Source organism: Bacillus sp. z50, from assembly GCF_058313585.1.
In genome coordinates, this window is the sequence record NZ_JBZFQL010000002.1 from 173015 (window position 1) to 230685 (window position 57671).

53 protein-coding genes and 1 pseudogene (1 of these 54 cut by a window edge) are annotated in these 57671 nt (G+C 34.9%); 18 read left to right on the forward strand and 36 right to left on the reverse strand.

Annotated elements, in window-relative coordinates; all coding sequences use genetic code 11:
* Positions 1-102: 102 nt before the first annotated feature.
* The 3 genes and pseudogenes from pssA to coaA form a co-directional block, all read right to left on the reverse strand.
* Positions 103-852, reverse strand: coding sequence for a CDP-diacylglycerol--serine O-phosphatidyltransferase (gene pssA / locus AC4G3N_RS06685; RefSeq protein WP_066099906.1), 750 nt, complete (start codon positions 850-852; stop codon positions 103-105).
* Between the two features lie 207 nt (positions 853-1059).
* Positions 1060-1620: pseudogene (gene maa, locus AC4G3N_RS06690) on the reverse strand (maltose O-acetyltransferase).
* Positions 1621-1649: 29 nt separating this feature from the next.
* Positions 1650-2585: a type I pantothenate kinase gene (gene coaA / locus AC4G3N_RS06695; protein ID WP_066099908.1), complete on the reverse strand. Its 936-nt coding sequence runs from the start codon at positions 2583-2585 to the stop codon at positions 1650-1652.
* Positions 2586-2747: 162 nt separating this feature from the next.
* On the opposite strand from coaA, the gene AC4G3N_RS06700 reads away from it, so the two are divergent.
* Positions 2748-3692, forward strand: a complete 945-nt coding sequence (locus AC4G3N_RS06700) for an ATP-grasp domain-containing protein (protein ID WP_066099910.1) — start codon at positions 2748-2750, stop codon at positions 3690-3692.
* Between the two features lie 226 nt (positions 3693-3918).
* Here AC4G3N_RS06700 and AC4G3N_RS06705 read toward each other — a convergent pair whose 3' ends face one another.
* Together AC4G3N_RS06705 and AC4G3N_RS06710 are read right to left on the reverse strand one after the other, a co-directional pair.
* Positions 3919-6225, reverse strand: coding sequence for an SEL1-like repeat protein (locus tag AC4G3N_RS06705; protein WP_139891155.1), 2307 nt, complete (start codon positions 6223-6225; stop codon positions 3919-3921).
* Between the two features lie 37 nt (positions 6226-6262).
* Positions 6263-8014, reverse strand: coding sequence for an Hsp70 family protein (locus AC4G3N_RS06710; protein WP_066099917.1), 1752 nt, complete (start codon positions 8012-8014; stop codon positions 6263-6265).
* A gap of 388 nt (positions 8015-8402) precedes the next feature.
* On the opposite strand from AC4G3N_RS06710, the gene AC4G3N_RS06715 reads away from it, so the two are divergent.
* On the forward strand, positions 8403-8660 hold the full coding sequence (locus AC4G3N_RS06715) for a hypothetical protein (RefSeq protein ID WP_491089952.1): 258 nt from the start codon (positions 8403-8405) through the stop codon (positions 8658-8660).
* A 113-nt stretch (positions 8661-8773) separates the two neighbouring features.
* Here the strand turns inward: AC4G3N_RS06715 and AC4G3N_RS06720 are convergent, their stop codons facing one another.
* The 16 genes from AC4G3N_RS06720 to AC4G3N_RS06795 all read right to left on the reverse strand — a co-directional run bounded on the left by AC4G3N_RS06720 (position 8774) and on the right by AC4G3N_RS06795 (position 25017).
* Positions 8774-10054 carry an ADP-ribosylglycohydrolase family protein gene (locus AC4G3N_RS06720; RefSeq protein ID WP_491089953.1) on the reverse strand — a complete coding sequence of 427 codons (1281 nt, stop codon included), beginning with the start codon at positions 10052-10054 and terminating at the stop codon, positions 8774-8776.
* A gap of 530 nt (positions 10055-10584) precedes the next feature.
* Entirely contained in the window at positions 10585-11439 is an 855-nt protein-coding gene (locus AC4G3N_RS06725; protein ID WP_066099925.1) for a malate synthase, read from the reverse strand.
* A 754-nt stretch (positions 11440-12193) separates the two neighbouring features.
* Entirely contained in the window at positions 12194-13384 is a 1191-nt protein-coding gene (locus AC4G3N_RS06730) for an NRAMP family divalent metal transporter (RefSeq protein WP_066099928.1), read from the reverse strand.
* A gap of 77 nt (positions 13385-13461) precedes the next feature.
* Positions 13462-14241, reverse strand: a complete 780-nt coding sequence (locus AC4G3N_RS06735) for a LamB/YcsF family protein (protein ID WP_066099931.1) — start codon at positions 14239-14241, stop codon at positions 13462-13464.
* Positions 14234-15211, reverse strand: coding sequence for a 5-oxoprolinase subunit C family protein (locus AC4G3N_RS06740; RefSeq protein ID WP_066099934.1), 978 nt, complete (start codon positions 15209-15211; stop codon positions 14234-14236). The genes AC4G3N_RS06735 and AC4G3N_RS06740 overlap by 8 nt, the downstream gene beginning before the upstream one ends.
* Positions 15205-15921 (reverse strand): 5-oxoprolinase subunit PxpB, encoded by a 717-nt coding sequence (pxpB, locus tag AC4G3N_RS06745; RefSeq protein WP_140461327.1) that lies wholly within the window; start codon positions 15919-15921, stop codon positions 15205-15207. Before pxpB ends, AC4G3N_RS06740 begins: the two co-directional genes overlap by 7 nt.
* Positions 15922-16336: 415 nt before the next feature.
* Positions 16337-16981, reverse strand: coding sequence for a hypothetical protein (locus tag AC4G3N_RS06750; protein ID WP_140461326.1), 645 nt, complete (start codon positions 16979-16981; stop codon positions 16337-16339).
* 415 nt (positions 16982-17396) lie between these two features.
* Entirely contained in the window at positions 17397-17696 is a 300-nt protein-coding gene (locus AC4G3N_RS06755; RefSeq protein WP_140461325.1) for a DUF2087 domain-containing protein, read from the reverse strand.
* Between the two features lie 19 nt (positions 17697-17715).
* Positions 17716-18264: a nucleoside/nucleotide kinase family protein gene (locus AC4G3N_RS06760; RefSeq protein WP_066099948.1), complete on the reverse strand. Its 549-nt coding sequence runs from the start codon at positions 18262-18264 to the stop codon at positions 17716-17718.
* Between the two features lie 356 nt (positions 18265-18620).
* Complete coding sequence (locus tag AC4G3N_RS06765; RefSeq protein ID WP_491089954.1) at positions 18621-19181, reverse strand: thioredoxin family protein; 561 nt, start codon at positions 19179-19181, stop codon at positions 18621-18623.
* A gap of 99 nt (positions 19182-19280) precedes the next feature.
* Positions 19281-20672 carry an FAD-binding oxidoreductase gene (locus AC4G3N_RS06770; protein WP_139891162.1) on the reverse strand — a complete coding sequence of 464 codons (1392 nt, stop codon included), beginning with the start codon at positions 20670-20672 and terminating at the stop codon, positions 19281-19283.
* A 361-nt stretch (positions 20673-21033) separates the two neighbouring features.
* Entirely contained in the window at positions 21034-21888 is an 855-nt protein-coding gene (locus tag AC4G3N_RS06775; RefSeq protein WP_066099955.1) for an ABC transporter permease, read from the reverse strand.
* On the reverse strand, positions 21881-22801 hold the full coding sequence (locus AC4G3N_RS06780; protein WP_139891164.1) for an ABC transporter ATP-binding protein: 921 nt from the start codon (positions 22799-22801) through the stop codon (positions 21881-21883). The genes AC4G3N_RS06775 and AC4G3N_RS06780 overlap by 8 nt, the downstream gene beginning before the upstream one ends.
* Before the next feature lie 470 nt (positions 22802-23271).
* Positions 23272-23895 (reverse strand): pyridoxamine 5'-phosphate oxidase family protein, encoded by a 624-nt coding sequence (locus tag AC4G3N_RS06785; protein ID WP_491089955.1) that lies wholly within the window; start codon positions 23893-23895, stop codon positions 23272-23274.
* 128 nt (positions 23896-24023) lie between these two features.
* A complete protein-coding gene (locus tag AC4G3N_RS06790; RefSeq protein WP_306821531.1) occupies positions 24024-24332 on the reverse strand; it encodes a GNAT family N-acetyltransferase in 309 nt (102 codons plus the stop codon).
* A gap of 58 nt (positions 24333-24390) precedes the next feature.
* Positions 24391-25017, reverse strand: coding sequence for an NUDIX hydrolase (locus AC4G3N_RS06795; protein WP_066099964.1), 627 nt, complete (start codon positions 25015-25017; stop codon positions 24391-24393).
* Positions 25018-25199: 182 nt separating this feature from the next.
* Here AC4G3N_RS06795 and AC4G3N_RS06800 point away from each other — a divergent pair, with 182 nt between their 5' ends.
* Positions 25200-25616 carry an organic hydroperoxide resistance protein gene (locus AC4G3N_RS06800; protein ID WP_140461321.1) on the forward strand — a complete coding sequence of 139 codons (417 nt, stop codon included), beginning with the start codon at positions 25200-25202 and terminating at the stop codon, positions 25614-25616.
* A gap of 144 nt (positions 25617-25760) precedes the next feature.
* On the opposite strand, the gene AC4G3N_RS06805 is transcribed toward AC4G3N_RS06800, so the two are convergent.
* Complete coding sequence (locus AC4G3N_RS06805) at positions 25761-26033, reverse strand: DNA-binding protein (RefSeq protein ID WP_490551768.1); 273 nt, start codon at positions 26031-26033, stop codon at positions 25761-25763.
* A gap of 354 nt (positions 26034-26387) precedes the next feature.
* Here AC4G3N_RS06805 and AC4G3N_RS06810 point away from each other — a divergent pair, with 354 nt between their 5' ends.
* Together AC4G3N_RS06810 and yidC are read left to right on the forward strand one after the other, a co-directional pair.
* Complete coding sequence (locus AC4G3N_RS06810; RefSeq protein ID WP_066099970.1) at positions 26388-26675, forward strand: hypothetical protein; 288 nt, start codon at positions 26388-26390, stop codon at positions 26673-26675.
* Positions 26676-26701: 26 nt separating this feature from the next.
* The gene (gene yidC, locus AC4G3N_RS06815) at positions 26702-27484 is read left to right on the forward strand and encodes a membrane protein insertase YidC (RefSeq protein ID WP_308810529.1); all 783 of its coding nucleotides are present in this window, start codon (positions 26702-26704) and stop codon (positions 27482-27484) included.
* 145 nt (positions 27485-27629) lie between these two features.
* Here yidC and AC4G3N_RS06820 read toward each other — a convergent pair whose 3' ends face one another.
* Entirely contained in the window at positions 27630-29117 is a 1488-nt protein-coding gene (locus AC4G3N_RS06820; RefSeq protein WP_066099972.1) for an aldehyde dehydrogenase family protein, read from the reverse strand.
* Between the two features lie 358 nt (positions 29118-29475).
* On the opposite strand from AC4G3N_RS06820, the gene AC4G3N_RS06825 reads away from it, so the two are divergent.
* Positions 29476-29892, forward strand: coding sequence for a hypothetical protein (locus AC4G3N_RS06825; protein WP_066099976.1), 417 nt, complete (start codon positions 29476-29478; stop codon positions 29890-29892).
* 63 nt (positions 29893-29955) lie between these two features.
* Here the strand turns inward: AC4G3N_RS06825 and AC4G3N_RS06830 are convergent, their stop codons facing one another.
* Positions 29956-30879, reverse strand: coding sequence for an aromatic acid exporter family protein (locus AC4G3N_RS06830; RefSeq protein WP_066099977.1), 924 nt, complete (start codon positions 30877-30879; stop codon positions 29956-29958).
* A gap of 164 nt (positions 30880-31043) precedes the next feature.
* On the opposite strand from AC4G3N_RS06830, the gene pepT reads away from it, so the two are divergent.
* Complete coding sequence (pepT, locus tag AC4G3N_RS06835) at positions 31044-32276, forward strand: peptidase T (protein WP_066099978.1); 1233 nt, start codon at positions 31044-31046, stop codon at positions 32274-32276.
* A gap of 377 nt (positions 32277-32653) precedes the next feature.
* Here the strand turns inward: pepT and AC4G3N_RS06840 are convergent, their stop codons facing one another.
* A complete protein-coding gene (locus AC4G3N_RS06840) occupies positions 32654-33028 on the reverse strand; it encodes a DUF2750 domain-containing protein (protein WP_066099981.1) in 375 nt (124 codons plus the stop codon).
* An 813-nt stretch (positions 33029-33841) separates the two neighbouring features.
* On the opposite strand from AC4G3N_RS06840, the gene AC4G3N_RS06845 reads away from it, so the two are divergent.
* The gene (locus AC4G3N_RS06845) at positions 33842-34678 is read left to right on the forward strand and encodes a peptide ABC transporter permease (protein ID WP_140461319.1); all 837 of its coding nucleotides are present in this window, start codon (positions 33842-33844) and stop codon (positions 34676-34678) included.
* Entirely contained in the window at positions 34671-35651 is a 981-nt protein-coding gene (locus tag AC4G3N_RS06850; RefSeq protein WP_066099986.1) for an ABC transporter permease subunit, read from the forward strand. The genes AC4G3N_RS06845 and AC4G3N_RS06850 overlap by 8 nt, the downstream gene beginning before the upstream one ends.
* A gap of 179 nt (positions 35652-35830) precedes the next feature.
* Here the strand turns inward: AC4G3N_RS06850 and AC4G3N_RS06855 are convergent, their stop codons facing one another.
* The 4 genes from AC4G3N_RS06855 to AC4G3N_RS06870 all read right to left on the reverse strand — a co-directional run bounded on the left by AC4G3N_RS06855 (position 35831) and on the right by AC4G3N_RS06870 (position 39753).
* A complete protein-coding gene (locus AC4G3N_RS06855) occupies positions 35831-36307 on the reverse strand; it encodes a BsuPI-related putative proteinase inhibitor (RefSeq protein WP_491089956.1) in 477 nt (158 codons plus the stop codon).
* Positions 36308-36369: 62 nt separating this feature from the next.
* Complete coding sequence (locus tag AC4G3N_RS06860; RefSeq protein ID WP_066099991.1) at positions 36370-37791, reverse strand: hypothetical protein; 1422 nt, start codon at positions 37789-37791, stop codon at positions 36370-36372.
* A 333-nt stretch (positions 37792-38124) separates the two neighbouring features.
* Complete coding sequence (locus AC4G3N_RS06865; protein WP_066099995.1) at positions 38125-38892, reverse strand: alpha/beta fold hydrolase; 768 nt, start codon at positions 38890-38892, stop codon at positions 38125-38127.
* 465 nt (positions 38893-39357) lie between these two features.
* Complete coding sequence (locus tag AC4G3N_RS06870; protein WP_066099998.1) at positions 39358-39753, reverse strand: hypothetical protein; 396 nt, start codon at positions 39751-39753, stop codon at positions 39358-39360.
* Between the two features lie 394 nt (positions 39754-40147).
* On the opposite strand from AC4G3N_RS06870, the gene AC4G3N_RS06875 reads away from it, so the two are divergent.
* Both AC4G3N_RS06875 and AC4G3N_RS06880 read left to right on the forward strand, forming a co-directional pair.
* The gene (locus tag AC4G3N_RS06875) at positions 40148-41185 is read left to right on the forward strand and encodes an endonuclease I family protein (RefSeq protein ID WP_077247924.1); all 1038 of its coding nucleotides are present in this window, start codon (positions 40148-40150) and stop codon (positions 41183-41185) included.
* A gap of 98 nt (positions 41186-41283) precedes the next feature.
* Entirely contained in the window at positions 41284-41769 is a 486-nt protein-coding gene (locus AC4G3N_RS06880; RefSeq protein ID WP_066100001.1) for a DUF4306 domain-containing protein, read from the forward strand.
* Positions 41770-41969: 200 nt separating this feature from the next.
* Here AC4G3N_RS06880 and AC4G3N_RS06885 read toward each other — a convergent pair whose 3' ends face one another.
* On the reverse strand, positions 41970-42245 hold the full coding sequence (locus tag AC4G3N_RS06885) for a hypothetical protein (RefSeq protein ID WP_491089957.1): 276 nt from the start codon (positions 42243-42245) through the stop codon (positions 41970-41972).
* 413 nt (positions 42246-42658) lie between these two features.
* On the opposite strand from AC4G3N_RS06885, the gene AC4G3N_RS06890 reads away from it, so the two are divergent.
* A complete protein-coding gene (locus AC4G3N_RS06890) occupies positions 42659-42886 on the forward strand; it encodes a hypothetical protein (protein WP_139063780.1) in 228 nt (75 codons plus the stop codon).
* A gap of 124 nt (positions 42887-43010) precedes the next feature.
* On the opposite strand, the gene dacB is transcribed toward AC4G3N_RS06890, so the two are convergent.
* A complete protein-coding gene (dacB, locus tag AC4G3N_RS06895) occupies positions 43011-44492 on the reverse strand; it encodes a D-alanyl-D-alanine carboxypeptidase/D-alanyl-D-alanine endopeptidase (RefSeq protein WP_225983682.1) in 1482 nt (493 codons plus the stop codon).
* Positions 44493-45704: 1212 nt separating this feature from the next.
* Between dacB and AC4G3N_RS06900 the strand changes: the two genes are divergently transcribed.
* The 4 genes from AC4G3N_RS06900 (at position 45705) to AC4G3N_RS06915 (ending at position 49776) form a co-directional block, all read left to right on the forward strand.
* Complete coding sequence (locus AC4G3N_RS06900; protein WP_491089958.1) at positions 45705-46148, forward strand: hypothetical protein; 444 nt, start codon at positions 45705-45707, stop codon at positions 46146-46148.
* A 313-nt stretch (positions 46149-46461) separates the two neighbouring features.
* Entirely contained in the window at positions 46462-46923 is a 462-nt protein-coding gene (locus AC4G3N_RS06905; protein ID WP_139891175.1) for a hypothetical protein, read from the forward strand.
* Positions 46924-47129: 206 nt separating this feature from the next.
* On the forward strand, positions 47130-48200 hold the full coding sequence (locus AC4G3N_RS06910; RefSeq protein WP_066100020.1) for a DUF3900 domain-containing protein: 1071 nt from the start codon (positions 47130-47132) through the stop codon (positions 48198-48200).
* Between the two features lie 727 nt (positions 48201-48927).
* A complete protein-coding gene (locus tag AC4G3N_RS06915; protein ID WP_491090083.1) occupies positions 48928-49776 on the forward strand; it encodes a DUF6612 family protein in 849 nt (282 codons plus the stop codon).
* A 55-nt stretch (positions 49777-49831) separates the two neighbouring features.
* On the opposite strand, the gene AC4G3N_RS06920 is transcribed toward AC4G3N_RS06915, so the two are convergent.
* The 3 genes from AC4G3N_RS06920 to AC4G3N_RS06930 all read right to left on the reverse strand — a co-directional run bounded on the left by AC4G3N_RS06920 (position 49832) and on the right by AC4G3N_RS06930 (position 53992).
* Positions 49832-50686 carry a DegV family protein gene (locus tag AC4G3N_RS06920; RefSeq protein ID WP_140461315.1) on the reverse strand — a complete coding sequence of 285 codons (855 nt, stop codon included), beginning with the start codon at positions 50684-50686 and terminating at the stop codon, positions 49832-49834.
* A gap of 166 nt (positions 50687-50852) precedes the next feature.
* Positions 50853-52298 carry a UDP-N-acetylmuramoyl-L-alanyl-D-glutamate--2,6-diaminopimelate ligase gene (locus AC4G3N_RS06925; RefSeq protein ID WP_066100031.1) on the reverse strand — a complete coding sequence of 482 codons (1446 nt, stop codon included), beginning with the start codon at positions 52296-52298 and terminating at the stop codon, positions 50853-50855.
* A 311-nt stretch (positions 52299-52609) separates the two neighbouring features.
* The gene (locus AC4G3N_RS06930) at positions 52610-53992 is read right to left on the reverse strand and encodes a DHA2 family efflux MFS transporter permease subunit (protein ID WP_491090084.1); all 1383 of its coding nucleotides are present in this window, start codon (positions 53990-53992) and stop codon (positions 52610-52612) included.
* Positions 53993-54435: 443 nt separating this feature from the next.
* On the opposite strand from AC4G3N_RS06930, the gene AC4G3N_RS06935 reads away from it, so the two are divergent.
* The gene (locus AC4G3N_RS06935) at positions 54436-54810 is read left to right on the forward strand and encodes a YuzC family spore coat inner layer protein (protein WP_066100033.1); all 375 of its coding nucleotides are present in this window, start codon (positions 54436-54438) and stop codon (positions 54808-54810) included.
* Positions 54811-55094: 284 nt separating this feature from the next.
* Here AC4G3N_RS06935 and AC4G3N_RS06940 read toward each other — a convergent pair whose 3' ends face one another.
* Both AC4G3N_RS06940 and AC4G3N_RS06945 read right to left on the reverse strand, forming a co-directional pair.
* The gene (locus AC4G3N_RS06940; protein WP_077247926.1) at positions 55095-55532 is read right to left on the reverse strand and encodes a GNAT family N-acetyltransferase; all 438 of its coding nucleotides are present in this window, start codon (positions 55530-55532) and stop codon (positions 55095-55097) included.
* A 299-nt stretch (positions 55533-55831) separates the two neighbouring features.
* Positions 55832-56710 (reverse strand): Cof-type HAD-IIB family hydrolase, encoded by an 879-nt coding sequence (locus tag AC4G3N_RS06945; RefSeq protein WP_491089959.1) that lies wholly within the window; start codon positions 56708-56710, stop codon positions 55832-55834.
* A 414-nt stretch (positions 56711-57124) separates the two neighbouring features.
* Between AC4G3N_RS06945 and trhA the strand changes: the two genes are divergently transcribed.
* A protein-coding gene (trhA, locus tag AC4G3N_RS06950; RefSeq protein ID WP_066100039.1) for a PAQR family membrane homeostasis protein TrhA crosses the window boundary here: on the forward strand, positions 57125-57671 show its 5' portion. It continues 104 nt past the right edge of the window; only the first 547 of its 651 coding nucleotides appear in the window; it begins with the start codon at positions 57125-57127; its stop codon lies beyond the right edge, outside the window.

A 57671-nucleotide genomic window follows, 5' to 3' on the forward strand; every position in this document is an offset into this window, starting at 1 on the left:
TTTGAATATGAGTCTTCTTATTTTTAAAACCTGAATGCCTTTTAACTTTCTATGTCATAGAAACCAAAAAGGAATATAAGGTGCAGTAGACTCAATAGATCATTATTTCTTTTTCATTCCTTTATTAATTTTCTTTTTTCTGACCCGAATCGTTCTCATTTTTTTCAGACGAAACTTAGGTGTCTTACCTTTTATGTATCTGGCAATGATAAAGATAATATAAATAGCAATGGCAACATAGAAAAATTCAGGAACACTTTTAAACCCTGACTTTGCAATAAGATAAAACATATACAATAGGAATAAAGTTATAATGACCGTATAATAATTTAATTTTACCTTTTTGAAGCTTGGGATTTTAATGGTACTGACCATCAAGATTGCCAAACTAAAGAATATAATGACAAATACGCTGACATGAATCCAGTTTTCAAATAGTACTAAAAAGGCAACAAGTCCCCCTGCAAATGTAATTGGGATTCCTTTAAAATGCTTTAATGATTCCTCAGTAGGCGTAATATTAAATCTTGCAAGTCGATAACATCCAAAAAGCGGGAACAAACCGGCAATCAAAAGACCATATTGTTCAAAATCGTATAAATATGTATAAGATGCTAAAAAGGCAGGCGCGACCCCAAATGATACAATATCAGCCAATGAATCAAGCTGTTTTCCCATATCATCGGCTACCCTTAAAATTCTTGCCATTCTTCCATCCAGCGCATCAAGCATCAATGCAATAAAAATGAGTATAGTCGCATTTCGCACATCCCCGCTGATAATGTAAGAAATGGACAGATAACCACAATAAAGATTTCCTAAAGTCAATAAATTTGGTATATGTTTCTTCATTCTTCACATCCTCAATTTTGTTCGTACTTCATTTGAAGTTATAAGTGCTATTATATCTTAAACTATTAATTAAATTTTATCAAAAGTACCCATATAATGTAATCAAAATAATCTCATTTTAACAATAAGTTCATTTATCAATGGAATAATAGCACCAAGGAATATTATTCTTCCTACACAACTCATTATGTAAATGGGAATAGAATCTTATTCTTTATCAATTCGTTTTATAATACGGGCCGGATTACCGCCAACAACCACATTATCTGGAATACCTTTCGTTACAACAGTTCCTGAGGCAACCACTACATTGTTTCCAATTGTCACCCCTGGATTAATAACCGCTCGGCCGCCAATCCAGACATTGTCACCGATTGTGACCGGCTTTCCATATTCATTTCCTGAATTTCATTCATCAGGGTTGAGCGGGTGTGTGGCTGTATAAATATGAACACCAGGGCAAGCATGCAATTTTGACCAATTTGAACTTCGCATGTATCTAAAATAACACAATCAAAATTGGCATAAAAGTTTTCACCAACATGAATATTGTACCCATAATCACACCTAAAAGTCGGTTCAATATAGCAATTTTTTTCGGTTGAACCGAGTAACTTTTTTAATAAAGCTGTTCGTTCTGCATAATCAGTTTCCATTGTCTGATTATATAGTCTCGTAAGCTTCCTGGCACGGAGACGTTCATTGGCGAGCTCTTCATCTTGGCCTATATAATTCTCCATTAATCATTTTCTGTTTCTCAGTTGCCATACTTCACCCGCTCCCCATAGTACATCCTTTTAAATCTTTCTCAGCTTCACTGAGGAAATAGAATGATCTGAATCCTTCTTAAGAATAATGTTCGCTCTCGTTTTAGTTGGAGCTATATTTAAATCCAAGTTGATTTTGTTAATGGTGTTCCATATATTTGTTGCAATTTCGTCTGCTTCTTCATCCGTCAAATCGGCATAGCGGTGGAAATAAGACTCCGGATTGGCGAAAGCGGTTTTACGAAGCGTTTTAAAACGTTCAACATACCAATTATAAATATTATTTTCAGTGGCATCGACATAGATGGAGATGTCGAAGAAGTCTGATACATAAACACTTGGGAAATGATCATCCTGTTTAGGAGTCTGCAGAACATTAATCCCTTCCACTATTACGATATCCGGTTGTTGAATGACAGTATATTGGTTAGGCATTATATCATAATATAGATGCGAATATATAGGTGCCTTCACTTTTGGATGTCCAGCTTTAATTCTAGATAAAACCTTGATTAATTCCTTCGTATTATAACTCTCAGGAAAGCCCTTTTTGTCCATTATTCCTCGTTCCTCCAGCACAGCATTAGGATAGAGGAATCCATCGGTTGTGATAATTTCTACCTGTGGAGTATTTGGCCATCGGGATAAAAGAGCCTGAATAATACGGGCTGTTGTACTTTTCCCTACAGCCACACTTCCTGCTACACCAATAACATATGGCACTTTTCTTGTAGTATTCCCAAAGAATGTGTCCGTGACCGTGTGCAGCATTTGTGATGAGTTCACATATAAATTTAATAAACGGGTTAACGGCAGATAAATAGTCGTAATTTCCTCAACAGAAAGCTTTTCATTAACACCTTGAAGTTCTTCTATTTCCGATTGAGTCAATGTCATTGGCGTATTAAATCGCAAGTTAGCCCAGTCTTTTTTTGAAAAATATCTGTATGGCGAAAAATTTGGCATGGTATCTCCCTTTTAATCTCTTTCTCAATCAACAGTATAAACTTTGCCAAACGGTTTTTCCACTGCAATAATTATTTTTCCTAAATTTCAACATTTGACCCAATTCCAAGTTAAATGGTATGATTTTCATAAATTGACGAAAACTAGAGGGAGATTTTCCTAATGACACATATACATATCATTCATGAAAATGATGACTGGACCAATCATTTAATTAATAGAATGGAAGAATTAAACCTTCCATACAAAAACTGGCATTTAGCTGAGGGCTTAGTCGATTTGACGGATACACCGCCAGATGGTATTTTTTACAACCGTATGAGTGCGTCATCCCACACACGCGGACACCGTTATGCACCTGAACTTGCTAGCGGAGTAATCAACTGGCTCGAACGTCATAATCGAAAAGTATTTAACGGTTCAAAGGCTTTAGGAATGGAAATCAGCAAAATCAATCAATATACAGCTCTTCAAGCTTCAGGTATCAAAACTCCTGCCACGATTGCAGCTGTCGGTCGGAGTAATATCATTTCTGCCGCTAAAAAACTTGGAATGACACCTTTTATTACTAAACACAACAGAGCTGGAAAAGGTCTTGGTGTGCAGCTATTTCAATCTGTAGAAGCCCTAGAGGAATACGTAAACAGCCCTCTTTTTGAAGAGCCAGTAGATGGGATCACACTCATACAGCAATATATCCTCTCTCCTGATTCTTCAATAACCCGTTGTGAATTTATTGGAGGAAAATTTCTTTATGCTGTTCGTGTTGATACATCAAAAGGTTTTGAATTATGTCCTGCCGATGCCTGCCAAATAGAGGATTTATTTTGCCCAGTTGGAGAACAAGAGGATATATCTCCGCAATTTAAAATTATTAAGGATTTCAATGATCCTATTATTGCGAAATACGAAGAATTTCTTACCTCAGCAAGTATTGACATTGCCGGAATTGAGTTTATCCGTGATCAGGATGGAATGATTTACACATATGATATCAATACAAATACAAACTATAATTCCGACGCCGAAGCTGAGGCAGGCCTATATGGAATGCTTGAGCTCGCAAAATTTTTGGGAGCCGAATTAGATAAAGCAAATAGGTCTTAATCTAGCCTGTAGTTTTAATATTCTTTACCTATAATCTTAAAGAACGAAAGACCTCCAATTGTTTTTACAATTGGAGGTCTGTTAATTATATAATGAAATTTATTTTCATATAGAGCTAACTATACCATTACCAATTAGATGGTATTAAAGTTAATTTAACGTATTATTTATTGAATCATTTCTTGTATTAATTAGCAAAACGACTAACCCAAGGTCAAAAAATAATTTATGGGTTCTTTGTCTCTATAAAAAGAGAGGTAAACGCGACTTGCAGCAATGTAGTAGCTATTGGCAAGTCCCCGTTATTTTCAGCCACTAATGCACAAGTTAATGAACCGTACAACAATAACACCGCAAATACATATACGGTTAACTTTCCATTAAATAACCGATTAATTATTTTTGTAGTATTAATTATTGATACGATTATCAACAAAAAAATACTTATCCCAATATACTTTAATACACTAAACTCTGTTAATACGTTTTCTGCAGACCACTGGATAGCATAATAGATACCTGATGCGAATAAATAAGTTTTTACTCCGTCAAAAATGATTGTTTTAACATTGACCTTAATTGCGTCATTTGGACTATGAACTTCCTTAATAATATATAGAGGAAACAACACTATTAAATATATTCCCACAGAAACCCAGTTTACTCCATAATTTAATAGGAGGGATAAAAATTCCGGGATTTCTCCAACGTCTGCTTCAGTTAACCAAGGTTTAATTAACCCCTCCGTGTAAAACAACAAGAAACAAACACATCCAAACAATAATATCGCTATGGTTAATATCCGCTTTTTATTTAAATATATATATTGTACAATCTTTGCCTGAAGTGTCCTTATATTATCAAACTTGATTAGTTGATTTAACCATGATGGATTTATATAGAAATACAAGCTTGTAAAGATCATCCATGCAAATAATATCCCAAAATAGATTAATACATTAGCTATATTAAAATCAGTTGGAAGAACTTCTTGTAAATAATACAAAGATACTAAACACAATAAAATATAAGAACCTGAAGTTATCCCAATCATTATAATTGGTCTATAAGTAATCTCTCGCTCTATTTTTCTTATTCTTCCTTTAGCCGTTTCATCACTTACTTTGTTGTAATGAACCAGTGCTTTTTTATAATTCTTAGTAGTGCCTTTCCCTTTATAATAACAGTCACCTAAATCTAAATGAGCTTGATTGTAAAAATCATTCGAAGCATGCAAATTATTGACAAATTCCTTTAAATGACTAAAACCAACTTGTTCATTTTTTACGCAACCCTCTCCACTGAAACACATCTGACTTATCCGATACAACGAATTTTTATTATTTCCTTTTTTAGAATTGTTTTTATTTATCGCCTCTTCATGTAATTTTATTGCCCTATTCAGATCCCTAGGAAGGCTATCTGTACCTGTATAATATAATTCAGCTAATTCATACAGTGCATAACTGTGATCAATAATATTAGATTCTTTAAAATGCTCAAAAGCTTTATCAAACTCTTTATTTTTTAATGCCTCACGACCACAATGATACTCATAATCTTTTATAGAAAGAACTTTTTGCAATGTTTGTTGAGTATCTTCCTCTCCAAAATCCTTATGCCCGACATTGGCGATATAATAATCCGTAACAGGAGAAATACCTTTAATGCCAAAATACTTGTGGTTTTTTAATAAAAACAAGATGAATTTTTTTTCATCGATACCTTCTTCTTTTACTTTCTCCAATAAAATATCTTTGAAATAAATGGTAGTAATATCCTTATCTTTTATATTCAGTAATAATTGGATAAACATTGAATATTTTAGAAAATGTTTATATTCCTCATAGTGATCTTTGAAATCATTTGTTAAGAACACTTCTTTTTCAAACTTTTTCAGGATATCCTTCTTATTAATATATTTTTTATAACTACTATCATTTGGGTGCTCATCATATATTTTTTGTAAATCATCTTGTTTTTGCTTGATTTTATTTTTGACTGTTTCATAGTTTGCTTTTTCATCAAATCCAAAAGCAGTAAATAAATTCACTTCTCCTAACTGTTTCAATTCATTTTCATAAATGGCTAGCTTATTAAGTAGATTCATTGATATGGCTTCATCTGGTCTTTCTTTAGCTTTAAATATCTCTTTGACTATTTTTTCAATTTCCGATTCATCTAGATATTGATGGTATTGTTTCTTTAAAGCTTCAAGATCCATATCCTCTTCATTAGATTCGATTAATCTAGTTTTTAGTTCCGATTGCTTCTCCTCTTTAATTTTCAAGTAATACCGTTGTCGTTCTGTCGGATTTTTTAAAATATCAAATTCATGTGCTTTCAATCTCTTTAAATTTTCAGACGCTTCATCGCTTTTCTTACCTAAATGTTTTAGCTTTAATTGCTTCCATCTGTTTTCCGTTTCTAAAAAAGCTTTATTTATTTGCTCTTCATACTCAGAAGTAGGATTTAATATCAGCGACTCATCCACTTTAAGTTTAAACAAATCAAAATAATTATCATTCGTCATATCAATCACCACATTCCAAGGTTGTATGATTTTCTTCTTAATTGAATGATTGGTGTTTATTACGTTCTATAGCTCGTTTTGTTTCCTCAGTGGATAAAGAGTTCGAAACATCAAAAGTACCATTATACATACTATTTGTTTCTTTATGAAAGGCACTAACTTCCAATAAACCAGCACTATTCATGCGAAGTGTGATCTCAATAGGTGTTCCCTTCGGCATGCTATTTGGAAACTCAAGTATTCCTGATCCAATTTTATTACCTTCTTCAAGTTCAGCCTTTGCACTCATAGTAAATGATTCATATACGTCAATATCCACTCCAACTTGCCCTTCATCCATCGTATAAAACATCAGGGTTTGTTTTTGTGGAAGTTCATCATTTCTTTTTATAAAATTAAAGATTACTAGTTTATCTCTGGAAGAGCTTTCATAGGCTGCTGTTCCGTATGTTCTTGGAGAAACATTTGTAAAAATCATGCCACGCGATTCTTGCTTTTGAACCATATGTCTTGGCAGTACATCTTCATACTGTTTGATTATGCTTTCATTTCCCTCCTGAATCGCTTCTTTCACAAAATCATAATCTTGCTCGCCAACTGATTTTTTTACCAATTGCCAGTCTTCTTCACTGAATTCCACATAATCATTGCTTGCACAAATGGCCGCTCCCTTTGCAACAGCCTCATCCAAGTCTGCTTCTTTTGCTTTAATACCATATTTACTCTGAATTAATTTTGATACTTGAGGCATTTTGGAAGAACCCCCGACTAATAATATGTCGGTAAGTTCTTCATGAAGATATTTATTTATTTCTTCATTCGTTATAGCTTCAATATCTTTTCCATATTTTTTCGCTGCAGCAATTTTCAAACATTTATCTGTATAACTAATACTTCTTTCTAATAGATCCTTCGTTTTTTCATCAAATTCGTTGCGTGTCATCGTAAAGTTTATTCGTCCTGAATCACCAATAATCATAATTGGTGCTGATTCTCTGTTGCTCAGAGTTATTTTAGTTTGTTCCGCCTTTAAAAATAACTCCTGTAAGATATCCAGGTTTTCTCTAGGGTCTTCACCCTTTTCTTCTATATATTTTTCAGCAAAATATTGAACAAGTGCATCATCCCAATCTTTCCCGCCTAATGTATGACTACCATCTGTACAAATAACTCGCGGAATACCATCGTGGACTTCAATAATCGTAACGTCAAATGTACCTCCGCCTAAATCATAAACCATAACGGTTTGTTCTTTACCCTTATTAACATGAGCATAATTTAATGCTGCAGCTGTAGGCTCTGGGATAATATTCATTACATTTAAACCTGCAATCTTGCCTGCAGCCTTAGTTGCCTCTCTTTCAGCCATACCAAAATAGGCAGGACAGGTAATCACCACATCCTTAATATCTGGATTTCCATCACTTAATTTCCCTATTTTCCTTAGCTCAGCATTAGCATCCTTGACTATTTTCGTAAGAATCTTTGCCGAAATCTCTTGTGGAGACATACTTATTCCATGAATTGTTCTCATAATTGGCGCCTTTGTTTCATCGTCTATTTTCCCCATATCACGCTTAATAAAGGCTACCGTATTATCCGGTTCAGATACCAAGCTTTGTTTTGCTACTTCTCCTACTACAATATTTTCCTGTGATTCAAAATAAACAACAGATGGTGTTGTAGCATTGCCTTCTGCATTTTTTAATACAATTGGATTTTGGTTTTCATCGATATACGCCACACATGAAAAAGTTGTTCCCAAGTCAATTCCTAGTCCTTTGACCATTTGCCCTCTCTCCTTCCCATTAGCTTGTTTTCGATTTTATAAGTCTATTTCTCTTAATAAGAGCATTTATTCTATATTAATATAATTTCTCTAAATTCTTATAATTAAACGTTAATTCAAGTTATTTAACGATTTTTTATACCTGATTGGTTGGTCAGATTAAAGTTTGTAATTATATAAAAGAGAAAAAGTGAATTAACAGCTAGGGTATCAAATATCGTATATTAATTTTTATAACGAATAAAAACACAAAGGCTTTACTGCCATTGTGCTCTTAGAATAATGGTTCAAACTTATGTATATGTTGTAATCAAGCACTTGAATTTGTTTATCCATCAAGCAACACTTATAATAAACCTGATTCTATACAAATAAAGGAGTTTCTATCGTGATTGAATTTTACAGCTGGCCCTTATTAAAAAATTATTTAATAACAGAATACGATTTTCAGGAGCACGGACTTGAAGAAGCATTCAGCACATTCGAAAGAAAGGTAATTTTAAAGCATGGATTAACAACTAGTGCTCAGCCTGCCATTTTTCCCTTTAATTGGTTAACAGAAGATGGAGTGGATGTGACACTTAACTTTGCCTTTATCTTTGATGAAGAGGAAGAAGAAAAAAAGTATGCGATTGTTATGTATTGATACATATACGTGAGGATTACGCCCAGATGATTATTTAAAATACTCTGGATATAATCCTTTATTAATTACACAATATTGGTACTTAACATTCTTCTTTCCGGATACTCACCAGTTTAACAAATTCCATTAATACCAGTAGAATTATTCTCATCAATCGTTTTCAACCTTTTTAGCCACTTCACCATGCATCCATTCTCAAAAAAGCTTAGCAGAGCCCCCTCACTGAATCGCTCCGCTCGAGTGGCACCCATAATGAGTGCAAGGATACATTGGGCATCGAGAGAATCCTCATCCGCATTACGCATTGCTTCCTGATTCCATTTAAGACCATTCCTCTCCAAAATATCACTGTAACTGGTCAAATTGTATTCCGGATGGGATTCGGAAAAGTGATAGAATTCCTTAACAAATAAATTTATAAGCTTTTTATACATGACATATGGCATTTGGATGGATTGCCCTAGTGTTTCATTATACTCTCGATCTATAAACCATTCACCAAAGGAATCCGTATCACAAATTTTAGGTATATATTTTGTTAGTACTGTGAACTTACCAGAGTGATGTTCGTTCTTATAAAGACACCAGTCATCGTAAATAGACTGCAGTTCATCATCCAAATAGGTTAATACCTTTTCCTTCAGGGTTTCAGGTACTCCGTAATACGCTTCCGCTATAGCGCCGGTAATGGCTGCCAGAGTATCACTATCTCCACCAATCGAAATGGCATTACGAATTGCATCTTCAAAGGACGTTGATTCTAAAAAAGCAACAATCGCTTGCGGAACGGTCTCTTGGCATATCTCATTAAACACGTATGTGTCTCGGATTTGATCAATTGAGAAATCTAAATGATAGTAATAACTATTAATCCTATTTTTAATTTCACTTTTGGTAAATCCACGTCTCGCCATAAATATGGCTAGAGCGGTAGCCTCAGCACCCTTTATTCCCTCTTCATGATTATGGGTTGTTCTGGTAACAATCTTAGATAAATCCTTTGCTTCATTCTCGGTTCTGGCTAAAAAACCTACAGGACTTATTCGCATCGCTGCCCCGTTTCCAAAACTGTTATAAGGTTCGGGATTATCACTGAAGACCCATTTCGCAAACATCCCACCAAACCCACAATTCGGATATTTACGCCCCAATTCTTGCATAAATGTAATCGACATACTCTCAAGCAGTGTCTCGTACTCACCGTCATAATCCCTTGCAGTGATAGAAGAGTGAATAGACCCTTCTGTCTCCATAAAAGCTTTAGCAATCGCAAGAGTCATAATGCTGTCGTCCGTTACTCGGCACTCTTCGGTAAACAACTCAAATTCCTTGCTACGATGATTATTAAATTCAAAACGAGATCCAACAACATCACCTATAATCGCACCAATCATAAATAATCCCTCTCTCTCATTACTCAACTCACTATTTCAAGGCTTAAAAAACTAAAGGAAATTTAGACAGACAACTGTAACAACCTTTAAGTCATTAGCATTACCTTGGTAATAAAAAATCAAATTTCTAATGTTCCAGCTTCTCTTACTGAGGTTTCATTGTTCACGAAAACAAATATAGTTTGCAAAAGAGCTATTCAAATTTTTAAATATATCTACACTTCAGTAACCACTCACAGTATAAAATTAATTATATATACGTCTCCACCAATATTTTAATATAACATCAAGTGGTTCATATACCTATAAATCAAAAATCAGATTTTTAATTTTACTTTTTCACACGGCATATAAAAAACCCTAATCTCCGCTCAGAGATTAGGGTACTTTCATTCGAATTAAAACTGTTTCAATCTGTGTCATTCACTCAACCTAGAGTATACTATATGTGTGTACACATGATCCTGTTGGTTTTAATGACATATGCTCGCTATTTTTTATTCGTCTTCAACTAATCTTTAGACTAGCGTCTAAGTACGCATTATAGCGCCATTAGGCTTTGGTATATCTTGTTCCATGATCTGATTCATTTTACAAAAATGATTAAAGAATTGCTGTGCAAGTTCTCGTTCATTCGGGTCACTTTTCAACGAAATGATAGCAAGTAAAATTTGAGCCATCCATAAATTATCGAAATAACGGTATTTACCTGTATTCCATGTCATTTTTTCTGGATTTTTCTCATTTACATAATATTCCCAGAAAGCCAACTGATCTGATTCCTCTTCTGTAAGTTGGATTCTGTATTTTGAATGAGCAGGAATAATTCCATCTTCACACATCTTTCCGACAAAATTTTCATGCACCATATAGACACCTAAGATACGTCTGTCTTTTTCAGACATATTGGAATCGACTGCAGTTAACAGGACAGCGCTATTTTGATGTAAACGGACTGGCTTGTTCGGATTTCCTTTGTTTTTACCGCTTTTTATTACACCCGAAAAAACCTTCCACTCTGAAAGAGAACTATTCTGTTCTTCTGTGTCACACCAAAAAACCATTTGTGATTCAGGATGTAGCTTATGATGCTTCATAAGTTTTTCGTGTTCTACGCGAAGTTCCTGTTTTTTTCGTTGTAGTTTTTTTTCTTCTTCCTTTTTCCATTCTTCCTCTTTTAGTTCGTCTTCCTTTTTTTGTATAATTTCTTCGAGTGACTTAGCATCACTTTTATCATGTAGTTTTAGATGCTCTCCAAAAACATCAGGGTAAACAAACATTTTATTTTCCGATTCGAAATTTATTTCAATTTTAGACTCATTATGCCCAACTATACTACCCGTTCCAAAACGTTTGTGTGTAACTTTCTTATTGATTAGATTCATTATTAAAGTCCTCCTTGTATATAAAAACTCGTTTACTAATAAAGTGAAACTTTGCTCGGTGAAGGTTTTCTTTCATCCCCTCCCGAGCATTCGTTGAACCAATCGGGTTCTTACCGACGCTTATCTCCGCCTTAACCGTGATTGCTTCTGCTTACGATTGAAGGCGGAGTCTTAGCACCAGTTTGAACGGGATAAATAGTTTATTGAAAATTTTATTCAACTTACTTACTTTAAAGCTTAAAAAACATCTGAATTTTCCTTCGTTTTATAAAAGTATATAAAAAAAAACGTATGCAAATTCTATCTGTAAAGAAAAGTCCAGCGGAATTTGAAATACGATAAAAAACAACTGTAAAACTATTATACCATTTTTTTGATATTTTTACAAATTAATTATTGACAAAACATTTTGTGTTGATGTAAAATGAAATTTTATTCCACGCACTTACGTATAATAACCATAAATTTAAGGTGTATAAAAAGGCGCAAAACTCTAAGGAAATCCGCTTAAATCACCGCTGATTACCGGTGATAAACAGGGGTGAATATAATATACAATAAGTTGATTCCTTTCCTGGAAAATTAACCGATGAATGAATCCGTGCCACGAACCATATATGCGAAACATTACATAAAAAGACCCTGATTTTCACAAAGATTATATGAACGAAATTAGGGTTTTGATTAAAATCTAGATGTTATAACTTCTCAATGGATTAAATGATATTGAGACTCATTAATCAAAGATTATTTACTAAAACAATTGTGACAAACCATTAATGAGTGAATAACCTCCCATTATCGCCATACCAATAACGATAACTACACCAAAAACAGTAAGCCATAAAGGCTGTTTATAGTCTCCTACTATTTTCTTCTTATAGGCTGCTATTAGCATAACACCAAGAGCCACAGGAAGAATCAAACCATTTAATGCCCCCACCAGCACGAGAATCTGTACAGGCTGGCCAATTGTCGCGAACACTGCCGTTGAAATAACGATAAAAGCAATGACAAACCATTTTTGATAACGATCAACAAAACTACTAAAGGTTTTGATAAAGGAAACCGATGTATATGCTGCACCTATAACTGAAGTAATGGCAGCAGCCCACATTATGACCCCAAACATTTTATATCCTACATTCCCTGCAGCTTGCTTAAAGACAGAGGCTGCCGGATTACCGGCATCCAAAACAAAGCCCTGTGAAACCACTCCCAATACTGCTAAAAACAAAAATATTCGCATGATGGATGCAATGCCAATGGCACTAACCGCACTCTTAGTAACTTGAGGTAAATTTTGTTTTCCAGTCAACCCGGCATCAATTAATCTGTGCCCACCCGCAAAAGTTATATAACCACCGACTGTTCCTCCAACCAATGTGACAATCGCCAGCAGATTAATCTCATCAGGCCACACTGTATGTACAAGAGCTTTGGCATAGGGAGGATTAGCTGTGAACATTACATAAACAGTAAGAAAAATCATAATAAAGCCCATAATTTGTACAAACCGATCCATTACTTTACCAGCCTCACGAACTAAGAATATTCCTACCGCAACTAATCCACTTAAAAGCGCACCCCATTTTGCATCGACCCCAGTGATTACATTGATACCGAGTCCTGCCCCCGCAATATTCCCAATATTAAATGCTAATCCCCCTAATACAATTAAAGTAGCTAAAAAATAACCTAATCCCGGTAGTAATTCATTCGCTATATCCTGCGCCCTCTTTTCTGATACAGCTATAATTCTCCAAATATTCACCTGTGCCCCAATATCTATAATAATGGATATCAAAATAACAAAGCCCATACTCGCCAATAGCTGTTCAGTAAATACAGACGTTTGTGTTAAAAATCCTGGGCCGATCGCTGATGTGGCCATTAAAAAGGCAGCCCCTACTAAAATACTCAAATGCGATTCTTTCTTTTTCATACGACTCCCTCATCCAGCTTTGGCTCATTAGTTAGAATAACAACCAGCTGTATTCAAATGTCTTCCAAAGAGATTTTTTATATCAATTCATTTATGAAACGATCTATTTTTTGAATTTCGATATCTTCTCTTTTTAATGTTTCTGAGATTTGCTTTGCAAATTCCAACGCGTTTTCTCCATCTCCATGAATACAGACTGTATCTGCTTTTATCGTTATCACCTCATCCTGAACGGAAGTAACCCTCTGCTCTTTCACCATACGAACAACTTGATGAATGGCTTTTGTTGGATCTTTAATCAATGCATTGGCTTCCGTTCTGGAGGTTAATGTTCCATCCGCCTGATAAGTGCGGTCTGAAAAAACCTCACTGGCAGCACGTAAACCAATACGTTTGGCCGCCTTCACCAATTCTCCACCGGATAATCCAAATAAAATCAATTCAGGATCGACATCATATACCGCTTCCGAAATGGCTTCGGACAGAGCAACATCCTTTGCCGCCATATTAAATAAAGCTCCGTGCGGTTTTACGTGCTGTAGCTTGCCTCCCTCTGCCTTTGTAAACGCATATAATGCACCGATTTGATAGATTACCAGATCATAGGCTTCCTCAGGACTAACCCTCATTTCCCTGCGCCCAAAACCTATTAAATCCTGAAAACCCGGATGTGCTCCTATTCCAACTCCCTTCGAAAGCGCTAACCGTACTGTTTTCTTCATTGTCGATGGATCGCCTGCATGAAAGCCACAGGCTATATTAGCTGAAGATACATAATTTAGTATCTCTTCATCTCGCCCCAATCGATACTGCCCAAAGCTTTCTCCCATATCGCAATTAATGTCAATCTTATACATATTGTTTCCCCTTATTAAATTTCATCCCAATTCCCCTTTTTAAAATTTTCAGTTGTTTTTCTTGATTAATATAAAGCTGCTGCGCCTCATCCAATGTGACGAATTCAAATTGCAAAGAATCACCTGGTTTTGCCTGGGCAACAACTGGCAAATCAACCGAAATAACTTCTGCTATTTTTGGATAGCCGCCGATCGTCTGACTATCAGCCATCAATATAATTGGTTTCCCATTTGCAGGAACCTGTATCGTCCCAAAAGTGACGGCTTCTGAAATAATCTCTTTCTGCTTAAAAAGTTCAAGCGAGACTCCATCAAGACGATAACCCATTCTATCTGATTGAGGAGAAATTTTATAAGATTGCTTAGAAAAGGCATCTATACTCCTTTTTGTAAATTCTTCAAAATGCCTGCCCTTTAAAACCCTTACCTTTTTACGGCCTTCTGGCTCTATATGCAACAAGTCCGAAGCAAACCACTTCGTGCTAATTACATCCCTCTCAAGTTTTAAAGGACCAGCCCCTAAGTGATCGCCCTTTTGCAAAGGTCTCCCTTTGAATCCCCCTATTTGTGCACGTAAATAAGTGGAATAGCTCCCCATCACTTTTGGAATCTTTATGCCCCCGCGTATTGCTAAATAGGCACGGCATCCTGTCTTAGGCTGGCCGAATGTCAGAACATCCCCTTTTTGAATGTGAATAGGACTTGCCATTTGCATTGGCCTGCCATTTAAAGAAGGGGATAAGTTTCCTCCGCACAAAGAAACTATCGTATTCTCTAAAAATCGTATAGTTGGACCATAGAGGGTCATTTCAATCGTCGGTTCATTTTCATGATTCTGTACCAACAGATTTGCCATTCTATGAGATAACGGATCCATTGCTCCGCCTGTGATAATCCCATATTTTTTAAATCCATACCTTCCTAAATCCTGAATGGAGGTTAACAAACCCGATTTTTCAATTATTAACATTGCCGTTCCCCCTCCAGACTGACATACTCTTCAGGGCTAATTGGTTTAAATTGAACCCGGTCCCCAGCTTGCAATAAAGTGGGTGACGAATCAGTTGGATTAAATAATTTCAGAGGAGTTCTCCCAATCAACTGCCAACCTCCTGGTGTTTCAATTGGATAAATTCCTGTTTGTTCACCAGCAATTCCTACCGTTCCCGGGGGTATATTTTGTCTTGGCGATTTTCTTCTTGGTGCTGAAATTTCCTTAGACATTCCTCCAATATAGGGGAATCCAGGTGCAAAACCAAGCATGTATATAAGATAATCACCACTTGAATGAATCTCAATAACTTCCTGTTCAGTTAAATAATTATATTTAGCCACATATACTAGATCCGGACCGTATTCTCCGCCATAGCAAATTGGAATTTCCACTCTTCTTTGTTCGTTTTTAATTGATGGTTGAAGACGGTCTAGCAATCTTTTTAATTCACTAGTGATTACTTCATATGGTAGCCGACTTTCCTGAAATGCTCGATAAACATATTCAGGAGAATAAAATAAGGTAAGTGTTGTATACGCGGGAACCACCTCAATCAGCCACTCAGGTTGCTCACTTTCCAATATGTTGCTTATCTTTCGGACAGAGTTATAGGTCTCTTCATCTATCTCTTTGCCAAATTCAATTAAAATTGCTCGGTCTCCAAGTGGATGTAACGAATAATTCAACTACCATCCCTCACCTTCCATCCCATTCAAGAGAAATATGTAATGTTTTGTAGGAATAATAAAAATCTCCAGATATTCCATTATTATACTTTAAGTGTTTGAATTATTAAAATATTTAAATTATCACCATTTATAATCTACTCCATTCGTTATCGTTGTAATTATCCTTACTTCAATTCAATTCTTCTGTTGATAAACTGAACCAAGATAATATCGAACAAGATAGTATGGCAATGATCATTCTTAACAGCAAGAAAGCGAAGTCCTAAATGAAAAAGTAAAAAAGACAGAGAAATAATCTCCCTGTCTTCAATCTTAATATTCATACGTTAATGGCATCATAAACCTTTATTCGTTTAGCCCGACCAAAACTAACCTCATAAAAGCTCAACATAAGCTTTTGATTTTAAAGGATTTACACATTACTTGAAGAGTAATTCAGTTTAAAGATGGAAAGTTCCTTCTCAATCTCGCTATCTATTAACACTTCATTTACTGTATCCTCTTTTGGATTAAGTTCTTTATAGGACTCTTTATCGATAATTTCCCTTTTAATCCGTTCAATATGCTTCTTGCAGTTCCCTCTGTCTAACTTTTCAGAAATCACCAATTCCTGTAATGCTATTTTCTGTTTGATAATAAAAGCTTCTCGATTGCTTTTATCATTATCTAAAACACAAAGGGCTTTATTTAGCCTATATTGATATTCTTGGATTCTTTGATTATGCATATCTATTATTTCATTCAGACATTGTAATTTCTGCTGTTCCTTAACTTTTTCTCGAATCATTTCCCTGGCAGCTGTATCTTTCTTATGATCCACATACTGTGTGACTAACTTATTTATACTTTCAATTCGAATAAGCTTGTTCGATTGTTTCATATCCAAGTAATGACCGATTTCTATATGCTTTGCTAATGCTAACTTTAAAATTTGAATGTTCTCCTCTAAAATTTTTATAGCATCATCTAATATTTGGCGGTAATCGTTCAATTCTTCAATAAATAACTCTTTATCTGTTTTGAAAAATCGGGTTATCTTTTTTAATAAGTTTTTCATGCTACCTCACCCTTAGTTGTATAATTTATATAATTAGTTATCCGATACCCTTTTTCGTCGGTCAAAAGAAATGATTGCCGTATAATAATCATATTATGTAAATAAACTTTTATTTCATGCAGTATACTTGTATTATGATTACAAAACCTACTAATCAAATTAGTTTCATTATTACACTCATAGTATAAATATACACTTATTTCAGTTTATCAATCCACTATTTGTTTTCAACTAAACTGCTCTTTAACAGCATAAAAGAAGACCGTCAATTTGACAGCCGTGGACTTTCGCTATAGTTTGATAGAATACCGGTCTCCAAAGGGTGAGACTAAATAGTTCATCATTCAACATAATTTAAATATCCTATTATCCCCTAACATTTTTGCTTGGCTTGCTCAATATAAATTTTATCCATTTAATCTTCTTTTATCCAATATTCCGAACAATCCTTGCTGCGATTCATAAATCCATACACGATAAGCTCTCTTCTAATTGTTGCAAAATCACCGTAAATTGTTTTCAATACTTCGTTAATTTCTATTTCTGAATATACTCTCCCCAGTTCAAAACGTTCACTTATATTTTGTAAAATGATCAGCTTTCTTTTCTCCTTACTCGGAAAAGTATCTAATTGACCACTCAAACCTTCTTTAAAATAGGCTGACAAGACCTTTTGCTTTTCCTCTTCTGTTGTTACATAGCGTATATTCACCATGTTTACCCCCTAAAATCAACTATGTTTCTATTTTTTTAGTAATAATATTTACAATCTCATATTCAGGTAATGTTCCATCTACAATGAGGTCAGAAATCGGTTTGATCGTATTCAACATATGAAGATATCCCCTTCTTCCCCAACCAATGTAGTAATTTAAATCCATCATAATCTCCTCAACGGCACCATTTCTAAAATCTCGAGTTAATCTTCGTGCCATGGCAATATCCAGTGGAGTATCAATAAATACTGCAAAATCAATAATTTCCTTCATTTGACTATGTAAATTAGCGAATGGAAAATCTACTATTATGTAATCCAGCGGTTCATTAACTAACTTTTTTATATCTGTAAGAAGCGGTGATAAATCCCAATCATCTGGATTACCTCTATTATCAATCCAATTAATCATGTCATTGGGACCATTAAAATCATAATCATCAAAGGATAGAGTTCCACTATTTTGCAAATTATTTTTCAGGTAAGAGGTGATGGTCGTTTTTCCTCCACCTGAAACAGCAGCAATTGAAATAACAAACGGACACTTTCTTTTTTTATATTTCTCCAATTCAAAAATCCTTTCATATAACCAGCATTCTATTCCTTTGAGTACTTGACTAACTTTGCAGTTCCACCGTCTTTTATTGACTTTGCAATCCTTTCACATTTTTTAATGGCCCATATATAAAAGCAGGTTTCTTCTTGTTGGGAAGCCTGCTCCTTCTGTCCTTTCCAAAAATATTTTCTCTACACATTCAATTATCTAGATTTTAAGTTCCTAATTACCGAAGCCTGAAGTTAAATGATTGTCAAAATTTTACGGCTGGATTCCATTCTATTGAATCATTGAAGCCCGTCCTTGTATGTCGCCTAAGCTTTTCTCGGTGATATATCCTCTTCTAATACTTTTAGATGAATCACTCGCTACTTAATTTCTTTTAACTTACTAATAATGCTATCTGCAATAACATGCCAAGTATCATAATCCACCGTAAATTTATTTACAAATTCTTTGAACATCTCAAGTTGTTTTTCTTTAAAATCAGGGGCATCTACGCTTGGTAACTGTGATTTCAATTCCTCAAAGCTTTGTTGAATTTTAGCAGCGCGTGGTCCCCAGACGGTTAATTCATTTCCATCCTCATCTATGAAAATAAAAATCGGGATCGATCGAGCCGTTCCATTGGTTAAATACTGATCCATTAACTCTAAATTGCTGTCACGCAGGATAAAACGAACGTCGATATTTGTTGCCTCTGCAATACGCAGTAAAATCGGGATATTTACCATTGCATCCCCGCACCAATCTTCTGTCAACACAATAACCTTAATCCCAGTGGGCGGTATAGTTAAAAGCGCCTCTTTACTCTCCCCTGATAGATGGAACGATTCATATACCTTTAGGAGATTTTCTTTATTTGTTTTCATACCATCGATATACTGTTCCGTTGTTAAACCTTTTTCAAACCATTGTTGTAATTCCACCCCTAAAACCCTCCTGTTATCATTATAAAAACTCATCCACCAATACATGTCTCTATCTTAAGAGAGCTATCAAGGTTAAAACAAATTCTACCAATCCATTTATTTCTCTTTCTTTATTTTAAAAATTTTATTTGGGTTTAGAAGATTATCTGGATCTAGTACCCGTTTAATCTTTTCCATCACCAGCAGTGCTTCTCCGTGTTCTTTCTCTTGGTATTTCTGTTTCCCAATGCCGACACCATGTTCTCCTGTACAAGTTCCTCCTCGTTCAAGTGCATACATGACAATCATTTCATTATATTGATCAGCTCTTTTCAGTTCATCAAAATCATTCATATCAATCATTAACAGAACATGAAAATTGCCATCACCGACGTGCCCAACAACACCGCCTGTAAGCATTAACAAATCAAGTGTTTCTCTTGCATGAGCAATAGCACCTGCTAACTCGGAAAGGGGCAAACAAACATCGGTTATCATGAGTTTTTTTCCTGGGTGTCCATGAATATAGGAGTAAGCTAGATTATGGCGAGCTTCCCATAGCTGATTTCGAGCAGCATTATCGGTCTCGAATTCAATACGTTCACAATTGTGAGCCTCCACAATCTCTTTCATAAATTCAACATCTTGCTTTAAGCCCGCCTCATTCCCCTCAAATTCTAAAAATAAGGTTGGCTGTTCCAGATAGGCCGTCTTATTATGAAGGTTTACTTGTTTCATAGAAGGTTCATCTACGAGCTCAACTCTTGCAATTGGAATTCCCGCTTGTAAAATATTCAAGACTGCTTCAACAGCATCACTAACTGTTTTAAAGGATGCTCGCGCTGCCATAATATTTTCAGGAATACCGTACACTCTTAATGTCAATTCAGTAAAACATCCAAGTGTCCCTTCCGAACCAACAAATACACCATTTAAATGATAGCCAGAAGAAGATTTTTCTGCTAAATTTCCTGTATGAATCACTGTGCCATCTGCGAGAACAACCTCTAAATCCCGAACTTGGTCACGCATAATTCCATATTTAACAGATGTTGTTCCACTGGCATTTGTAGCTGCCATCCCACCAAGTGTTGCATCTGCTCCCGGATCTACGGAGAAAAACAATCCGTATTTTTTCAGCTCTTTATTCAACTGAGAACGCGTCACCCCTGGTTGAACTTTCACAAGAAAGTCCTTCTCCCTAACCTCTACTATTTTATCCATAAGAGAAAAGTCAATCATGATTCCATGGTCATAAGGAATAACATGCCCTTCCAAGCTTGTTCCCCTTCCAAATGGCACAATCGGCACTTTATATTGATCCGCTATAGTAATTATCTCCCTCACTTCTTCTGTGTTTGTCGGAAACACTACTATATCAGGCAGACTAGCACGATGATACGATTCATCTATGCTGTGTTGTTCTAAAATAGTATGATTGGTCGTTACTCGGCTTTCTTGAATAACACTTCGCAGAGCAATTAACAATTCTTCAGTGGTTTTGATCAATTTATTCGCCCCTTATTATCATTTTTCCGCGGTATTTGTTAATGGTATTTTTGCTATTTGAATTATAAAAATATACCTTTATAGTAATTCCTCTTACTTTCAATTCTCTCCAACCTCTACCATTATATCAAATATTAGGAAAATATTTGCAATTCACATTCCCTAATATTGATTCTAATTAAAGCTTTAGGGAATAAGAAAGGATCATACAGCTTCGATATAATAATCGAATAAGAGTCATTATTAAAAAATACTGGTTGAGGATGCGGTGAAGGGCAATTTAGCTGGATTAACATGAAATTGATTCAGGAAAAAGATAACTATATTAGTGCATGAAAATAGCAGGAAACTATGTCCCCTGCTAAGATTTCTTTCGTGATACATTCCATACGGCAAGAGCGAAAAATAAAATGGTGACTCCTACCAGGACAAGAATATGCGTGCTGCCTTGGGCAGTAAAGTCACCATATGTCAGCACAACACCCAGTTCTTCTTTAAAACCATCGACTGCAGCACTTGGTGCACCGTCGAATGATATTTTTAAGGGCTCTTCCATAAATACCTGACGAAATAAGACGCCTGCATGGGTGACCGGAAAGATCTTCACAATCATTTGTACAGCATCAGGAAGATTGCCAATTGGTATGTAAATGCCGGTAAGAAACCCGATTAATGTCCCGATAATCGTACTGCCAGTTGCAAATGCATTAACACTTGAAAAGAAGCTAACTAAGAAAAACACCATTGCGCTTGAGGCTAGAACCGATAGGAACATCAACACAATGATTTTTAACATACCTATGAGTGGCAAAAGCTCCCCACCGTTTGCGACAATATATATCTCCGCTAAGACAAAAGTGACCATACACATGATGAGGCCGACCATAAATGAACTGATTACATAACCACCAGCGATTTGATACCTTTTTAATGGCGAAGCATAGAAATCTTTTGCATTGCCATTTGCCCGATCCTCTACCATTGTGCCAAAAGCGCCCATTGTCGTCGTGACAGAGGTAACGGCAAGAAGACCGCCCATAATCCAACTGTCCATTAAGTATCGAGCTTCCTTAATTTCGGTCATGTCCCCTGCAATGGTATCTCCAAGAAAGAGGACATATAAGCCAATGATAATGAAGACGGCCAATAAGGAGAAGAAGACCGCACTTTTATCCCGAAAAAATAGTTTTAGATTACGCTTTGCTAAATTAAACATCAGCACGTATTTCCTTTCCTGTGATTTCGATGAACACGTCATCCATTGTCCCATGCATCACTTCAAAATTTGCAATCAAGGGCTCTGCCAATTTTAGAATCGAGAGGGCCTCTTTTGTATTCGCTATTTTAATGATCATCAGTTGATGCTCGTTTTTGTAACTGATTCCATTGGCTTGAAAAAGCTCATCGAGAGCAGCATAGTCAATCGGTTCAATTTTCAGCATATCTGAGCTATATGTATTTCGCAGTTCATAAGGAGTTCCCTTTGCCACAATCTCTCCATCATCAATAATCATGATATAGTCGGCAGAGGCGGCTTCCTCCATATAATGTGTCGTCAAGAATACAGTCAGCCCCTGATCTCTTTGCAGGTTCGTAATCGTCTCCCAAACACTTCTTCTTGTTTGGGGGTCAAGACCGGTAGTCGGCTCATCCAGGAAAAGAACCTTCGGTGTGTTCACAAGAGCTCTTGCTATATCAGCGCGGCGCCTTTGTCCTCCTGATAATTTTCCGTATGGGCGATCAATAAAGTCCATGACATCAGCTGCAATCGCTGCTTGTTCCACTCTGGATTTGAGCTCCGATTTTGGAATCTGATAGAATTTGGCTCTTGTTAGGAGATTTTCCCGTACAGTCAGGAGAGGGTCGAGCAGACTTTCCTGGAAGACTACCCCGATTGATTCACGGATTTTTGAATCATTTTTAGCAATCTGAAAGCCATTGATGATGATTTCTCCTTTATCTGGCTTCAAGAGCGTGCATAACATATCAATTGTCGTGCTTTTGCCCGCGCCATTAGGACCGAGGAAGGCAAACAGCTTTCCTTGCTCTACATAAAAATCAATATCATTCACCGCAGTAATGTCACCATAGGTTTTGGTGAGGCGGCGTACCTCAATGATTTTTTCCATATAAACACCTCAATTCATATAAATAGGCAGATTAGAATGTTTTTTCGTTGGAGAGTTTTAAAAATAGGGTCAATTTGTAATATTTAATTATATTATAGCTCGGATAGAAGCAATTTGGCGATGGAATATATGCGGTGAAGTGAACATTCTATCCTGATTAAAACATATATAGACTGGATTTACAGATTGAGGGAGAACTTCGAGATATTTACACGACAATATGGATGCAAAAAGCCGTACCTGTATTAAATAAACCGATTAATGATGTAAAACCACTCTATAATTATGTAAAAAGGTATATGAATTAACGCGTCATTTCTTTAAATAACGAGAACAGCCACTTCCTTCCTGGAGGTGGCTGTTTTACAACTCAGAATAAATTATACAAAAGCAACATCCTTACGAAAACAGTCTTATTTTTACTGTGGCGAAAGAATAAGATTACTATCAGAGAGTAACAAAAAAATTGCTTAATATAATCTGGTTGTGTAACCCTCCTTTAATCGAATTTCAATGTCTTCAGCTCTTGTTTTCAATTGGCTGGCATGCGCTGCAAGTATCTTTGAAGCTTGAGGAAGAGAATTTTTATCTGGCCACGTTGTCGGGTTCCATAATTCTGATCTAATAAATGCTTTTGCACAATGAATAAAGCATTCCTCTACCTTAACCCCAATACCGATGTTTGGTGTCTTTCCATTAACACCTAAACACTCAAGCAAGTCTGGATCTTTTACTACGTACCCTTTTCCATTTACACGGAGGGTTTCACCCAAGCCTGGAATAATAAACAACAAGCCTACTCCAGGGTTCATTAGAAGATTGTATAGGGTGTCCATTCTTTTATTGCCTCTCCGTTCTGGAATTATCAAATAATTTTCATCCAATATTCGAACAAATCCAGCTTGGTCTCCCCTAGGTGAAACATCTAAATTCCCGTTTCCATCCGTTGTACCAATAAACACAAACGGAGATTTGCTTATGAAATGAACACAATGATCATCCAATCGTTTAATCACTTTATTTTTTACTAGTTTACTTGGTTCTCCTATCAGAGCACGCAGTTCATTTGCCTCCGTTATAATCTGTTCAAACATTGTATTCCCCCTTTTTTATTTAACCAAATAGGTTTCAGCCAACTCCTGATTCAAATAGCGGGCCATACCTGTTTTCAATGGGTAAAATCCGCATTTTTTATAAAATTCCTCGTTTCCGACTGTCGAAATTAAGTGGATACAAGATACGGATTCAATTGTGTTAATAGAGAGTTAATAATTTCCTTAGCTACTCCATTACCCTGTTCGTCTGTATGGACTACGAGATCATAAATCGCACCATTAAATACACCATCTGATAGCGCTCTTCCAAAACCAATTAGTCTATCTTCTTTAAAAGCAATGGCCACATGCGTGCTTACTGTGAATACTTGATTAATCATTTCAATTGTATGCTTATTCCAGCCCACAGATTGATAGACTTGCTGCATAGACTCGGCATATATTGAGTTATAATTTACTTTGATTTCTATGTCCATTCCGAGATTCAGTTGACTATGCTACCGATCGTTTATCTTTTCTAAGCACTTCCTCGATTTAAGCTTTCCGGTTAGAGCAAATAGCTTCTGCCACGCTAACAAAATACTGCTTAGAATGCGGTACAAACCGGTCCTTACTTATTGTCTCCTTAAACCAGGTTTTACCTCCGCTAGAATCCTGCTTATAGCCTTCAATCTCCAAATGATCTGAATCTCCATTGTAAAAAGAAATAAAATCATATAATCGAGCTTTTGCCATTCCAGATACTTCTTCCGGCTGCAGGATAAAAGTCTCCATAGGTTCTGTCATTTCATAAAGAAAAACATGACTTAATTCATGGTCTTTGATTGTCTCTGTTTCTATTACATTAGGAAACATACCAAGGCTGTTTAGTTGATCATAGGTAACATTTAATCCAAGTTCCTCATTAACTTCTCTTACACCATCAGCTACCGTTTCATTTGAAAGAATATGTCCCGCTGCAGTTATATCGTAAACATTAGCAAAATCTTTTTTTAAATGACTTCTAAGTTGAAGATACATATATTCTTCATGATTTTCTTTTCCAACCACATAACATTGAAAGGTTTGATGCCAATATCCTTTATTATGGACTTCATCGCGTGTGGCTACCCCAATCGCGGAACCTGATTCATCAAAAATAGTTAGCATTTCTGTTTCCATACATATACACACTACTTCCCATAAATTTACTTTCACCATTATTATATACCTAGCTTTTCTATGTAGTCTAGATAAAAAAGGAAATATTTTCATAATGATTAATACCTATTCTTTTGACAATCTGTTTAATAAAACCAAAATAGGGAAAAGTGCTATATATCATTAATTAAGGAGTTGGTTTGATGGAACCATTATATACAGCAACCGTCACATCCACAGGCGGTCGTGAAGGACATGTAAAATCTGAAGACGGGATTATAGATTTAGATGTGAGGCAACCAAAAGCATTGGGAGGTAGCGGAGAACAAGCTGCAAACCCAGAATTACTGTTTGCAGCAGGATATGCTGCCTGTTATGACAGTGCATTAAACCTCGTATTACGTAAGGATCGAAAAAAAGTAGATACAACGGTCACGTCTAATGTAACGATTGGTAAAGATGAAGAAGATGGCGGTTTTAAACTGGCTGTCCGCTTAGATGTCTCTATCCCTGGTTTGGATAAAGAAGAAGTTAAAAAATATGCTGATATGGCCCACCAGGTTTGCCCTTATTCTAAAGCAACGCGAGGAAATATTGAGGTAACCATTATTACGGTGTGATTACTTACTTTCTATATAAGTATTTTTATAGGATAGAGTCTATTCGCTTATAAATAACAAAACAAACGACTGGGAAACCAGCCGTTTGTTCTTTTTTTACTTAAACCGTCCGTTTAACTGCTAAAATTCTTGGATGAAATCCATTCAATTAATTGTTTTAGGATAATAGGTAGTTCCGTTTAATACCAGCTTAGGGACATCCTGATGTTCAGTCAATAAAGCCTTTATTTCATTCCTATTTAATTTAAAAATATAGGCTAGGTCACTCTCTTTTAAAAACACATTGTAATCAATTACATTTTTAGACTGACGAAAATTTATGAGTCCTTTACCTATGTAATGCCCCAATAAAGCTAATCCAACCCCAATACAAAATAGCCCAAAATTTATTCCTGCACCTGATATATCTATTTCCAAATCTATCTCCCCCTTCTTTAATTCTAGTAAACATAAAGAAATTTCCCTTCGAATTCTGACTCTTTTATATGCATCTATATTTATTCGATTAAAATATTGTTAAATCCTTTTATTAAACTTTATTTTGATCTTGCTGCATAATGATTAAGGTAGCTAACACCTTTGTTTATATAAGTAAATATCAATCAAAAAAAAAACTGTTCACCTCTCAGCTAAAACTTTATTCCCTTCTTATTCGTCTCTTCTCACTTAAAAATAAGAGAACTTCTTCTATCCCTGGCATTCATTTAATGGTATAGTATCCATAACAAATCACTTCATAATTTGAAAATCTTAAACGGAGAGTTGCCAGCCATGATAGGATTATTAATTGAATACGATTATGATGTCATACAGCAGACATTAATAATTGCCTTTTTATTCTCGGTTGTCTTTCCGTTAGCCGCCTTATTCATAGTGCATAAGCAAAATAAAGTCCTTTTCAGTAACCACTATGAAGAAGGAACGAATCAACCGATTTTAAAAAGCAATAAGAAACAGCCAATTATAGATAAACGCCATATTCAACGCTTTTTCACTTTATTTCGTATTAAGGTAAACCCCGGAGATAAAGAAAGCAGCCATTTCCATCCCATCGTATAAACAAATACATGATCGGAGGAAATGGATTGAAAAAATTAATAGGTGTTTTATTCGCAGGAATGTTGTTGAGTGGATGTTCAGCCAATTCTAACGGAGACGGTTTTTTCCAACACTTTATTGTCTCTCCCTTATTATCCTTACTGGAATTTAATGCAGATCTATTTCAGGGGAATTATGGGCTCGCCATTATTTTGGCTACGTTGCTGATTAAATTATTGCTCATGCCGTTGACTGTTAAACAGTATAAAACTCAAGCTGATATGAAACGGAAAATGGAAGTTTTAAAGCCTGAGATGGAAGCTATACAAGAAAAATTAAAACAAACAACTGATGCAGCGAAGAAAGCAGAAATTCAACAGGAAATGATGCAGCTTTATCAGAAGCATGGCGTAAATCCTCTCAATATCGGATGCTTACCAATGCTGATTCAAATGCCGATATTAATGGGATTCTATTATGCCATTAGGGACTCACATACAATTGCAACCCATGACTTCCTTTGGTTTAGTCTTGGCGAGGCGAACATGATCATGGCGTTAATTGCCGGATTGATTTACTATCTCCAATTCAAAGTCAGCTCAAGCCAAATGCAGCCTGAACAGCAGAATCAAATGAAATTAATGGGACTCTTGTCACCTATGATGATTATGTTCATTTCTTTTTCGGCTCCGGCTGCTCTTCCGCTCTATTGGATAACAAGCGGAATCTTCTTGATCATCCAGACATTCGTTTTACAAAGTATCTTTAAACAGGAAGAACCAAAAGACCTTCCAAAAATTCAAACTGAGCCATCTTTAAAGAAAAGCTAAGCTCTTAATAAATAAAATCACCCCATAAAAGACAGACATAGCTCTGACTTTTATGGGGCTTATTTATGCTCTTATTTAACTGATTAACCAAATAAGGAAAAACAGTGTGATTACCGTCCATAACCACACTGCTTTCTTAAAGATCTTAGTCCATATTAATCCATACACTCTTCACTTCTGTGTAGTTATCGAGTGCATAGCTTCCCATTTCACGACCAATACCGGATTGTTTGTACCCTCCAAAAGGAGAAGCCGCATCAAATGTATTATAGGTATTTACCCATACCGTACCCGCTTGTAACTTATGTGCGATTTGATGAGCCTTTTTCAAGTCCTGTGTCCAAACACCTGCCGCTAACCCGTAGTTGCTGTCATTGGCTTTTTGTATAAGATCATCAATATCATCAAATGGCATGGCCGCTACAACAGGTCCAAATATTTCTTCTTTTGCTATTGTCATGCTATGGTTTACATCTGCAAACACGGTCGGTGATACAAAATAGCCTTTATCAAATGGAATATCCCCTCCAATTAACACTTCGGCTCCTTCTTCAACACCTTGGTCAATATATCCTTTTACCCTGGACTGCTGCTGGGCGGAAATAAGCGGGCCCATCGTTGTATCTTCTTCTAACCCATTACCCTGTTTAATATCCTTGGCACACGTTATTAAATCAGAAACGACATTATCATACATTTTCTTTTGGACATATAAACGGCTGCCTGCACAGCAAACTTGCCCCTGATTGAACATGATACCCATTAATGCACCCGGAACAGCCTTTGATAAATCTGCATCCGGAAGAATGATATTCGGCGATTTTCCTCCAAGTTCCAATGTTACGCGTTTCAGCGTATCAGCAGCTGATTTCATAATTTGTTTACCCACCTTAGTCGAACCCGTAAAGGCAATCTTATCGATCATTGGATGATCGACCAATGGTTGTCCTGCTGACGGACCATATCCTGGGACAATATTGACGACTCCATCCGGGAATCCAGCTTCACTAATTAGTTGTGCCAGGTATAATGCAGAAAGAGGTGTGTTTTCTGCTGGTTTTAATACGATTGTACACCCGGTAGCAAGTGCCGCTCCGAGTTTCCAGGCAGCCATTAATAATGGGAAATTCCACGGGATAATCTGCCCAACCACTCCAACTGGTTCATGTTTTGTATAATTAAAAAAATTACCGGCTACTGGGATGGTTTGTCCCATGATTTTAGTCGACCAACCTGCAAAATAGCGGAAGTGTTCAATGGCTAATGGAATATCTGCATTAGATGTTTCACGGAAAGGCTTCCCGTTATCCAATGTTTCCAATTGAGCCAACTCCAGCTTGTTTTCTTCCATTAAATCTGCCAATTTGTATATTAAACGACTGCGTTCTGCAGCATTCATTGTTCTCCATGGTCCTTGATCAAATGCTTTACGTGCAGCTTTGACAGCTAAATCAATATCTTCAGATTGCGCTTCTGAAATCACAGCCAAAACTTCACCAGTAGCAGGATTCATTGTTTCAAATGTTTTACCAGATACTGAGTCTACGAATTCACCATTCATATATAACTGTTTTGTACCTTTTAGAAACTCTGCTAATTTGGGACTAATATTAGAGCTTATAGTAGTGGTCATTTAATTCCCTCCATTTATATCCATCATTTTGTGAACGCTTTCAGTATATTCCATCTATTTTCCATTTTCAATTAATTACCATCTGAAGAGCAAATGAATCGTTCGCTCCTTTTTGACATGAATTAATTCAATACACCATATATTTGTTGAAAAAGAGCAAAGCTTGATTTATATTGTACTTTTGTGTTCTTTTAGCAACATAGACGCGCTTTTTGCATTTTTAAACACATGCTTTCAAAATGAATGATAAAATGCTCTCATACAAAATAGTTTCTCTTATTGATAAAAGGGAAATATATCCATTGTATAGAATAGTATTAAAGAGGCTCCATCTTTACTTTAACGAGGAGGTTCCAATTTGAATCAGTCAGTACTTATTGAGGATTTTAAGTCCTTCTTTCTTGAATTTCAATCTATATGGAATAGCTGTAATACTGAATTGATGATTTCCAAGCTTTCTCTGAATTTATCTGTTCGTTGGGCAAATGCGGATGGTGTCGTTTCAGATTGGGGATATAAGGAGGCTTGCCTAGGATGGGCAGAAGCTTTTGAACAATATTGCGGACATAACCCAAAATGGAATTTTACTATTTTACATACTACTCCAGCGTCTGAGGATGAGGTCATTGTTTTATTTTGGGTAACATTTGAAATGGATGGTGAAAAGAAAGAGGTTGTTAAACTGTTTGTACAGAGATTTAAAAGATATGAAGATGGATGGAAATTGTTGCATGAATACTGTGAAAGTTTACGGCCAGAAGCAGCAATATTATAAGACGCCATACCTTTCTTCCACACAAAAAAAACGAACTGTTTTGAAAACAGCACGTTCTCTTTACTACGATTGGATTTCGATAAATTGCTCAATTTTATTGATCAAGATTAACAGGGCAGCACGAGTTTCAAACTCCTCCCTTGTTTTTGGTAAATCCATATTCTCAAACTTACCTCTTAGATTCTGTAATTTTAACAGTAGACGATTCCGGTCTTCTATATTTGCACCCAAATCATCTACGAAGTCAGCTACCATTTCATTCTGCTCAAATGTTGTAGGCAGATGAATGATTAAAGGAGCCATTCGCTCAACGATTTGGAATTGCTGATGCACTTTAGTGAAGTATTGCAAATAATAGGAGTCTCTTTTAAAAAAGGAATTTTCCTCACTTCTCTTGGCTAATTCCATACCCACTTCGATTAGCTTCTTTGTTTTAATAATGTATTCATCATTCCAAACACGTTCTTTTTTCCGAATAAACTGACCGAATTGCAAGAAGATCACTTTAAAATTTCCTTCTAGCTCCTTTATAATCTTCTTAATCTCACCTTCAACACTTGGCATATATAAGTTGAACAAAAGAGCGACCAGAATTCCAATCGATACGATGCAGATTTGGTTTAAAATAAGCTCATACGTAATATTTTGCGATATGTATAATTGCATGACAATAACAAAACCAGGTACAATACCGTCCTGAAGCCCCAGCTTAGCCATGACCGGTATATAAATAAATAATAATAAACCTACTGCAACAGCTGTATAAGCACATCCTTCAAATATCAATACAGCCAATAAAATCCCAAGTATACAAGCTGCAAACCGCTGCCATGCAATCTGTATACTTCTGCGCTGTGTACTCTGAACACTTAATAAGGTGATAACTGCAGCGGTTGCTGTATTTTCCAGCGACAAAACTTGAGCAATAACCAAGGCAATCATCGCGCCAATCGCTGTCTTAACTGTGCGGCTTCCAATTGTAAACATGGTTGTATCGATCCCTTCTTTCTTTCCATCCCCATTATATAAGAATACCCGAAATAAATAAAATTACCTCTGTACGGAAATATTAACCTAAAGAAAATTCGAATAACTTTTTGTTGATCTATAAAACTTTCGTTATAATAGGAATACAGAAGGAGATGAATCTGATGAATAAAAAATTAGTTGAACGCTTTCTTACATATGTAAAAATTGATACCCAATCCGATGAAAACAGTCAAACATGCCCTTCTACAGAGAAGCAATTTGACCTCTTAAATCTTCTAAAAGATGAATTGCAGACAATAGGAATGGAAGAAGTAACACTTGATGAAAATGGCTATTTATTTGCCACCCTTCCCGCGAATACAGAAAAAGAAGTACCAACAATCGGCTTCCTTGCTCATGTCGATACGGCTACTGATTTTACCGGTAAGAATGTAAAACCACAAATCGTAGAGAATTATGATGGCGGTGATATTACGCTTAATAAAAATCTTAATGTCATCCTATCACCGAAAGACTTTCCTGAGCTAAAAGAGTATATAGGTAAAACACTTATTACCACTGACGGCACTACTCTGCTTGGTGCTGATGATAAAGCAGGCATCGCTGAAATCGTAACGGCAATGGATTACCTAATTAAACATCCGGAAATTAAGCACGGCAAACTTCGTGTCGCTTTTACACCGGATGAAGAAATTGGCAGAGGCCCTCATAAGTTTGATGTGGAGCGTTTTAATGCTGACTTTGCTTACACACTGGATGGCGGTCCCATTGGTGAACTTGAATTTGAAAGCTTTAATGCTGCAGGGGCAAAATTGACTTTTAAAGGAACCAATGTCCACCCAGGATCCGCTAAAAATAAAATGGTCAACTCCTTAAAGATTGCCATGAATTTCAATGATGAGCTTCCAAAAGAAGAATCACCCGAATATACAGAAGGCTACGAAGGCTTCTATCATCTCCTATCGTTAAACGGTGATGTAGAACGTACTCATGCCGCTTATATTATCCGCGATCATGACCGTGAAAAATTTGAAGCCAAAAAAGCGACGATGAAAGACCTTGTTGCAAAATACAAGGCTAAATACGGCGAAGAAAATATTATATTAGATATGAATGATCAATATTATAATATGGGAGAAAAAATTGAACCTGTAAAGGAAATAGTCGATGTCGCCCATCAAGCCATGGAAAACTTGGGCATTAAACCAATTGTTAAACCAATTCGCGGCGGTACAGATGGTTCCCAACTATCCTATATGGGCCTGCCTACTCCTAACATCTTTGCCGGAGGAGAAAATTTCCACGGTAAATATGAATATGTAGCTGTTGAAAGTATGGAAAAAGCCACCGAAGTCATCATAGAACTTGTACAATTATTTGAGAAACGGGCATAATTTCTCTTATATGAAAAAGAGTGTGCAGAATAGAGGATACCAAGTCTATTATAGAGGCTAGGTATCCTCTTTTATTTGAATTTAACCAGACAAGGAAAATGGTATATCCAATATAAAAGAACTATTAAAACCCCAATTATATCCCTCCGCAAGCCGCAAAATATATACTACTTATTTTCAATTTTCTCCAATAGGGCAATAACTTTTTCGTTTTGTGCGATTATTATTTCATTTTGCTTTCTCAGTTTTACAAAGTCAAAGAGATAGACTAATAAAATCACTATAATTAAAAATCACAATCCTATTCCCCTTTCACAGTACAAAATAATTCCATTTATTATTCATTTAACCTACCCAGCCAGTAGGAACAACCTATCCTATAGATTACGAATCATTTCCTTAATTTCATCACGTGATTGAATGTTCGAATCTTTCCCGTTAGGAAAAATCACCGCAATACCACGGTCATTTTCAATATCAACAAGTATATCATCTAAAAATGTAGTTAATGGAACGTTAAAAGCTTCGTATGAATTATGATCTATTTTAGCAGCCTCTATTTCAGCAAAACTTCGGCTTGGCCAAACTGGAAGCAAAAAATGATATTCTCCTTCATCTTCTAATAGTAATAAGTCGCCATTATTTTTATCACGAAGTAGCCACACCTGTTCATCCGTCACAACCATAGCATAAAAATAAGTAAGTCTTTTTTCAGCAGGACGTTTTAAAATAAATTGTTTAATTAACTTCATATAGACCATTCCTTTTCACGACATATAATTTAAATTTATTCGACAGATAAAATAGAAAGTCCTTCTTTCTTCCGAAGAACTGCCCTTTACCCCTGTAAGAATTCATCGAAAAAAGGTAGTAATTCGCCTTGAATCAATGCCGCTATTAAATCTATTACTCTATTTATTTTTAATTAAAAAAACAACGTCTGCATAAAACTCATTGTCTTATATAACTTCATAACGCCATAACCCACTTTGAGGAACTTCAAAATTAACTGTAAAACGCTCTAATTTTGAATAACCCGGTGACGGTTCTTTTTTGATTCTTATTGGATTTAGAGCCGTTATCTTCTCTTCTGTTTCTTTATGATAGGCATATATAGCTAATTCTTTACCTTCAAAGGTTTTAAAAGGGGCAGTAAAATGGAATACCTACCCAAATGGTTTACCTGCTATTAGATTAGGTTCTGGATTTACCGTTAATAAAATTTATATTCATTACGAACTTGCCATTCTTGATTCATTATGGTTTCTTTTGGTTTATTATTTTCGGTTTCTTTTTTTGGAGAACAGCTTACTAACGTTACAAGAAAAATAAGCAAAAATATGGGCAGAAACCTTTTATTATTAATCACTTCCTCTCAGTTATTTTTAACAAACTTCCTTTTATTAAATAACCATATATTCGTGTAAATAGACTTAAAGATTCGTATTCTGGAAACAAAAATAATTTATAGACAAAAAAGATAGATATAATTATGATGAAATTATATCCAAAAATTAGGATAAAAAGGAGATGATTTTATTTTAATTTTCAAAAAAACTGCAGTAATGATAACAGAAGTGCTTATAGCCATTTTTGTAATTATCTGCGTTAGTGCATTGCCAACACTCTTCAGAGATATTTCTGTTAATTTTTTTGCTTTCTTAGTAGAAATCAAAAACACTTTTCTATCGTTATTACACCCTCTAGATATCACATATGGGATGGGCATCCAAAGACCAGTTTTTCCACAAATATTCTACCATTATAAAGAATCAGTCCTACTGATTGTTGCATCACTTTTAATTTCAACCATACTTGCATTCTTATTAACTTACCTAATCCTATTAGTTTTTCAAACAATTAAAGGTAAGATTATGTGGTTTCTCACGATTATTGAGTCCCTACCAGATATATTTTATATAATCGCACTTCAATTTCTTACTATTATGTCCTTTAAAAAAACAGGTACGCTCTTATTTAACGTAGCTTCCGCGGGGGATGATCGGGCCTTTTTTCTCCCTATTGTATGTCTTAGTTTGCCTTTAACCTTACTGTTGACTAAATTTTTAATACAGCAATTTGAGAAAGAACAAGGGAAGTTATATGTAGAATATGCTGTAACTAAGGGAATGAAGCCACTATACATATTTAATATTCATATATTTAAAAATGTATTATTCAGTTTATACCACTATTCCAAAACGGCGATTTGGTTTGTTATATCTAATTTGGTTATTTTGGAGTATATGTTCAATATGACAGGGATTATCTATTTTATCTTTAGAAAATCACCCGAAATATTTGTAATCGGTATACTGATGATTTATTTGCCATTATATCTTATTTATCGTATATGCGATTGGTTAATTCCCCCGGTTGTAAGAGGTGAAGCGATTGATTAAACTTTTGCTAAAAAATAAAACATTTATGGTTGGATTTTTATTTGTATTTATCTTATTGATTTTGAGTATGGCTAATACACTCTTTAACGATAGTACGATTAGAACTGTGCCTCTATATATGGATGATCAAGCGAATATAGTAGATTCTCCTCCTTACCAGCCATTTACACATGGGTTTATAGCTGGTTCAGATTCAGGTGGCAGAGATTTACTTCATATGATTATACATGGTGCAAAATTTACGATAGGGATTGCTTTTCTCATTGCTATCTTACGGGTTTTATTTGCCTTAATATTTGGCGCTTTTTTAGGAGTATATTGCCAAAAGTATATTCGTTGGTACGAAAAAATATTTGATCCAATTACGGTGATTCCACTAACGTTAGTAGCATACTATGTTCTATTCAGTGTAATTGTCTATGGAGGAGATGGTTCTCCTTTTCCATTTTGGGAAAGAGCTTTGTTTGAAATAGCAATTCTAACTTTTTATGCTGTACCGACATTGGCTATCTATCAAGCTAATGAAATAAAAAAACTTCATAAAGAAGAATTCATGGAGGCTGCTATGGTGTTAGGTGGCGGTAAACTACATAAATTAAAGACACATATACTTCCTCATTTAAAAGAAAATATCGTTATTATTTTGATTCAGCAGTACATACAAGTACTCGTTGTATTAGCTCATCTAGGAGTACTAAAAATTTTCTTTGGCGGTACATTACAGGATTCTGATGGAAATGCTAACTCAGCTTCTCACGAATGGTCAGGTTTGATTGGCCAAGCTTACGATAATCTGATCGGGTATCCCTGGCTACCACTTATACCTATCCTATTTTTAGGATTAACCATTTTATCCGCTCAAATGATGCTAAGCGGGTTCACAGATGTAATAAATAATAAAGCTTTATATCTGGCTAAAGTATCTAAACCGAGAAAACGTGCTGCTAAGAAGAAGATAGAAACACAAAACTAACTATTTAATGAACACGAATGTGTCTGGCTTGATAGTTGTATAAGGTAGAATCATTAGGAATTGAATCATAAAAAAATAGCCCAATCATATTATAAAATTAAAATATGATTGGGCTATTTTTTTACATTGATTTGAAGGTTAAGTATCCAAATATAATATAAATTGGTACCCTCCTTTCGTTAGTCTACTTTGAACTGAATTTTTTTCCTTGAGTCATCCTTCACCCCTTTGGCTGTTAACCATGCTTCTAGAGTGTATTCTCCAGGTTCAAGGTCTTTCAAATGGATATCATGCGTTAATTGCGCTCCTTTAACCAGTTCTTTTTCAGTAATAACCTGTATAAAGGATTTTCCCTCTGAATACTGGATGATTGTTTTTCCCGCTTGATCCTTTAAAATATAATCAAACGTTTGGCCGCTGTTAAACGTTAATTTAATCGGTTTCGCTGTCTCGTTTTCAACTGTATATACAAATAAGTAATCATTTTCGACTTTGTTCTTTTGGACTAAGCTTGACGTTAAACTTGCATCATTGATACGATTTGTACTCTTATCTATATTCATTGGTTTATCATCACTTCCTTTGTTTGGACTGGGTTCTTGCCCGCATGCTGCCAACAGGAGGATACATAAAATAAAGCTTAGACTTTTTTTCAAACTCACACCTCCTTATAATTCCTTTGTTTGTTAGGTTCTACAATCATCTGCCATTCCCCTGCTCAATCATTCTTAGATTTTATTTTTTCCTTCATCCATTTATAGACTGTTACGATTCCTAACACTCCACCCAACGCAATTCCGGATAATGCTACAAATAAAGCGATATATTCAAAGAAGGAATAGGATGCAGCCTGGGACCAGTTAATATTCCCTTTCCAATCCTGTTCAATGACCAGATTCATGCCGTAAATTCCCGAAATAACCGTATATGTAGTTAAAAACGTAAGTAAATATTCATGTCGTTTCCCTGTTAGCTTTTCGTGGTTTTTATAGAGATTGCCAAGTGTTCGGTTCACATGATTATAAAGCTCATCCATATGAAAAATATCTTTCATTTTTAAATAGATTTCTTTCCCAAAAATCCGGCTATGTACTTCAGGCTGATAAAATTGTGCAGAAAAATTCGTGATTCGAATGATAAGCTTTTCAATAGAACCTTTTTTATCATCCACTCTCAGCTGGGAATTCTCATACGATAATTCTAATAAGAGGAGTCGATTGAAAAAGAATAAAATATTTGTGTAAAAATTTTCTCCATACATACGCTCAGCAATAAATTTACTTTTCTCTTCACATTCATTTGATAGACAGACAAATGCATAATTACTGATTATATAATAGGAAGAATCGCCCCATCGATCATATACATGCTGATCACAAAAGCGATGGATGTATGCCTCCGATTTAGCACCGGCATAGGGATGTCCTTCCCTATCATATCCCTTAATCAAAGCGGCTCTGTATAAAGAAATTTCATCCAGGAGGGTATTCTTTTCGAAAGCTAAATAGTAGTAAACTTGCATACGTTCTTCTATAAAAAATGGCAAACTGCCAAAATAGGTTGTATGCTCTTTCTTTGACAAATGATCCTCCAGCCATGGACAATATTCATTGAAAATAATTCCTTTTGTTTCAGAATACTCTTTTTCATTTAATCTAATAACTATATCATGCGGTTTATCTAGTTGTCTGAATAAGTCTATAAAATGAAGAACATCATTATAGCTCATATGATCAGGCAAATTAATTCGCATATTCATAATGCCAATATTATACGGACAAACAAAGATATCAAAAGATACTAATATAAAATCAGTTTCTAAATACTTGGATTGTAAACAACCCTTTTGATTGATAATTTTACTAAAGCGACGAAATGCATTTTTATCCTTTATAGTTGGGGGAAATAAAATGGGCTCCATATTAGGAAGAAAAAATTTCTCCATGCGTTCATGAGATACTCGTATATCTCCATAAAATTTGCAATCCTGACTTGTATCTCTTAAATCAAAAAACTCCCACTGCTCTTTTATTAACTGCTGAACCAAGCCCTCACTCCGTGAGTCCTTTATTTGAAAGGGGAAGATGAACTGTAGGTAGGATTGTTCCACTTGAAGTTCTGGGATTTCTATCTTAGACATTCTGTATACCCCCATCTCTCTATCTATCTCTCTTTTCCCTCAATACTGGATTAAAAAACTTATTGATTGGTTTATATAATAACCTATGATGAATAATTGGGTTTATATTCAATATATACAAAACAAGTACTAATATTAAGAGGAGAGTGGACTATATTCTCTCATCACACCCATTCACAGTCCAAAATAAAAAACCTTCTAGAGAGATTACCACATCACTCTAAAAGGTTTAATAACCGATGTAAAAGAATTAAGATTATTTTAGTAAATGAATTGTTTAATCGATATATATGCCAATCGCTTTACTATCATCAACTTTGGCTTTTTGTTATTTCAATGCGCCAATAAAAATTGTAAGGATATCTCATTGAATTGGGCAGCTTGATCTATATTACATACATGACCGCTATCCTTTAATATGACTAACTGACTTGATGATTGTTTTTTTACTAGCCGCTTCACTGGTTCTAAAAACACATAATCCTCATCTCCCATAATATATAATGTAGGAATATGTGTATCTTTTTCATTGATTTTCAATAAATAGCTTGCGATATCACCAGTTAGTGATAACCAACGCAAAAATTCTCTATGCTTAATTTTTCTCGCCTCTTGAACAAATAAATGACGTGAAGTTTCATGGGTTTTTCTCGGCATTAAAATCCAGGCAAATAGTTTATATAACCACATAAATGGGATTATTTTCTTAAACATATTTGCGATACCAAGTAAAAAGTGCAGCCTTGGTGTAATACGTATTACAGCGCCTGCAAGTACCATCGAATGAAACCTTTCAGGGTTCGTCTCAGCTAACTGACGAATCAGCATTGTCCCCAGTGAAATTCCTACAAAGTGAGCTTTATCAATCTTTACTTCATCTAAAACATTTAAAATATCTTCGCTAACCAAATCAAGTGTATATTTAGTTGGACTGTTCTCAATCTCACAATCACCATGGCCGCGAAGATCGACGACCAACACATTAAAATGCTTACGGTATACTCGAATTTGCTTGTACCAAATAGTTGAGCTACCTCCTGCACCGTGTACTAAAACAACCCATTCTTTATGTTGTTGACTATAGATTTTATAATGTAACAAATTTTTCATCCTTTAGTTATTTAACATATACTATCATTACGTACAGCAACACTCATGGTTTCAAATTTTAGAGTATTTTACATTAGATGTATGCCCAAAAGTAATATCCGTAAACATTTCCATTTATCAGATACCGAACATATCTATAATTTTTTCGCTTCCTGCTAGCGTTTGATCAAGCATTTATCACTTCTAACATTTATTTCCTCTTGGGTGCTAGATATACAAATATTTTTAATAAATGAAGGAGCAGCGGTAAAAGACGATACATAGTCTAATCATACTGAATCTTTCAGTAAGGGACTTTGTGAAACAAACGATAATCAGAGTATTAAATAAGCCAAAAGAGAAAAAGCACTTTTTATAGTTCATGATAAATTAACATCGGCCGATATAATAAAAGCCCCATAGACAAGTCTATGAGACTAGAGGTATTATTTCGTTATAATAGTAATATTCAAATATTTATTTTTTGGGACTGCGCCATTTTTCAAGTGCAGTCTGTAATACAGATGCTAAAAAAAGAGTTTCTCCTATACTGATTAAAATTCGATTCATTGGATTATGCATATTAATCGATTCTCTATCAAGTTTACCTATCTGTTCTTTTTTTAATTGAATAATAGCTTCTTCAGCTTGACCTTTTGAGAATCTTAAAAGCTTATTTCCCCAATCCTGATCATCCTTCGTAAATAATACAGAGTCTTCTTCAATGATTGCAGCAAATTTTACACCGTAATTATTTTTGTAGTGATACGGAGCTTTTTCAAAGAAATCCTCAGGCGTGTCTTCTAACATTTCATGTTCAGCTTGTATAGCCTTAATCTCTTCTTCTACTTCTAAACTAGTGCTTGTAACCATAAATACCAACTCCTTCTGCTAAGTACTTAAAAGTATAAACGGTTTACCAAAAGTTGTCTTCTTATATATGGAAGGATATAAAAAGTAATTATATTTAGAATTTTCTTTTAAATATAACTACAATATTGGAATAATGATTACATTATGTAATAAATAGTTCTACCCTCGTATACAATAGCTAATTCTAACTTTAAACGATATATTATACATTGATTTATAGAAAATTTTATTATTCGAAGAATTTCTTCACCCTTTTTGTTAATATTCACTCTATGATTATCTTATAATCATTCTACTGAAATCATATATTTCTTAACCTCTAGATAATCTGTAACCATCATTTATTTACATTTGTTTCCACACTTGATATTATCAAAATAAAGAGGTGAAGCTGATGAAAAAAAGAATCCATCCGTCTTTTTCTCATTCCTATGAAATAATCTTGCAGGATACCGTCCATTTTTTGCTAGCTTTATTCCATAAAAATCCCTCACACCGTTTGATAAAGGAAACTCTTAATGTATGCTATGACTCTATTATTCATGTTACACAACCCCTTACCCGCCAACTTCAGGAACAACCTACAGAGAAAATTGAATTCCAGCTAGTTACAGACATGATTAATGAAATTTATTACGATGAAAAAGAGGACCAGAGCATTATTGATATGTATTACAAAAACCTTCCACTGGATGACTTTTCAAATGACAATTTAGTTTCGGAGCTGACCGAATTGCTGACAAGAACTCATAATCCCCAGCTCTCCTATTCAACCAGCAGAAAAGCGCTCCATTCATGGGTAGATTTGCGTGAAGATGGTCAAATAAAAAGCATATATTCCGGCCAAAGCTTAAATCCCAGTGATGTAATTGCTCAGGATAAACTGCTGGAAGATGCGGCAATCGACCAAATGATACAAGTATTGAGTAAGGATTTCGGAGTGCTTCATGAACATAAAAATATATTGATTGAGTCCGTATTGCGGTCTCTCCAATTCAATATTGAACATGTCATTCCACAATCGTGGTTTGAGAAAAGACACCCCATGGTTGGAGATCTTCATCATTTATTTACGTGTGAAAAAGATTGTAATTCATTCAGAAGTAATATTCCTTATTATGATTTTGAAGACTACAAACCTGGAGCTTATAAAGAAGTCATAAAATCCTTTTGCGGAAAAAGAGATGGCAATCAAAGGTTTGAGCCTGAAAATGGCAAAGGTGAAATAGCACGAGCATGCTTATATTTTTTAATGAGGTATCCTGATGAAATTATACAAGAAAAAATGTCATTGATTGATATCGACCTATACAAAAAATGGCACAACAACCATCCGGTCTCTCTTCATGAAAAACATCGAAATTGGGCAATTTTTAAACTCCAAGGAAATCGAAATCCCTATATTGATTTTCCTGAGCTGGATTTCACATGATTATAAGATATTTTTTCAGAGTTTGCTAACAATTGAAGATTCCAGTCATATTTTTTGGTAACTACATGATCCATACTATAAAAAATGAGGGATACAAAATGAAACTGAAAACCATTATTCCGCTTTCAGCTTCATTGTTATTGCTATGTTTATCAACAATGGCCGCTTTCTATGAAGGAAGTGCTCTCCGAGATGACATTTTCGAATGGCGGTGGTCCACTCCATTTACTATGCTTACAGCAGAAAGAATTTCACATGCCGATCAAGTATCAAAATTAGATTACCTGGTTTATGCTGCAAAATTCCAGCCGTTTTTTCCTGCTATTATGTTGATATGTCTCATTAGTATCCTCATCTTAGCCAGTTATATTGGTATTAAAAATCCAAAGACTCATGCTTATTATTTTTCGGTCTTGGCTTGTGTAATGGCAAGTGCAGGTTTAATGATACTCTCTGATCATGTGGGGACAAAATTTATTTATTCCAGCATACTACTATCAGGAGTTATTATTTCCTCTCTCTTAGCCTATCAGCACTTTACTCAAACACTCACACAATCTACATTTAAGCAAAATGAGACTTAAAATAATACCAATAATTAAAAGAAGGAGTGAAAATTCCACTCCTTTTATTGCGACATTCTTTTGTTTCAACTCTGTTAATGATTAAGGATGAGATTAGCGGAATTGCAAAAACCATCCCATTGTCGATATGTCTAATGTGCTAAGTCAATGTTTTTGTAATGAATAGTTTTAAAAAGGAGTACTCCAAGAGGCATATCTTCTTATGAATTCCCTGCTTCGAATTGATCCATAAGCATAAAAATAAAAACAATCGCCAAATGAAGAATTGCCAATATTGCGAAATGGTATCCTTCAAGGATTTTTATATAATAAAAAAAGATGCACCCTATTCTTTCAGCCAATTTTTTCTCATTCTTCGGAATAAAGACTTCATTATTCCCTGCGATAAAGGACGTTTTTCCTTTTTTTCTAATCGAGTTCCCACTCATCATGAGTAATATACCGATCACCGCAAGTACAACAGAAGGCAAAAGCATTCTCTTTCCTCCTCATAATTCATCAGCATATTCTTAAACATGCATTCTGATTTTTTCAATAATTAAGTGAAACTTATTTATTGATTTTATCATCAAAAATTATCATTTAGAATTGCTAAATGCCGCTTTTTAAGTAAAAGGATTCCAACTAATTAGCATTATTCTATGTACCAATGAATTTTACAAAAATAGGAGGTATACCTTTGCCATTAACTTTATAGTATAAGGTAATACCTAATATAGGTCTCCCCCTTATGTTTATAAAAATACAATTGACATAGTGTACAGTTTAAAGGAACGAATGTGCCTCAGAATAAAGACGTCAGTTACATGTTTATTTGTTTTAATGATGTTTTTAAAATGTTCCCATTCCTACATCATGAATAGACTATAAAGGAAAGGAGCGGTTTTTTTTGAACAGAGATAAGTACGACGGTCTCCATTTCTTAGCGATTATCTGCATAACCTTTTTACAGTTGAACTTTGGCTTTAATGACTGGATTTTCGGATTGCTTATAACCATATATGCCGTATTTGCCATTTTAGTTATTGAAGGACTATCGAAATACTCCGTGACAAAATTTATCATTTTATTACCAATGATCTTCCTATTAAGAATCTTCATCACTTTATACTCATGATTTCAAATAATTTATAGATTACTATAAAATACAAAACTAATTCAGATATCAGCATGACCTGCACCAAGGTTAGATGGTCTTGAGCTCATAATAGTGCAGGTCCTACTTAATTGGATTGTTCTTTCTAATTGCTAGCCAGAATGACAGCCATCTCGTCTTCAATTTTCTTCAGCTGATTTTCTTTCTTGGCATTGTTAATAATGATGGAGAAAACGTATTTATTCCCCTTCTTTCCTTTTACATATCCCGTCAAACTACTGACCGTTGAAATCGTACCTGTTTTGGCTATGATTTTACCTTGTGCAGCTGTGCCCTTCATTCTGTTTCTTAATGTCCCTCCTACACTTCGATCACTATCACCTGCTACTGGAAGTGCATTCTTATATGTTTTATACCATGGTTTGGTTTGCGCTTTATAAAGTAAATTTGTTAATGCGTTAGCTGAGATCATACTAACATGAGACAACCCTGAACCGTCTCTCATAAGTATGGCATCATTTCCAATCCCCAAATCGACAAACTGGCCCTCAACAACTGATAATCCCTTATCCCAGCTTCCCACTTTTCCTTTTACCCTGCCCATTTCTTTTACAAGAACCTCAGATATTGTATTATTACTAAGCTTCATATATGGTACAAGAATCGTACCCAATTTAGGTGAATGGTCGGTGGCAAGCTTTGTAGGCTTAGCTGGTATTTTTCCGGCTGTATAATTCCCAGTAATTTTAATGCCTTGCTTTTCTAAAGATCTTTTAAATAAAGCAAGGGTATATCGAGTAGGCTCCCATACAGAAATCCATGTTTTTGTAGTACCGGAATTTAGAGGGACATTCCCGGTGACAGTAATTCCATTGCTGCCATGTTTTCTATGTATCTTAACAGTATTTTTACTGTTAACCTTACCAACTTTGGTTTTGTTCGATATCTTCACATAATCCGTCTTTGGAGTCATGGTTACAGAGGCGGCTTTACCTACTTTATTGCCAGACTTGACTTGTATAATCACTGTACCTGCATCATAATCAGCATTGGGGGAAAAGGTTAATCCAGAAATTTGAGCACCATAATACTCTTGCTCATCACTCCATGGCATATCCAATGATAATCGGATTTGGTCATACCATGTATCATCCGCCACAAGATTTCCTTTAATCTTCTTTATCCCCTTCTTTTTTAGAGCTAAAGCAATATTGTCTAGATCCTTCTCCCCTAGAGTAGGATCCCCCTTCCCTCTGATGTAAATATTTCCCTTTAAGGTACTTCCTTTTTGTTTACCATCTGTATAGATCTCAGTTTTGAAACGATAGTTTTCTCCAAGTAATTGAAGAGCAGCAGCACCGGTAACTAACTTCATACTTGAGGCCGGCCTTAATCTGGTATCCCCATTATGCTTGTATATTATTTTTCCATTAGATGCATTTCTCACGCTTATTCCAATACTGGCACCTTTTAAATCAGGATGGCTTAGCACCTTGGCGATTTTAGAGCTTAACTGGCTTCCTCCAGCGGCATTAGAAGCCTCGTCCTTTTTCAAGGGACTGACAGAGCTAAAACTAATAACCATAACAACCATTAACAGACATAACCATTTCATCTGCTTGTACAATGGACTCTCCCCTTCTATATTTTTTTTAAACACTTTTATTAAACAGCAGAGTATAACTGGCTATGAAGGCATAGCCATATTAATTTGTATATGAAAGCACCTAAAAGGAGAATCATTTTAAAAAAAATGACCTCACACTTTTTACTAATTATCTTCTCCCTAATCATATTTACTAGTACTGCTTCTATTGTTAAAACATTCAGAGAAGGGATATAGTTCGCGAATACATTGGTTGCTCCCCCTTAACTTTATATATTCTGATTTATTAGCTATATAGTGTGGGGATGAAGAAACAGCTAAAAAAGACTGTGAGTTAGGAAGATTATGTACAAACACGTTTTCAGAAACAGGGTTAGTACCCCCAGTGCTTGTCTTGATGTTTGGAGTAAATGTTGGGGTTATCAAGGGGAAAAATATGTACAAGGATGGAAAGACCTATAAAGTTATAGTGTGGTCTTGGCAACAGTATTCAAACAGCTCGAATCACCAATCATATTATAAAAAAAATAATGCCAGGCGTTAGCATCCTTTTTTATATGATTGGAGTAGCCATAACCTCTAATTTTAAAATATGTAGAACATACTTAATTTGAATGACCAATGAAGAGACAAGCTGTCACCTTAACTATGTAGTTAATTCTTATTATATAATGTAGAGATATATACATAATTCTATACTTTTAGTTGTTTTTAGATTCATTAGTCAAAACTTTTACTAATACTAAATAAAAATATTATGTAAACAATCATTTTAAAATCTAAGCATATGTTAAACCGAGCACAACCTATATAATTGAGGAAATGAATTCCTCTAATATCATAAAAGTGTAAATCACTAATGCTATACCAGCAACAGCAATGAATCCAACAAATAGTGCAGAGCAAATTATCTTTATAAAAGAAATAATAGTGGTAAGAATATTTTTGTTAAATATTATAATATGAGCCATCTTATTCAACCTTTCTGAAAGTCTTCTACTTTCACTATACCGTAATCCCTTGCCAAATGTTAACACCTATTTTCCTTTATTTTGTAATAACATTTCCGTATTTCAAGAGGACCTCCAAAAAACAAACGTTAAAACCTTGCTATAAGAATGATTTATGTTAGATGAAATTATAAATATATGATTCATATGGAATCAAAATATTTTGTTTTTTTTATTTTTTGTTCTATCATAGATTATTAAAAAAGGAAAGTTAGGTCTTAAGATGAAAAAAAACACATATCATACAATTATTGCTGAACTAAATCAATCAGACCAAGTTTCTCAAAAATTATTACATTCTTTATCAGCTCCGATTATTATAAAAATGTTTTATAATTTATTCGGACCTTCTGGGACACACCGGTTAAGTGAAAATGCTTATTATAAAATTCTTACTGAATTGAAAGACCACACGGAAGAGCTTCCAAACACTTCTGTGCCATATGCCAGTTCAACACTGATTCATTTATTTTATGACAAGATTGGCAGGCACGTCACGGCTGAGACCGTTTTGGAGGATGATGAAGAGGACTCCAAAGAAGAAACAAATGATTTAACAGTAGATGACCTACTGGATTTACTTAATTTCGCAAACGAAGATCATGATGAGCTTTATGCAGAACATATTAAAGATCGCCTTTCTCAAATTTGTTCTTTATTACGATAAAAATTATAAATATGTGGGGATGCTTTTTTAAAAGGCATCCTTTTTAATGCGTACAAATGTTAATTACAATAAAATATCAAAATTGATCAGCAACCATTATAAATAGATTATTTTGCCAAGCGATTACATATAGAAGTATTTCCAACAAAGATGCCATCTAATTACAGGGTATTCCTTCTAATATAGGGAAAATACTACTATATTGTGACAATTGCAATTATTCAGTTCACTACAGTGTAAATCATATAAAGATATATGTTATTATGGTCCCAACAAAATATTGTGCGATTATTATTTTTTGAGGGGGATTTAAATGAAATCAACGACTAAGGAAATCATAGTATCAGAAATCAGGCAGACAAAAACTGTATATGAAAAGCTATTGATATCATTAACAACTCCAGTCCTACTTACTATTTTCAAACAATTATTCGGCAGAAACGGAGAGTTTTCCTTATCCGATAAAGGATTCGATTGTGTTGTAGAAGAACTTGAGTCTCAGAATCGACTACCAGAAACAAATGGGGAAAAAATCACAGATGCCTTATTGGTAGATATTTTCACTGATTTTTATACCAATCAGAATGAAGATAACCCTCTTAAAGATCAAATGCCTTCTGTTGACGAACAATCAACCCCTCATCTAACACTTGATGATTTATTAGATTTACTTAATATAGCTATGAAACATCATGATATCCTATATGCCAATGAATTAAAAAGACGTTTATTGGTACTTAACAGGAATCATAAAAACAGTATAGAAGCCTCCTGAATATCTACCTTCTAAGCGAATGAAGCACCCTGTTCATTCGCTTTTATTATTGCATCACTAAGGAAAGTTCATGGCTAGATGGTTGGTTAAATTTAAAAAGAACTCTCAGCTTTCTTTATTTCGATCTTCGACCATGTCTTCATTGACGAAATACCTCTGTTTTGGGATACTGAAAAGGCTGACTCTAAGGAAAAAAGGTGTATAACATGGAATTTGAGATTAAATTTTTATCTTTCTTTGTTGTGGAAACAGAAGATAAGGAACAGCCTACAGCTAAGCATTATCAAACACTTGATACAGATGAATATGAGGAAAGTGCTCTTAAAGATTTCCTTGATGGCGAATTCAAGAAAATCGTAAAACGTAAAGTCGATCGTCATCCCAATTCAGAACAAGTACCAACAAAGCTGGGCCATTTTATAATTGAACCAGGTCATACATTGGATTCAAATCCAAACTACAATGCATTTAACCGTACTCGCTTTGCTGATAATAAAGAAGATTTTAAAGCATTCAGTGAGGAATTCGTTCATGCTTATCTTGATACAAGTGCAGTTCGGGGCGGTGTGTTTGTTATGGCTTCAGCCGTACCGCGGAAATTTTTCGAACATCGATTTTTATTTTTAATGAAATGTGATTTTGAACCAAAGGTCGCTTCTATATCTGATGAAAAAACATTAATTCGCAATGTCGAGATGGCCATCACTACTAAAAATATGAAATCCATTCTATACCCTCATATGCCTGAAGAAGGCATGATTGAGGAAAGCGAATTAAAAATTCATCAATCCTCACATGCCCGATATTTCGAAGATTTTTTAAAATTTGTAGAGTATGGTGAATCTAAACAAGAATTAGTGAAGAATCATGTCATTGACATGGTACAGGAGCATATTGGTGAAGTATATGAGCCCGAAAGTGAGGAACGCCGTCAGTTTGAAGAAGCTATTGAAATCTGGGCTGACAGTCCCAAGCGTGAGCTTCAGGAACGATTAACAACTGAACAAGTTGTAGAAGCAGCCGCTCAAATTGTTGAACAAGAACCGGATATTGAACTAAAGATGAAGCTGGATAATACGAATATTAAAGGATTGCTGGCCGATTTCGGTGAAACCATTCATTTAGCCAAAATTAACAATCGTTATGTATTGGTGATTGAAGCAGAGCAAATTTTATTTGAGAAGGGATTCTCCCCCATCGAATTCCACAAACCTGATGACCTGCATAGGGTAATCGATAAAATAAATAAAAAGACCTATGAAAATAATACTTTTTAAATCATAGGTTAAATTCCATGATTTAAAGAAGGGTTCTGATTTTAAAGCTATAAATCCTGATATATGATAACCTTTAGATTAGATGGTTTTTAGGCTGCCGACTTTGTCGACAGCCTATTTTTTTAAACACTATTTAAGATTGGATATTAAGACAATCCATTTTTTGCCACTATTGCTAGTAAAAAATTTATCTGCATTCTGACAAAACCGGCTATATAAAATAGGCCAGAACCCCTTTCATTGATCCAGCCATTCTTTGCTACTTTTAGATTATCATTTATAAATTTAAAGTTTAGATTAATGTAGCGGTATCCTCCATTCAGAATTCACACCAGCTTTTGCCCCCCTTCTCTTCTGTTTTGTTTACTTATATAACTAGTAATACAGTTGCTATAATCATATTCAAACAAAATATTAATTATATTTATAAAGATGCATTTTTTACAAAATTTAGGGCATTGTGTTATTGTTGATTTGATCATTACCACTATGAATAATCTTCAGATGCTCTCTTCATTAGGTATCATCTCAATCAGTATAAAAAATTCATTTCCTGATATCAGTCCAATTGTCTACTTAGTTAAGCACTTGCAAACTTGCAATTAATTTATACATATATGACTTTGCTTAATATGCTTTAGAATGTACTTCGTTTTCAGTGAATTCAATATCAAGGAGGAACATATGTTGAAGAAGTCAGTATCTTATTTGGGAAGTATTTTTTTTCATTTTATTTTTAACTGCTTGTAATGAGGAAGCTTCACCGGTATCTAAAAATGGCAATGAGGTAGCAAAGGCAGAGGAAACAAAAAATGGTGAATCTGAACTAACAGCCAAGGAAGTCTATAAAAAAATGGTTGAGGCTTCTTCTGAAGTTAAAAGTCTTGGTCTTAAATTAGATATAGATCAAGAAATATCAACTGAAGCTGATGGAATCATTTTGACAACAGAAACAAGGACAGACTCTAAAATGATTCAGGAACCTTTGTCCTTATACCAACAGATTGAAATTTATTATAAAAATCCAGCAACCGGAGAACAGGAAGGTAAAATCGATCAATATTTAACAGATGAAGGATTTTTCATGCACGATATCGAGGGAGATCAGTGGGGAAGATATAATGCAGATTATACTGAGGTGGCGAAAGGGCTTAATTTACAGCCGGGAACGAATCAATTAGATTCTCTGAAAGATTTAGAGTCATTTGCAGACGACTTTACCTTTGAGCAGGAAGCTGATCAATATGTTTTAACTTTAGCAGGCAATGATGAAAAATTAAATGAATACGTAAAAGGATCATTACCTGCTAATATACCTGAATTAGAAACAGCTCTGAAATCTATGACACTACAAGAAGTCGAATATGAAATCTTTATAGACAAAAATACTTTTTTACCATCGGTGATGAATGTAGATATGAATATAGGTATCTCGGAAAACGGAAATTCCCTTGTATTAGAACAAAGTATTGAATCTAGCTACTATGACTATAATAAAATTGATAAGATTGTACTTCCTAAGGAAGCATTGGATAATCCAAACGAAATAAATTTAAATGATACAACCAGTATGTAACTATAAAAAACTAAAGCTCCCAGTCGAGGAGCTTTAGTTTCTTTAGTTTTACTATTTATTCACATACCCATGAGACTCCGATTGTTCCTACTCCTGTATGGACTCCAGCAACAGGAACCAATAGCATTCGCTCAGTAGGAATGGAGTTAAATTCTTCATTTATTTGTTTTTCCAATTTACGCGCATTTTCTTCGTCATCAGCATGGATAACTACTATTTTACTAACCTTACAAACTTTCATATCTTCTCTTAATAAATCCAATATATAATGGATAGCTCTCTTTTCAGTTCTAACTTTTTCTCTAATTTTAGCCCCTTCTGTTTCTATAGAAAGAATAGGCTTAATATTAAACAAGTTAGCAATGAGCCGTTGGCTTCCTGAGACTCGCCCGCTTTTATGGAGCTGATTAAGATTAGACGGTATGAGGAAAAGCCTTGCATTCGTTTTGATTTCTTCGATTTGTCTGACAATTTCTTCAGCATCAAAACCCTGTTCAAATAACTCTATACCTTTTTTCATCAAATAAGAAAGAGGGTAAGATCCAGTACGTGAATCAATTGCAAACAATTTAAAACCTACTTGCTCAGCAGCCATTACAGATGTTGAAAAAGTACCTGATAGTTTACCCGAGCAATGGAACGCTATTCCATAATCATACTCTTCTTTCAGTTTTTCATATAATTCAACAAATTCACCAATTGATGGTTGTGATGATTGGAAAGTGGTATTTTCACTTGCCATTCTTTCGTAAAATTCTTTTTCTGTAATATCAATTGTTTCTTTGTATGAAACTCCATCGATAACAATTTGTAAAGGAATAATATTTATTCGATTTTTTTTAATAAAATTCTCGTTTAATGTGCATGTCGTGTCTGTAATCCAAGCAATTCTTGGTGGTTCTTGTTTCATTCCCTCTTCCCCTTTTAAACAAAATGGTATGACCAATTTTATATTAAAAATAGTATGTAGTAATCATTACTACATACTTAATATAATTTAACTACTTACTATAGTCAAACGTTTTCTTGGAAATTCGACTATATTATTATTTATTCAACAAATTTTGCAATCAGGCTCAAATTACCTTAACTGTTTTTTCCTCTTTTGAAAGATAAGTTAATGTATCTATGTCGGAATTAGTCGGTAAAAGATACGTATTTTTATAAACTTCATTGCCTTTTCCGGTAATAAAAATCCAGTCACCATCTTTTGCAATTTTCCAAGCATATTCGATTGCCGACGTACGATCCGGTATGACCTTCCCTTTGGCAGATGGCTTTAAATCATGTAGTGCTTCTATCATCCCCTCAAAAGATTCGGTCCCTAAATCATCCAGCGTTAAAATACATAGGTCACTGTGCTTTTTCGAGATTTCAACCATACCACGTCTCTTTGTCACATCTCGATTTCCCCTAAATCCAAAGATATGAATGATGCGCTTTGCCCCCATCTCTCTTCCGGTTTTAAGACATTGTGCAAAAGCATCGCAAGTATGAGCATAATCTACAACTAACTGTGCACCTGTCGGGTGATTCACTACTTCAAATCTCCCCGGCACGCCAGGGAATGATTGTAGTGCATTAATTATTACTTCACCTGGTACACACATATTTCTCGCTGTTAGAAATGCAAGCGCCGCATTTTGAATATTATGTTTTCCCTTAATAGAAAGCCTAATAGGATAGATTTCTTTATTTTTATATACAAACTGTATATCACCCGTTTTATTTTGCTGAATATACAAATCAGATTCTTTATTCCCTACACAAAAAATTTGGTCATTAGTACCGCATAACCTTTTTTCAAGTTTACTGCCCCATTTGTTATTCGTATTAATCACAGCAGCACCATCTGGCTTTAATTGAGTAAAAAGCTGTGCTTTTACTGAAAAATAATCATCCATATCCTTATGATAATCTAAATGGTCATGGTCTAAGTTTGTAAAAAGAGCATAATCATAGCTAATCCCTTTCACTCGATATTGTGACAGTGCGTGTGAAGATACTTCCATTATGACAATATCATCTTGACTTCTTGATAATTCTTTTTGTAATTGCAATGCATCCATGGTTGTATTTACAGAGGGTGTAGATTTTTCACCATTTATATAATTATAAACCGAACCAAATAAAGAACAGGATCTACCATAAGCTTCAAGGATATGCTTCAACATAAACGAAGTAGTAGTTTTTCCATTTGTACCTGTTACTCCAATAATTGTTCTATCTGCTTGCACAGGATAAAAACGTTTAGCTAAATCAGCCAGGATAGCGCGGCTATTTTCAACCCTAATATACGGGACCGATAGATCAGTGATTTCTTTTTCGCCGATTATAACTCTCGCTCCAGCTTCAATTGCCTTTTCAATATACGTATGACCATCCACCTGAAATCCTGTAATGGCTACAAATATGAATCCCTCTTTTACCTCTAATGAATTATTAGCAATCCCGGTAATATATATTTCTTTATCCTTATCTGACACTTTTGCGACATCACTCAACAAATTTTTAAGCTTCAAGTCTTAGCAACCCCTTTTGTTCTTCTGCTTCTGTGAAAATATTCAAGATTTTTTGTGGTATTCTATGGTAATTCACTATCTTTTCCGATTTACTATCTGTATAAAAGATAGTTAGTTATATGTTTTGTATTAGCTTTCATATTATACAAACAGAACAACACCTATACCTAAATTCCTCTATTTACAAACTTATAAACCCTTTTTACACTTTTTGATTATTTTTTTACTTTAATATATACATTTATTTCAAAATAATCGGCCTATATACCCAAAAAGAAAACTCCCTATTTCACATAAGGAGTTTTCTTTCTCTATACTTTCACTCTTTTCAGAAATAAAGACAATAATAACCCGGTAATTGAAGCAACCATTATAAGGATATACCCTTTTTTCACACCATAAATGAGAGCCTCCGTTAGAACCTCTGAATTAGGATAACTCCCTGCTTCATTTAAATATGAATTTTGCCCCATTGTCATAAAGGTAATCGCCAATGCAGTTCCGATAGCTCCGGCAATTTGCTGAAGCGTGCTCATGACAGCGGTCCCATCAGGATAATATTTTCTGGGTAATTGATTTAAGCCATTTGTCTGTGAAGGCATCATGATAAAAGCAATGCCAATTGATAAGCAAACATGCATTATGATAATTGTCGATAAAGAAGTATCAGCTGTGATTTGTAAAAATAAAATACTCGCTATACTAGTTAATACAAACCCAATAACCACCAACCATCTCGCCCCATATTTATCCATTAATTTTCCGTTAATTGGAGACATAATCCCATTCATTATCCCACCAGGCAAAAGCGTTAAACCAGCTGTAAATGCCGATAATAGTAGCCCTCCTTTTAAATACATCGGTAATAGAATGGCATTCGATAAAATCATTAACATAGCTAAAAAAACCAATGAGACACCCAGGGAAAACATAGGGTAAGTGAATACGCGCAAATTAATCATAGGATTATCAGTATAAATTTGACGGAAGGAGAACAATATCAAGAAAAATAGACCGATTCCAATAGGGAGTAACACATGTGCTTCTCTCCATCCACCTCCGCCCTCTCCGGCAGCACTAAATCCGTAAACAATCCCGCCAAATCCAATTGAGGAAAGTATTACTGACCTTATATCGATCTTTGGTTTTGTTAGTTTTGTAACATTTTTCATAAAAAATATCCCGGCACCCATGGAAAGCAATAATATCGGCAAACATGTCCAAAAAATCCAATGCCAACTTAATTGGTCTACAATGATTCCAGAGAAGGTAGGGCCAAATGCAGGAGCAGACATGATAACAAGCCCCATTAATCCCATCACTACCCCACGTTTATGCGGAGGAAAAATAATAAGTGTGCAATTAGTCATTAAGGGTAAAAGAATAGCGGTTCCAATGGCCTGGATGACTCGCGCCGACACCAATATAGGAAATGAATGCGCAAGGCCACCAATCAATGTGCCAACAATTCCCATCGCCAGAGAGAAAAAAAACAATTGCCTGGTCGTAAACGTTTGAATTAAGATAGCCGAAACAGGTACCAAAATTCCCAATGTCAATAAATATCCTGTGGTCAGCCATTGTGCTGTTGAAGCTTCTATATTAAAGTCATGCATAATATTGATTAAAGCCAAATTTAAGGCTGTTTCACTGAATAAACCAATGAATGCTGCCACTGCCAAAACTGCCATCATTGGTACAGCCCTGAACTCCTTTTTCTCTTCTAAATCCACTTTTCCAGCATTCAATGAAATACCTCCTGTTAGCTTCACATCAAAAAGTTTCTAATACACTTACAATGAGTTAATCTGCTAGATCGTCTATATCATTTTTCTGATATATCATGCCTTATTTAAAGCAGATTATTAGTGGAATTTTTTTCTTAGTTCTTCTTTTAAAGAAGAGTAAATAAAAAGACAATCAGCTATATAGGTTGTCTAGGTTAAGGACCCAACTAAAATCCCAATAAAACAAGGAGTAATTATAAGTAAAAGTATCATTAACACTTTAACCAGGCATCTTCTCCTTACATATCCAAAGATTCACCTATCGCCAGTCCTCTTCATAGGTATGAATACTATAGACCATCTTTAATATCTATTCATTTATAATTACTTTGATAAAAGGAGATAGGAACATGAATAATCCATATGACATGAATAATATGCACCCCGGTTACCATAATAATTACCAAAATTATGATCGCCAGCTTCCTCCAGTTCAACCAGTAATATTTATTAATTCAGCAGGGGTTGCCAAGGAGCTTATAAATGATGCCTACACCATAACTAACCACATTCAAAACAATCCACAGTTTTCAAGACAAATAATGACGTATGCTCAGCATGGGCAAAAAAATGAAATCTTAGGAATGCTTAACAGTTTACCTTTAAAGCATCGCCCAGAGGTAGTCTTTACACCAGGAGCCATATTAATTAAATTATTCCCAGGTAATCCAAATGACTCCAGCAGTGCCTTAACCATAACTATGCTGTGGCATGAAGCTTTTTAAGTCATCAGCAAATATCAAAAAAGCCGAAGAAATGCTGATTAACAACATTTCTTCGGCTTTTTTGTTATTCATTATCATACTCATAGTAGTTCTATGCTACTATTATTTTATTCCTAAAGGAGAAAGTTTGTATGTTCACTTTTTTCAATAAATGTTCTATTTGCAAAAAGAAAGATAAAGATTTACGCAAATATCAAAATGGTCACGGCAAAAAAAATAAAATATGCAAAGCTTGCACCTTGTATGCCGAAAGAAGGGCGTTCCGCAGAATCTGAAATCATGTATTACAGCTTTTTACGAAATGAGTAACACCATTTATCGTAGCCTAACTTTTCTTCATAGAAGCGGTGAGCATCCGTGCGTGAAAGAGCAGATTCTAATGCTACATAATTCGCACCATTTTCCTTAGCCCATTCATGAATAAAAACAAGCAGCTTTTCCCCATATCCTCTCGAACGTTTACTTTCAGTTGTTACCAAATCATGAACAATGATATGACGTTTATTATAGAAATTCACACGAGAACTAACACCAATTACAGCTACCACTTCTTCACCTAAAAACAATGCAAAAAGCCTGTACCCTTCTTTATGCATTTGATTCATTAATTCTAAATACGAATGCTTATCCAAATCAGTACGTAATTGCTTCATTATTGAATATGCATCATCCCATTGGTCAACCGTAATCAATTCCATAATATTTTCTGTGCTTATCGTCATGTTTTTCCTCCTGAGGCTATAATTAGATCAATTATAACCCTGCAAAATTTTACGGAGTCAGCTCCGTTACCATTATACACCAATCATTCTATTTCGCTATTGTTTTACATATTTATATAAACAAAATGAATGTATATACGGATGTTAACAACTGAAAATTTATAAACATATCACGTTAGAATCAGCAGAAAATCATATATCATATATAAAGTTTGAGTTTTGTTAGAATTAGACTTGATGAAATATATTATTAGCAATCTCATTTAGAATTGACTTAAGCTGTAATCATACTAACTACCTTAAACTTGACGTATTGCAAGGACTTCTTCAATCGCACAGGCAACACCATGTTCTACATTCGTTTTAGTATGATATTGGCAGAGTTCTTTCACCTCATCGGAAGCATTTCCCATAGCTACTCCACGTCCAGCCAGCTGAAGCATGGAAACATCATTTAAATGGTCACCAAGTGCCATAACTTCTTTCATCTCGATATTAAATTGATCAGCCAACATCTTTAATGATGTTCCTTTCTGAGCTTTTGGATGATTAAATTCTATGTTTCCGCGCTCAGAAGAGGTAATGATATACTCGGTTTCACCGGCTAATTCGCTATTTATACGTGCCAATTCATCCATATCAGCTGATAATACTAAAATCTTATAGATAATCAATTCTTCATCCAGGTATATACCTTCAAAGTTATCTACAAAATGGCAGTGTTCGAATTTAAATCGTTCCTCCGCTCTTCTTCTAACATCCTCTAGCATTAGAGCTTCATCAGCGTATGGGAATCTCTCCATTTTTAATTGCATTCTAATGTCAATATACTGTTCCATACTTTTAGAAAAAACTCCAACGTTAGTAAAAAACTCAATATATACGTTTTTATTTTCCAGTACTTTTTGAATTGAGCGGCACCGTTCTTTTTTTAGTGGGAGTTTATTTAATACTTCTCCCTGCTCGTCTCTTATTTCAGCTCCGTTTAATGCAATTACAGGACAACACAATCCAGCCAGTTCCAATGGCATCAAGGCATAACTGTATGGTCTTCCTGTAACAATAACTACCTGAATCCCTTCCGCCTGTGCTTTTTCAATTGCGATTATATTCTCCTTACTGATACGACCTTTACCATTCAACAAAGTCCCATCCATGTCTGTTGCAATTAATCTCAACGTCAATCATTCCTTTTACTGTAACTTAAATAAATACCATACTAGTATACTACTATATTCATTAAATTCGTAGAAGCCATTCATTATTTATAATGGTTAAAATAATGATTCTTATTGAATAGTTAAACAACACGCCTCAGAAGAACTAATGCGAGTCTTGGTATAGTTAAATCTTTCATATAACAGACCTGCGTAAACCACAAAAAAACTGATAACCAGTTTCCTTTTCTTAATTAAGATGAATTCAAAAATATCTCATTTAACATGCATACTATAAAAAGGGTGATAAGTAGTTATTAAAACTATATAATGAATTGTCGAAGCAATAATATAGAGTATTAATATTTACATATTAATGATATTGCATTATACTAATGATAATAATTCATATTGTACTAGAAAGAAGGAAATTTAATGAAGGACATTCATGTTTATAGCAAAGGTGAAGAAATCGCAAATGCAGTTACCCATGGCCTGGGTGTTATATTAAGTATAGTAGCGCTGATTTTGCTGGTTTTCCATTCCTCTATATATGGGACCGCTTGGCACATCGTTAGTTTTACTATATTTGGAATAACAATGCTTCTTATGTATCTGTGCTCCACTCTTTTGCACAGCTTACCCCAGGGCAAAGCTAAGAATGTATTTGAAATATTCGACCATTCAGCTATCTATTTTTTTATCGCAGGTACGTACACGCCATTTTGTTTTATTGTATTGGACGGTTGGACACGTTGGACTTTATTCGGTATTGTCTGGGGAATAGCTTTTGGGGGAACAGTTTTTAAATCATTTTTTGTTAAAAAATATATGATCGTATCAACACTTCTTTACATAGTAATGGGTTGGATGATTGTCTTCGCATGGAAACCATTGGTCAACTTCCTTGAGCCAAATGGAATGATTTTATTAGTTACTGGAGGTATTCTATACACGGTAGGTGCTATCTTTTATGTATGGA

Bases quoted from the DNA above. Each gene is read 5' to 3' on its own strand.
- AC4G3N_RS06790 (WP_306821531.1), bottom strand. From the start codon at position 24,332: ATGGACATAGAAATCAAAGTAAATTATAACTCAATATATGCCGAGTCT.
- AC4G3N_RS06910 (WP_066100020.1), top strand. From the start codon at position 47,130: ATGGAATTTGAGATTAAATTTTTATCTTTCTTTGTTGTGGAAACAGAA.
- AC4G3N_RS06860 (WP_066099991.1), bottom strand. From the start codon at position 37,791: ATGTCTAAGATAGAAATCCCAGAACTTCAAGTGGAACAATCCTACCTA.
- AC4G3N_RS06740 (WP_066099934.1), bottom strand. From the start codon at position 15,211: ATGTTAATAATTGAAAAATCGGGTTTGTTAACCTCCATTCAGGATTTA.
- AC4G3N_RS06920 (WP_140461315.1), bottom strand. From the start codon at position 50,686: ATGAAACAAGAACCACCAAGAATTGCTTGGATTACAGACACGACATGC.
- pssA (WP_066099906.1), bottom strand. From the start codon at position 852: ATGAAGAAACATATACCAAATTTATTGACTTTAGGAAATCTTTATTGT.
- AC4G3N_RS06820 (WP_066099972.1), bottom strand. From the start codon at position 29,117: ATGACCACTACTATAAGCTCTAATATTAGTCCCAAATTAGCAGAGTTT.
- AC4G3N_RS06900 (WP_491089958.1), top strand. From the start codon at position 45,705: ATGAAAAAAAACACATATCATACAATTATTGCTGAACTAAATCAATCA.
- AC4G3N_RS06705 (WP_139891155.1), bottom strand. From the start codon at position 6,225: ATGACGAATGATAATTATTTTGATTTGTTTAAACTTAAAGTGGATGAG.
- AC4G3N_RS06935 (WP_066100033.1), top strand. From the start codon at position 54,436: ATGAATAATCCATATGACATGAATAATATGCACCCCGGTTACCATAAT.
- AC4G3N_RS06840 (WP_066099981.1), bottom strand. From the start codon at position 33,028: ATGAAGTTAATTAAACAATTTATTTTAAAACGTCCTGCTGAAAAAAGA.
- AC4G3N_RS06775 (WP_066099955.1), bottom strand. From the start codon at position 21,888: ATGTTTAATTTAGCAAAGCGTAATCTAAAACTATTTTTTCGGGATAAA.
- AC4G3N_RS06830 (WP_066099977.1), bottom strand. From the start codon at position 30,879: ATGTTTACAATTGGAAGCCGCACAGTTAAGACAGCGATTGGCGCGATG.
- AC4G3N_RS06785 (WP_491089955.1), bottom strand. From the start codon at position 23,895: ATGTTTGAACAGATTATAACGGAGGCAAATGAACTGCGTGCTCTGATA.
- AC4G3N_RS06800 (WP_140461321.1), top strand. From the start codon at position 25,200: ATGGAACCATTATATACAGCAACCGTCACATCCACAGGCGGTCGTGAA.
- AC4G3N_RS06880 (WP_066100001.1), top strand. From the start codon at position 41,284: ATGAAACTGAAAACCATTATTCCGCTTTCAGCTTCATTGTTATTGCTA.
- AC4G3N_RS06885 (WP_491089957.1), bottom strand. From the start codon at position 42,245: ATGCTTTTGCCTTCTGTTGTACTTGCGGTGATCGGTATATTACTCATG.
- AC4G3N_RS06730 (WP_066099928.1), bottom strand. From the start codon at position 13,384: ATGAAAAAGAAAGAATCGCATTTGAGTATTTTAGTAGGGGCTGCCTTT.
- AC4G3N_RS06905 (WP_139891175.1), top strand. From the start codon at position 46,462: ATGAAATCAACGACTAAGGAAATCATAGTATCAGAAATCAGGCAGACA.
- AC4G3N_RS06780 (WP_139891164.1), bottom strand. From the start codon at position 22,801: ATGGAAAAAATCATTGAGGTACGCCGCCTCACCAAAACCTATGGTGAC.
- AC4G3N_RS06875 (WP_077247924.1), top strand. From the start codon at position 40,148: ATGAAAAAAAGAATCCATCCGTCTTTTTCTCATTCCTATGAAATAATC.
- AC4G3N_RS06930 (WP_491090084.1), bottom strand. From the start codon at position 53,992: ATGATGGCAGTTTTGGCAGTGGCAGCATTCATTGGTTTATTCAGTGAA.
- AC4G3N_RS06940 (WP_077247926.1), bottom strand. From the start codon at position 55,532: ATGACGATAAGCACAGAAAATATTATGGAATTGATTACGGTTGACCAA.
- AC4G3N_RS06810 (WP_066099970.1), top strand. From the start codon at position 26,388: ATGATAGGATTATTAATTGAATACGATTATGATGTCATACAGCAGACA.
- AC4G3N_RS06845 (WP_140461319.1), top strand. From the start codon at position 33,842: ATGATAACAGAAGTGCTTATAGCCATTTTTGTAATTATCTGCGTTAGT.
- AC4G3N_RS06870 (WP_066099998.1), bottom strand. From the start codon at position 39,753: ATGGTTACAAGCACTAGTTTAGAAGTAGAAGAAGAGATTAAGGCTATA.
- coaA (WP_066099908.1), bottom strand. From the start codon at position 2,585: ATGCCAAATTTTTCGCCATACAGATATTTTTCAAAAAAAGACTGGGCT.
- pepT (WP_066099978.1), top strand. From the start codon at position 31,044: ATGAATAAAAAATTAGTTGAACGCTTTCTTACATATGTAAAAATTGAT.
- AC4G3N_RS06725 (WP_066099925.1), bottom strand. From the start codon at position 11,439: ATGAATCTAATCAATAAGAAAGTTACACACAAACGTTTTGGAACGGGT.
- AC4G3N_RS06710 (WP_066099917.1), bottom strand. From the start codon at position 8,014: ATGGTCAAAGGACTAGGAATTGACTTGGGAACAACTTTTTCATGTGTG.
- AC4G3N_RS06735 (WP_066099931.1), bottom strand. From the start codon at position 14,241: ATGTATAAGATTGACATTAATTGCGATATGGGAGAAAGCTTTGGGCAG.
- AC4G3N_RS06750 (WP_140461326.1), bottom strand. From the start codon at position 16,981: ATGAAAAACTTATTAAAAAAGATAACCCGATTTTTCAAAACAGATAAA.
- AC4G3N_RS06755 (WP_140461325.1), bottom strand. From the start codon at position 17,696: ATGGTGAATATACGCTATGTAACAACAGAAGAGGAAAAGCAAAAGGTC.
- AC4G3N_RS06700 (WP_066099910.1), top strand. From the start codon at position 2,748: ATGACACATATACATATCATTCATGAAAATGATGACTGGACCAATCAT.
- AC4G3N_RS06795 (WP_066099964.1), bottom strand. From the start codon at position 25,017: ATGGAAACAGAAATGCTAACTATTTTTGATGAATCAGGTTCCGCGATT.
- AC4G3N_RS06720 (WP_491089953.1), bottom strand. From the start codon at position 10,054: ATGATTGGTGCGATTATAGGTGATGTTGTTGGATCTCGTTTTGAATTT.